The sequence below is a fragment of the Vibrio renipiscarius genome (genome assembly GCF_000827885.1).
Taxonomy (GTDB): Bacteria; Pseudomonadota; Gammaproteobacteria; order Enterobacterales; family Vibrionaceae; genus Vibrio; species Vibrio renipiscarius.
On the sequence record NZ_JTKH01000021.1, the window covers coordinates 1 to 57,671 of the forward strand.

Here is a 57,671-nt window from a genome sequence, read left to right on the forward strand (position 1 = left end):
CGGCGTGGACTACGGGGGTAGCTAATCGTGTGTGCTCCCCACGCTTTCGCATCTGAGTGTCAGTGTCTGTCCAGGGGGCCGCCTTCGCCACCGGTATTCCTTCAGATCTCTACGCATTTCACCGCTACACCTGAAATTCTACCCCCCTCTACAGCACTCTAGTCCGCCAGTTTCAAATGCAATTCCGAGGTTGAGCCCCGGGCTTTCACATCTGACTTAACGAACCACCTGCATGCGCTTTACGCCCAGTAATTCCGATTAACGCTCGCACCCTCCGTATTACCGCGGCTGCTGGCACGGAGTTAGCCGGTGCTTCTTCTGTCGCTAACGTCAAACACCTACGCTATTAACGCAAATGCCTTCCTCACGACTGAAAGTACTTTACAACCCGAAGGCCTTCTTCATACACGCGGCATGGCTGCATCAGGCTTGCGCCCATTGTGCAATATTCCCCACTGCTGCCTCCCGTAGGAGTCTGGACCGTGTCTCAGTTCCAGTGTGGCTGATCATCCTCTCAGACCAGCTAGGGATCGTCGCCTTGGTGAGCCATTACCTCACCAACTAGCTAATCCCACCTGGGCTAATCTTAACGCGAGAGGCCCGAAGGTCCCCCTCTTTGGCCCGTAGGCATCATGCGGTATTAGCTATCGTTTCCAATAGTTATCCCCCACGTTAAGGCATATTCCCAGGCATTACTCACCCGTCCGCCGCTCGTCAGCAAAGAAAGCAAGCTTTCTTCCTGTTACCGCTCGACTTGCATGTGTTAGGCCTGCCGCCAGCGTTCAATCTGAGCCATGATCAAACTCTTCAATTTAAGATTTTGTCGGCTCAATGAATACTGACTTCAAAACTGTTCTTACCCGAAAGTAAGAAGTAATTTTAAAGCTATTACCATTCCAACAGAATGGTAATGAATTGACTGTGCCAAATAACTACAAGTAGCTATTTGTATTGGTCACTCAGTTCATTGAACCCAATTGTGTTTCCGAAGAAACAGTCATTGCCGCTCTTTTAAAAAAGCAGAATAACTTATTGGATTATCATCAACGAGTGCCCACACAGATTGATAGGTTTATATTGTTAAAGAGCTTTACCTCGAGAGTTACTCTCGAAGTGGACGGTCATTTTAGCGATATAACCTTTAGTGTCAAACACTTTTTAAGTTATTTCTCTGAAAGTTACCGAGGTAACCTAACCGCCTTCGTTGTCAGCAATTAAGCTTGGTTTCCCGTGACAACGGAAGCGAATTATAGGCAGTTTTAACTCGAACACAACCGTTTTTTCTATCGCAGGAATCGTTTGCGCGTTTTTCAATCAAAACACTCAAACAATCACCAACTCAGAACTGAATCGCGCCGTTTTTCTTCGATCTGTTCACGTTTCTACTGATGAGCAATGATTTGGTCATTGTTCACGAGTAACTTCACCGTTTTATCCGGAACGATTCTTCCAGACAAAATCGCTTTAGCAAGTGGATTCTCGACACTTTGCTGAATAGCCCGCTTCAAAGGTCGCGCCCCATACACTGGGTCAAATCCCACCTGAGCAATCAAATCGAGCGCTTTCTCAGACACTTCCATGCGATAGCCTCTTTCTTCCATGCGCTTAGATAGACGCAGTAGTTGAATCGCTGCAATCGATTTGATGTGGGCTTGTCCTAATGGGTGAAAGACAACACTCTCGTCCACACGATTTAAAAACTCTGGTCTGAAGTGCCTATTCACGACATCCATTACTTCATTTTTGATGCCTTGATAATCGAGTGCATGGAAATTCTCTTGGATTTGAGCCGATCCTAGATTGGAGGTCATGATGACGACGGTATTCCGAAAGTCGACAGTGCGACCTTGACCATCCGTTAGTCGGCCATCATCAAGAACTTGGAGTAAAATATTAAACACATCTGGATGCGCTTTTTCTACTTCATCTAATAAGATCACTGAATACGGCTTACGACGCACTGCCTCCGTTAAATAGCCGCCTTCTTCATATCCGACATACCCTGGAGGTGCACCGACTAAGCGCGCGACTGAATGCTTTTCCATAAACTCGGACATATCAATGCGCACCATGGCATCTTCACTATCAAACATGAAGGTTGCGAGTGTTTTGCATAGTTCGGTTTTACCCACACCGGTTGGCCCTAAAAATAGGAAGGAACCAATTGGCTTATTGGGATCAGACAAACCCGCTCGACTGCGGCGAATCGCGTTCGAGACCACTTCTACCGCTTCTTTTTGCCCAATCACACGCTTATGCAGCACTTGTTCCATACGCAACAGTTTTTCTTTTTCGGCTTCCAGCATTTTTGCTACAGGAATCCCGGTTTGCTTTGACAGTACATCCGCAATTTCGACGTCGGTGACCTTATTACGCAGTAAGGTCATCTCTTGCATTTCAGCTTGAGTGGCTAAATCAAGTTGTTTTTCTAATTCCGGAATACGACCGTATTGCAATTCGGACATGCGATTAAGATCGCCAGCTCGACGAGCAAATTCCATATCCATACGCGCTTGCTCTAACTCGGTTTTAATGTGCTGTGTACCCGATAACGCCGCTTTCTCCGCATTCCAGACTTCATCTAGCTCAGCAAAGTCACGCTCTTTTTCCTTGAGCTCGTTATTGAGCATTTCTAAGCGTTTTTCGCTCGCGTCATCGTGCTCATTCACTAACGCTTGCTGTTCTATTTTTAATTGAATGATTTTGCGTTCAAGCTTGTCGAGTGATTCCGGCTTAGAATCTATCTGCATACGAATACTCGATGCGGCTTCATCTATAAGATCGATCGCTTTATCTGGTAATTGACGATCAGAGACGTAACGATGGGATAGCGTCGCTGCCGCGACAATCGCAGGATCGGTAATTTCGACATGGTGATGCAATTCGTAGCGCTCTTTTAAACCACGTAAAATCGCGATGGTATCTTCCACGCTTGGCTCATCCACCAGCACTTTTTGGAATCGACGCTCTAATGCTGGGTCCTTCTCTATATACTTACGATATTCATCAAGTGTTGTCGCACCAACACAGTGAAGCTCTCCACGTGCAAGTGCAGGCTTTAACATATTTCCCGCATCCATCGAGCCTTCGCCTTTTCCGGCGCCGACCATGGTATGAATTTCATCAATAAAGAGAATGACATTGCCTTCTTCTTTAGATAATTCATTTAGCACTGACTTCAAGCGCTCTTCAAATTCGCCACGGTATTTTGCGCCCGCCACCAACGCGCCCATATCCAGTGAAAGAACACGGCGACCACGTAGTCCTTCCGGTACTTCGTTATTGATGATGCGTTGAGCTAATCCTTCAACGATGGCCGTTTTCCCTACACCGGGTTCACCGATAATCACCGGGTTATTTTTGGTACGACGCTGAAGAACTTGAATGGTGCGACGAATTTCATCGTCTCGACCTATCACAGGATCGAGCTTTCCTTGTTCGGCTCGTTCGGTCAGGTCAATGGTGAATTTTTCGAGAGCTTGGCGTAATTCCTCTGCGTTGGGATCGTTAACTTTTTGGCCGCCTCGAATCTTATCGATGGCTTCACCCAGTTTTTGCTCCGTTAAACCATTTTCTTTAAGCAATGCGCCCAAAGGACCACGATCTTCTATCGCGGCCAGCAAAAAAATTTCTGACGAGATATACGAGTCTTGACGCTTTTGAGCGACTTTGTCACACAAATTGAACAACGCGCCCATACCACCAGACAATTGAACATCGCCACCAATACCACTGACTTTAGGGAGTCGATCTAACATCTCACTCAATTTTGAACGCAATTGGGTGAAATCGATATTTAACATCGTCAGTAATGGGCGGATTGGACTGCCATTTTGATCCATCAGCGCAACCATCAAATGCACCGGCTCTATATATTGATGGTCGCGACCCAATGCTAACGACTGCGCATCAGAAATAGCGATTTGAAACTTGCTAGTAAATCTATCGAGACGCATACCAACCTTCCTAAAATCAATCAAAAATTCTAATAATTACTATGCAAGATGGCTGCTAAATTGTGGATTTTCAAGAGGGAAAAATGAAAAAGGCTGACACGAGGTCAGCCTTTAAATAAAACATTGGAAAACAAAACTATTCTATCCAGATGAAACTAGCAAAACGCCCAGTGACACCATCGCGACGATAAGAATAAAATTGTTCTGAATTAGAATAAGTACACAATCCACTGGCAAAAACTTGAGTTACCCCTAAGGCATTCAAGCGTTGTGTTGCCAGTAGCTCCATGTTTGCCCACCATTTCCCAGATTGACCTGTCGATTTGAACGCCATCATTGCTTGAGAGTCTGCATCACAAAATGCTTGTCGTACATCTTCCCCAACCTCAAATGCCGTTGAACCAATCGCAGGACCCAGCCAAGCAATTACATTGCTATTGCTTACATCGTGCTCAAACATTGCAACTGCATTTTCAATGATGCCGTTGGCCAAACCGCGCCACCCTGCATGTACCGCTGAAACTTGAGTACCTTGTGCATTCGTAAGAAGTACCGGTAAACAGTCTGCGGTCATTGCAGAAATCACCACTCCCTTATTGGATGTTACTAGCCCATCCGCATTGAGAGGTGTATCGATTGGCGAACTCACCCTTTGCACAACTGTTGAGTGTGTTTGGTTGAGCCAAATCGGCGCAGAAGGCATCTCTGCTTTCTGCGTTAAATACTGGCGGTTCTTTAAAACCGTATCGAGATTATCCCCAACGTGGCTACCTAGGTTTAATCCTTGATAGCACTTTGTTGAAAAGCCGCCAAGTCGTGTTGACGCAATGGCCTTCACATTTTTGGGAGCATTCCACTTAGGGACAATCCACGACATATTAGTAGTCTTCTTCTAAACCATGTTCAAGCGTGTCTTGACGAAGTGCTTCCGTCAAAATAACCATATCTTCTGGTACTGGCGCGTGGAACTCAAGTTCCTCTCCCGTTACTGGGTGAGCGAATTTCAGCATCACAGCGTGTAGCGCCTGACGATCAAATTGACGGATCATATCTGTCAACTCTTGGCTTGCCCCTGACGGGATACGAGCACGACCACCGTACGCAGTATCACCTAGCAATGGATGTTGCAGGTAAGACATGTGTACACGAATTTGGTGAGTACGACCTGTTTCTAGACGTAAACGAATACGCGTGTGTTCACGGAAATGCTCCGCTACACGATAATGCGTAGCCGCCGGTTTACCCATTGGGCTTACCGCCATCAAAGTGCGTTTGGTTGAGTGGCGACCAATTGGTTGCTCAATCTTACCGCCCGCAGTCATACGCCCGATAGCAATCGCTTCGTATTCACGCGTAATGTTGCGCTTTTGCAAAGCGCGCACCAAATGCGTTTGTGCAGGCACGGTTTTAGCCACGACCATAAGGCCCGTCGTGTCTTTATCCAAACGGTGAACAATACCCGCTCGTGGCACTTCCGCGATATCAGGGTAGTGATACAACAGCGCATTTAACACTGTACGATCAGGTGTACCTGCTCCTGGATGAACCACAAAGCCTCGCGGCTTGTTCATTACGATAATGTCATCATCTTCATATACGATATCCAGAGGAATATCTTGCGCTTCCCAGCGCTCTTCATCTTCAAGTTCCGCTTGCAGGATGATGACTTCGCCGCCCATAACTCGAGTACGCGGTTTGGTGATCACTTCACCATTCACTTGTACTTTACCCGCAAGTAACCACTCTTTTAGACGTGAGCGAGAAAAATCGGCAAAAATTTCGGCGATAGCTTGATCAAGTCTTTGACCTAATTGGCTATCTTTTACTGTGTTAGTTAATTCAATCTGCTGAGCCATATCGAACTTTTTCAAAAACTGTGGGACTAATTGCCGACAGTGTGGAAGAATATTGATCCATTGTATCTGCTACCGGCATAAAAGTAACGGAAGCGACAAAATTATTTACTTCAAGGAATAGAATCCTGACATGAAACAGCATACTTTATCTGGATTATTGGCATTAACATTACTCGTAGGCTGCTCAAGCAGCGAAGAGATTGTTCCAGATGTTCCACCTTCAGAGCTGTACTCTGAAGCTCAGGTGTTATTGCAAGACGGTAGCTGGACAACAGCCATTGAAAAACTCGAAGCATTAGATTCTCGCTACCCTTTTGGTGCCTATTCAGAGCAAGTTCAACTCGATCTTATCTACGCCTACTATAAAAATGATGACCTCGCATTGGGCTTAGCCACCATTGAACGCTTTATTCGTCTAAACCCTACGCATGAGAAGTTAGACTGGGTATTGTATATGCGTGGATTAAGCCACATGGCTCAAGATCGCAATTTTATGCATGATGTCTTTAATATGGACCGTAGTGATCGCGATCCAGAGCCGGTTAAAGCGGCCTTTGCGGATTTCAAAAAATTACTTGAGCGATACCCAGCCAGTCCATATGCCGAAGATTCTCAAAAACGCATGTACTCACTCAAGAATCGTCTTGCTGAATATGACCTCGCCACCGCCGATTTCTATTTACGCCGTGAAGCATGGATTGCAGCAATCAATCGTTGCCAGGAATTACAGAAAACGTATCCAGACACAGAAGCTGCACGCAAATCGTTGGACATTCAGTTAGCGGCTTATGAAGAATTAGGCTTAGATGAGGCGATTGAACGCACGCGCCAACTAATCGAGCTTAATCCGCAGTAATTAAAATATAAAAACCGCTTAACTCTAAGCGGTTTTTTTCTCTCTATTTCATGATCAATTCACGAACAATGCCTTCATTGACAAGTACGATCATGCACTCTCTCTCGGTAACAAACTAACTCGCCAATTTCATTCCTTTCTTGTTTAGAGCGCGTCAGCGACTACCTTTAAATAAAGAGACCAATAGGTGAGCGAATGATTCGAGCATTATCCATCACGCTACTACTGATACTACTACCACTCCAAGCATGGGCTATCTCACTCGCACCACTGCAAAAAGAACCGCACACAGGCGATTTATCCGTCTTGGAGAAAAAAGGACTCATACGCGTCTTAGTGTCCGCTGATCTCGGTTTTTACTATATTGAAGCAGGACAACCCAAAGGCATAATTGCGGAGTTACTTTATGATTTTGAAAAACAACTCAAACAAAGGTCTTCTTACTTCAACCTTCAAGTCATCCCGGTTAACCGTAACGAGTTAATCCCTTCGTTAGAGAAAGGCTATGGTGATCTTGTTGTCGCCAACCTGACCATTACAGAACCGCGCAAAAAGAGCATTTCATTTAGCGAACCGATTCTTAAAGATATCCAAGAGTGGATCATTACCTCGAAAAAAACACCACAGCTCTACGACATATCTCAATTAAGCGGAAAGGATGTCTGGGTAAGAAAAAGCTCGAGTTACTATGAAAGCTTACAAAAAGTGAACCAACGCTTACATACCCTTAATAAGCCATTGCTGAACATTCGCCTCATTGATGAAACGCTTCAAGATATTGAGATCATCGAACTGGTCAATCAAGGCCATATTAATGCCACTGTATTAGACAGCCACAAAAGTAAACTCTGGATAGACGTCATGGATGATATCCATGCGCACAAGCAATTGCCTTTACGAAGTGATGGTGAAATTGCCTGGGCGATGCGCCAAAATAGTCCGCAATTAAAAGCTTTAGTTGATCAATATCTTACTGAATATCGTTCAGGCACTTTGTTAGGAAATGTCATTTACGGCAAATATCTAGGGGACAGCCGTTGGTTAAAGAAAATCCTCAACCCTAAAAACATTCAACAATTGAAAAGCCTATCAAAACTCTTCAATCAATACTCTGCGCAATATAACTTTGACCCCTTGATGATTTCGGCTCAAAGTTTTCAAGAATCCGGACTGGATCAAAGTAAGGTGTCACATCAAGGCGCAGTAGGGATCATGCAAGTGCTGCCCAGCACCGCCCGTGATCCAAACGTTAATATTCCCAATATCAACAAATTAGAAAATAACATCCACGCCGGAGTGAAATACCTGCGTTTTCTCAAAGATCGCTATTTCAGTGACGACGCCATCACCGCCGATAACCAAGTGTACTTCTCTTTAGCCGCTTACAATGCCGGCCCTGGGAACATTCGGAAAATGCGACGCCTTGCGGAGAAGCAGGGGTATGATCCGAACGTATGGTTTAAAAATGTAGAAATTATTGCTCGACGAAACATTGGGCGAGAGCCGGTCCACTACGTATCAAATATCAACCGCTACTTCATTATCTATAAACAACTCGCCGCCTTGCAGGAAATGCGCGACGCCGCCAATGATAAAAAACTCAACCCCATGCTTTTTCCCATTGAAATGAAGTAAGCAAAGATTGATATATGCAGAAATGATATTCGAGGTGTAGCCGCGAACCTAAATCGGGTTTCAGATTTAACAACCTAGCGTTCGTAATGAAGGTAACAATGAAAGTTATCGCAAAAAAGCGTGCTGAATATCACAGAGATTGGCTGGGCAAGGATTGAACAACACTTTTATTTAGGCCGTACTTAGTCACTAAAAAGCGAATGATTTTTAGCAAAGTACCCTTACCAATCTATAGCCTTTTTTGACTTTCTCAAGCAATTTCGACGTTCTAACTAGGGACTCTTTGAGTTGGATCACAATTGAACCTGAACCTAAGAAACCCTCCCAAAATAGTGATATGGATCACATTCTTTTAAGCTCAAATCATTAATCTGGAGTTAACCCATGAGGGATGACACAGAGGAAAGCATTTATGAAAGCAAACATCACTGGTAAAAACATCGACATCACCTCTGCAATCCGTGAGCATATTGAGAGCAAATTTAAAAAGCTTGAAAAATGGCAAGTTGACATCATTGGCTGCCAAGCGAGCATCAGCGAAGAACCAAGTAAACAGAAAAAATTTGAAGCGGTGATTACCGTACCAAAAGGAAAACTGGTTGCTTCTGCTATCCATGAAGATTTATACGCTGCCGTTAATGAGGTAGAACAAAAACTAGAACGTCAGCTGAATAAACTACGCCACAAGCCTGAAGCACGTCGAACCGACAAGCCAGAGCTTGAAGAAGAAGTAGAATAAACTAACGATTGAATAGAGATAGCGCCGAAAGGCGCTATTTTTTTTCTTGACGCTGAAAACTCGGTTGCTTATTGTGTTGAAGAACCAACAAAGAGATTGTTTATATGCCCCTCACCCCTCTGTTCTTTTTTGACTTGTTTTTTCTCCAATAAACTTGGAGGCAGACTCGTTTTAGAAAGGTAAGTCAAAAACGAACAGAAAGCCTCCCTATCGGGAGGTTTTTTTATGTAAGGAAATTCAGATGACTGAACAAAAATACTCGCTTGATGAGATTCGTATTCGACTCAATGAGCTTGACGATAACCTGCTACAACTCCTGTCTGAGCGACGCAAGATGAGTATTGAAGTAGCCAAAAGCAAAGTTCAGACATCAAAGCCAGTACGAGATGCCGAACGCGAACAACAGCTTTTGGTTAAACTCATCAATAATGGCCTTGATAAGTACAACCTAGATGCGCAATACATTACAAAGTTATTTCATACCATTATTGAAGACTCAGTATTATTACAGCAATCGTATCTGCAAAACTTGGCCAATCCGGAACTCAGCAGGAAACCGCTGGCCCGCGTTGCCTTTTTAGGCGCCAAAGGTTCTTACTCTCATTTAGCCAGCCGTGAGTTTTTCAGCCGAAAAAACACCGAGCTTATCGAACTCAACTGTGAAGGCTTTAAAGAGGTCGCGAATACGGTTGAATCTGGCCATGCCGATTATGGTGTATTGCCTATCGAGAATACGAGTTCTGGGTCGATCAATGAAGTGTATGATTTACTGCAGCATACGACTCTGTATATCGTTGGAGAACTCACGCTGCCGATTGAACACTGCTTGGTCGCCACTGAAGAGATTCGTTTAGAGAATCTCACCACCCTGTATTCGCATCCACAGCCTCACCAGCAATGCAGTGAGTTCCTCGGGCGCCTAAAAGGTATTGAACTTAAAACCTGCGCCAGTACCGCCGATGCGATGCAAATGGTGCGCGAACTCAATCGCCCTGATGTCGCTGCCATTGGCAATGCTTCTTCAGGGAAGATATACGGCCTACAGCCGATCAAAGGGAATATTGCCAATCAAACCGAAAACCACACCCGCTTTATCGTTGTTGCGCGAAAAGCCGTTGAAGTGTCTCCACAAATACCCGCGAAAACCACGCTGATCATGTCGACATCACAAGCGGCGGGCTCGTTGGTTGCCACACTGCTCGTATTGCAACGCTATGGCATTAACATGACCAAGTTGGAATCTCGCCCTATCATGGGAAATCCTTGGGAAGAGATGTTTTATGTGGATGTAGAAACGCACTTAGATTCAGAAGCGATGCAAAATGCATTACTGGAACTCACTAAAATCACCAAACACCTAAAAGTTCTTGGCTGTTATCCAAGTGAGAATGTAAAACCGACACAGGTGCAGTTAGGCTAACCCTCCAATCGCTCACTGGGGTGATAAAACGCCCTTACATAAAATACCGCGCAAAGGTCCACCTCTTGTGCAGTATTTTATTTTCTCGGCCATTAATCCCAATGAATACACACCACTCAAGCGCTTTTATCCCTTTAATTTAAGATCTCATAACCACTGCAAAAAATGCAATCGACATCAAAGCTGCAACCCTCCAGCCGAAGTGCCGTAAACCAGTGTTTCAATGAGACATAAATGATGCATTATTAACCTCAATGAAATATTCATCGAGCAGAGTAAGATTGGCAACGCTCTCTCGAACAAGAATATTATTTCTCAGGCACGTTACTAATCCCATATTGAAGCATCATGAAACTCAACACTAGAGTCTTATTATTGGTTGCTCCTGTAGTTTTGCTCAGCGCCGCTCTCTCGAGCTACAGTATTTATCACAGCCAAAAAGACGCCATCATAAAAAGAGAGAATAGTTACCTGCAGCTCACTATGGCGAAATTAGCGGGGCACTTCCGCCATTCCTATACACTGATACATAATTACTCTTCCACGCTAACTGAAAGTGATATGGTTCGTCGCTATTTGCACCAAAAAACCAATCCATTTAGAGAAATAGAATTCAAAAATGGCGTGCAGCAAACCATTTCTTCTTTGCGCTCCATCTCTCAAGATACGGTTGGCGTCGCAATTCTAGATAACCAGCGCCAGGCGCAATTTTATGTCGATAACCAAAATGACCCTTTAAAAGAAATCGACACCTTGGCTTTAGAGTATGTCGAACATATCTATCAAACTTCCGGTGCAAATGAACACATAGGATTGAGTAAGAATGAACAGGGGCAAAATATATTAGTCAGCTATCACGTGCTCAACCCTAGTACGGAGTCCGCCCCCTTAAGCCAGTACAAAAAACACCCCTACTTCTTGGTGGTCTACTTAACGTTAAAGCCCTTCGACCAACTCATGCACCTGATTGAATTTGATAATGACAGTTCCATTTTTTTTACCAATGAACACGTCAGTAAAGATGGCTTAACGCAATCTATAGAACTGAAATCCAACCTTTTTGCCACCCTTGACCCTGCCCAGTATTTATTGGCTGAAAAGCTCAAAACGATTGAGCATAAATTACTGCTTTCTTTTGGTGCTTCGTCGATTGCCACATTAGCGATTTTATTTTTCTTACTTTATCGCCACGTGATTAGTCCTATCGCCAAACTGGATAAGCAATTGCTTGATGTGGAACTGCATAAAAGAAGTAATATAGAGAAACTGCCTAACTCTGATGAGATCGGTCGGCTATCGAAACGCATTTATGATATGTATCAAGAATTGCATTCCAGCTATCAAAAAACCAAAATACTTGCAGAAAACGACCATCTCACCGGGTTAGCGAATCGCTATCAATTTCAATCGAGTGTTGAAAAGAAATTCACCAAACACAAAAACCAACACCACGCCTGGATGCTTTATATCGACCTCGATAACTTCAAGTACGTGAATGACAAATACGGTCATAACGTGGGCGATAACCTACTCATTAATTTTGCTCACCACATCAAAGAAACTTGTCACGATTGGAAGAAGAGATACCCAGTCAAATGCATGCCTTCCCGATTATCCGGGGATGAATTTGCCATTTTCATCACCTCCTTCCAGCAAAATCACTATGCCGAGTCATTGGCTGAAGCGATTTTAGAACCGTTGCTAAGCAGTGAGTTATCCCCTTTAGGCAACTTTCCTATTACGGCTAGCATAGGGATCGCGACATACCCAAGAGATGGCGATAATTTTGCCACCTTGCTATCCAATGCTGATACCGCAATGTACCAAGCGAAACGTGCGGGAAAAAATCAGATTTCCTATTACTCGCAAGCCTTAGATAAAACGGTCCGTCGACGAACTCAAATTGAGAGAGCCTTACGTAGCGGTGAGTTTGATAAAGAGTTTTCGTTGCAATATCAGCCCTATTACAACCGAACGGGTGAGAAAATAATGGGCGTAGAGGCATTACTGCGTTGGCACTCCCCTAAATTAGGCAAAGTCAATCCGGCCGAATTTATTCCCATTTCCGAGCAAACGGGGATTTTTAGCAATATTGACCGATGGGTGATAGAGCAAGCCTTTCAAGATTTCGCCCAACTCCAATCGTTCTTTGACTACGATGTGCAGCTGTCGATCAACCTCTCGTCCGCTGAACTTGATTCCAACCAATTAGCTCGTTACATAAAAACGATGGCAGACCAATATCACGTAGAGCCTCAGCTGATTGATTTTGAAATCACAGAGACCTTCGCTACGGATTCTCAAAGCTATTCTTTGTTACATGAACTCTCAACGATGGGCTTCAAGCTCGCCATTGATGATTTTGGTTCAGGCTATACATCTATCACTCAGCTTGTAGAATACCCAGTACAAAAAATTAAACTGGACCGCGAATTCTTAGAAACACTGATTAAAACGAACAACCGAAAAGTCGTGAAACCATTAGTGGAGCTTTGTCACTCACAATCAATGATTGTCACGGCAGAGGGGATTGAATCAGAAGATATGCATACATGGCTTGCTGATAACCACTGTGACTACATGCAAGGCTATTACCTTTCTCCCCCGGTTGATCTTATTCAGTTAGAGAAGTTCGCGTCGATAAAAAAGGCTAAGGAATATGTCCCAACTGACCGTTATTGTCGCTTCGCTTAACCCAGCTAAGATTAACGCAGTAAAAAGCGCTTTCAGCGCGGTTTTCCCTCAACAATCGTTTGATTTTGTTGGCGTGAGTGTACCAAGTGGTGTTGCTGAACAACCCATTACCAATGCAGAAACCCATCAAGGTGCAAGAAATCGTGTCGCTCATGCCAAACAAGCACAGCCTCAAGGCGATTTTTATGTCGGGCTTGAAGCCGGAATTGAAGATGCCACCACGTTTGCTTGGATGGTGATTGAATCCGATACTCAGCGAGGCGAATCTCGGTCAGCAAGTATGATGCTACCGCCAAAGGTGGCCGATCAACTCTCTCAAGAAGTGGAGTTAGGTACCGTTATGGACCATGTCTTTGGCACCACCAATATAAAACAGAAAGGTGGAGCCATTGGTGTTCTTACCCAGCATCAACTGACCCGAAGTTCGGTTTATCACCAAGCATTAATCATGGCCTTAATTCCGTTTATCAACCCAGACCATTACCCTGAAAATCTCTAAAGAATAAACACGCCGGTACGCTTAACTTAGCGACTCACTCTTGGTCAGTTTCAGGGGTAATAAAAAAGGTGCAATAAGCACCTTTTTTGTCTCTTGGTAATGTTCCCAAAAATATTAGCGTTCTTGTGCGTCCAATAAATCTGAGATCACCTGTTTTTCTTGAGTGCTCTTTGACTTAAGTTCATTTGAACCGCGAGTAATCGTCGCCACGCCAACACCAAGCAACTGGCTAATCTGGCGCTGAGATAAATCGCCTTTAAGCAATTCACGACAAATATTCACCCGAGCCACCAACGCTTCTCTTTCATCGGGCGTTAACAGCATCGTCAACAATACTTCATGCTGCCCTGTTTCAGAGCTGTGTTTAATCAAATCTAAGATTTGTTGCCAGTCTTGATACTCAGGTTGTTGTGACATTCTTTGCGTGCTCACTTAGTACTTTATTGTCATTTCATGTGGATTAAGGAAGGCGCCATCAACGTCTAATAAAACACGATAGTACGTTTCAAACATCAAAATGTTTTGCACATAGCCACGGGTTTCATTAAAAGGAATCGCTTCAATAAATGCATAAGCATCCAGTTTTTCTTGCGTTCTTCCACGCCACGTTTTAACTCGTCCAGGGCCTGCATTATACGCGGCAAATGCAAAAACTCGATTGTTATCGTATTTATCCAATAGGCTTTGTAAGTAACGACTGCCTATCTCAATATTTTTATCCACTTGGTACAAATCACTTACGCCATCATAGCCCAGGTCATATTTTCGCGCGGTGTATTTCGCCGTCGTCGGCATAATCTGCATGACGCCTCTTGCCCCAACCGGTGATCTTGCTTCAATATCCATGGCACTTTCTTGGCGAGCCAATGACATCAGCGTAATTGGATCAACATTGTGTTTTTTGCCATAGAAATTAAACCACCAGCGATGCGCTAAAGGAAAACGTAGTTTTAAATTCCCCCATTGCTTTGCCTGAATAGTCGCAACAACCGTCAGGTGGTGCCAACGCTTTTGCGCGGCATACGCTGAAAGCATTTGTTTCTGTGGCAACGTTGCTTCACTCAATAGATGACGCCATTCGCTTTTTGCGGCGGCAATTTTATCGCGAGCAATTAACTCTTGAATGCGTAGTAATGATTTAGTGAAAGGCTGAACAACCGATGGTTGAAATGCCAATGAGGTTTGAGGGAAAACCACCGGACGGTTGAGCGCATCTGCCGCCGCAACACTGTAGAAATTACGCTCTCCAAGAATCGCCTCTAAACGCTGATTGCCTTGTTTCGCATTCCCTAATTCAACCTCTGCACGAGCAAGCCAATATTGCCAACGTAACGTCTCTTTTTGCTTCGCGGGTAATCGTTCTATCCAATCAACAACACCTTGCCAGTCAGCATCTTGCAGTGCCAAACGAACACGACGCTCTTTCAACTTAATGCTTTCTGTTGTGGCAATTTGATCGTCTCGCCAGTCAAGCAAAGAGCGCACATCCGTCGTGTTAAATAAACGGAAGGCGATGTAATCAGCTAACCGCTGAGCTTGCTCTTGTGACAATTTCTGCCCATCAACGACGATCTCCCAAGCCTGCTGAGCTTGTTCGACGTTTTTACGCGCTAATTTTTTTAACGCCATCTCACTTTGCTGACGATGAAAATCATCCGCCGGTTGTTTTTTTGCAAACGCCGCTACGTTTTCAGGTTTGTTGAACAAAGCCATCATGTCATTAGCTTGTTGCTTAGCGTTGTCTGAAGACAGTTGTTTCGCAAGGTATTTGAGTAATCCGCCATTACGCGCTTCGAACGACAAGAGCATTCGTTGCAAAATTTTTTCATCCGTTCGCAAGCCCGCTTTTTCCCAGGCTTTAAATAGCGGATCACAAGCATCAGAGACACTATCGCCACTTAGCCATAACGTTTCTGCGCCTTTGAACGCAAGCGTGCGATTGCCCGTTTGGTACTGTGCGTTGTAGTAATGGCATTGATACTGCTCACCACGAGGTAAGTCAGTCTGAAACTCAATTAACGTTTGCCACTGTTTGTTTCGAGCAAGCATATCAATGTACGGCGCACGAATACGCTTCGAAAACGGAAAACGTTGGTGTTGCTCGATAAAGCGTTCGACCTGAGCAGGAGACTGATCTTTTAGCGTCACCAGGAAGCTTCGATAATCGACATAAGGCGTTAATGGATAATTGGCAATTTGATCACGCATCTCGCGATACTGCTCGACGTTTTTTTGATCCAATAACTGCTGTGCTTGATCGTACAACGCACGTTGTTCGTCTAAATTCGTTGGGCTCGCGGCCATTCCATTGGCGCTATAGGCAACGGTTGATAACGTGCATAACGATAAAGAAAGGGGATACAGCGCCTTGATTAACCTTGATGTCATAAATTCTCGTCCTGATGAGAAACGATAGATTGAAATGCTATTAAGACCATTCTAATAAGTTCTGTAAAGCATATAGATGTAAATAATATTTATTTCATCTAAGTGTGACACATTTAGAAAATCCCGCATCAACACAAAGTAAATTCTACCCACGCGTCATTTCCAGAACCCAATAAACATCATAGGTAACAAAGCAAGATTTGTTGGTGTAAAATAGCGCTTTATGTGTAACGCAATTTAGGAACGATCGGCAATGGCTGAATACGTATATACCATGTCGCGGGTGAGCAAAATTGTGCCTCCAAAGCGTCAAATTCTAAAAGACATTTCTCTAAGCTTCTTCCCTGGTGCCAAAATTGGTGTACTTGGCCTGAATGGTTCTGGTAAATCAACATTATTGCGTATCATGGCTGGCCTCGATACCGATATTGATGGCGAAGCTCGCCCTCAAACAGGATTAAATGTAGGTTACCTTCCACAAGAACCTGTATTGGATGAATCAAAAACAGTTCGAGAGATCGTTGAAGAAGCCGTTTCTGATGTAGCAGGCGCACTCACACGTTTAGATGCCGTTTACGCTGCATACGCAGAAGAGAATGCCGACTTTGATGCGCTCGCAAAAGAGCAAGGCGAGCTTGAAGCTCTCATCCAAGCAAAAGATGGCCACAATCTTGAGAATGCGCTTGAGCGCGCAGCGAATGCATTGCGCCTTCCTGAATGGGATCAAAAAATTGAACACTTGTCGGGTGGTGAACGCCGTCGTGTTGCAATTTGCCGCCTGTTACTTGAAATGCCAGACATGCTGCTTCTCGATGAACCAACCAACCACTTGGATGCGGAATCTGTGGCTTGGCTTGAACGCTTCCTCGTTGATTATACCGGTACTGTCGTTGCCATTACGCACGACCGTTACTTCTTAGATAACGCCGCAGGTTGGATTCTAGAGCTTGACCGTGGCGAAGGTATTCCATGGCAAGGCAACTACACCTCATGGCTAGAGCAAAAAGATGAACGTCTAAAGCAAGAATCATCGCAAGAAAATGCTCGTCAAAAAACCATTGAGAAAGAACTGGAATGGGTACGTAAGAACCCGAAAGGTCGCCAAGCAAAATCCAAAGCGCGTATGGCTCGCTTTGAAGAACTGCAAAATACCGATCACCAGAAACGTAATGAGACCAACGAACTGTTTATCCCGCCTGGTGAACGTTTAGGCGACAAAGTGCTCGAAGTAAACAACCTAACGAAATCATTTGATGGCCGCGTCCTGATCGACAACTTGTCGTTCAGCATGCCTAAAGGCGCCATCGTGGGTATCGTGGGTGCTAACGGTGCAGGTAAATCAACGCTATTTAAAATTCTAAGTGGCGCAGAACAACCTGATTCAGGCAGCATTGAACTGGGTGAAACCGTGAAATTGGCATCGGTTGATCAGTTCCGTGACAGCATGGACGACAAGAAAACCGTATTCCAAGAGATTTCTGAAGGTGCGGATATTATTAAGATCAACAACTTTGAAATCCCAGCACGCGCATACTGCTCTCGCTTTAACTTCAAAGGCTCTGACCAACAGAAAATCATCGGTGATTTGTCCGGTGGTGAGCGCAACCGTGTTCACCTTGCAAAACTGCTTAAAGCTGGCGGCAACGTATTGCTACTGGATGAACCAACCAACGATCTAGACGTTGAAACATTGCGTGCACTTGAAGAAGCACTGCTTGAATTCCCTGGCTGTGCCATGGTTATCTCGCACGACCGCTGGTTCCTTGACCGTATCGCAACACACATCATCGACTACCGTGACGAAGGCCAAGTAAACTTCTACGAAGGTAACTACTCTGAGTACATGGATTGGTTGAAGAAGACGTTGGGCCCTGAAGCGGCTGAACCTCATCGCATCAAATACAAGCGTATTTCTAAGTAATCCCGTTACTTGCGGACTCATTGCGTTCGCTTATGGCTTTATTAGACGCTTGAATTTCACTCAAAGGCCGCTATCATAGCGGCCTTTATTGTATACGGTTTAAATGGCGTTCTATAAAAATCGAACTCCATCACTAAGTGACAATAATTCGGCCAAAACAATCGCGATGCTCTGTTAAGCTAGCAACATTACATTAAGAGAAATCACTATGATTGAACGCCGTCGATTTTCACGCATCGTATACCAAGCCCTAGCCGTTGTGACTCAAGATAACATTCAAGTAAACGCCAATCTTAACGATCTATCGTTGCATGGATTGTTACTCGATTGCTCAAATCACACCTCGCTGGATCCTTTAAACCCGATCTCTGTACAGTTTCAGTTGCTTGATAGTGACATCACTATTCAACTGACCGGCAAGATTGTGGAGACTGTTCAAAGCCAAGTAAGAATAACGATTGAACAGATTGATATTGATAGTATCAGCCACATTAAACGCATGGTGGAATTGAACGTCGGAGATGATGAATTACTTCATCGTGAAATTGAGCACCTAACCGATCTCGGTAACGTCTCCTAACTAAGTTGTATGTCGAATAAAATACTTATTAGCATCCCTACCGATCAAGCTGTACAACACTTTTCGATCAGTAGAACCGCATTGCGCACCACATTCGCACTGATTTTTTTATTGATCACCGCATCTATTGGCGGGGTCACTTATTACTATCACCAGTCGACGTTGAAACTCGCCTCAAAACAGCAAGAAAACAAAACGTTATCTGAACAGCTCACGGAAAAAGAAACGCAATACGCAACGCTAGAGCAACTTCACGAAGAGCAACTAGACACCACTCATTCACTGTCTCAAGAGCTCGAAGAAAAACGCAATCAATTACAACTCCTCAGTAAACGCGTTTACGATGTTGAATCGGTACTGGGTTTGGCTTCAGAAAAAGAATTTGATGATGACAACATCGAATACCGCCTAGATGCCGCCGCTGTCGACTCAGCGGTTCGAGCGACGATGTTTCGTATGATTCCAAATGAATCGCCTCTGAATTACCAGCGTATCTCATCGTCTTATGGACGCCGAACAAACCCAATTACAGGCAAGCGTCATACTCATACGGGCATCGATTTAACCTGTAAAATGGGCACGCCTATCATCGCACCTGCAGATGGTGTTATTGAGACCGTAAGACCAAGCAAAAAAGGATTTGGCAACTTTCTCACGCTACGTCATTCATTTGGTTTTATGACCTCTTATGCGCACCTTAAAAATTTTAAAGTACGCAGTGGCCAGTTTGTCTCAAAAGGCGATGTAATTGCGCATTGTGGCAATTCCGGCAACTCCACCGGACCACATCTGCATTATGAAGTGCGCTTTTTAGGCCGCTCACTCAACCCGCAGTATACCATGGACTGGACACCAGAAAACTTTAATTACCTTTTTGAAAAAGAGAAGAAAGTGAAATGGGCACCACTGGTAAAACTGATTGATGACAATGTGCGTTTACAAGTCAATTTAACCAATAAGCCGACTATTGATCACTCCGTTGAGACCGCCAATAATGAACTCAACACCGACAGCACCGTCAGTGTTCAATAAACATTTTGCCTTACGTATTAAACAAAAAGCAGCCGATGGCTGCTTTTTGTTTTTATCTTCTTCGCATCACTGCGCCGATGTTTCACTGCCTTCTTTTTAGCGACGGTGAATAGAATCGTTGGCTTGCTTCAGTAGATTTTGGCTTTCGCTCATAAACTGTTGTGAGTATTCACCAAACCAATCGCTGACTTTATCAAAGCTCTCAATAAATGCCTGCTTATCTCGCCCATCCAGAATCTCTAGCGCTTCACCAAAACAGTGGTGGAACCGTTTGATCATTTCAATGTTCTCTTCCGAAGAGAAAATAATATCGCCATAGAGATTCGGATCTTGGCCAAACAGTCGCCCGACCATGGCAAGTTCCAAGCGATAGATTGGCGAGCTCAACTGTAAGAGTTTATCAATATTCGGATTTTCACGACTTAGATGTAGGCCGTAGGCAAAAGAGGTGAAGTGTCGCAGAGCTTGGATAAGCGTCATGCCATGATCATGCTCACTGGCATCGATTTGACACAAACTCGCCCCCCAAATAGCAAACTGCTTAAGTAGCCACTGGTAGTGCTCTTCGCCGCGACCATCACAGTAGACAATGACCTGTTTCGCTAAACTTGGTACATCAGGGCCAAACATTGGGTGTAACCCGACAACCGGGCCGCGGTGTGCATTTAGCATCGCTTGCAGTGGTTTGGTTTTTATTGAGGTCAGGTCGCATAAAATACAGTCATCAGGCAGCTGGCCCAATTTTTCAATCACACCCTCAGTGAGATGAATAGGCACGGTGACCACCACTAAACCTGCACCATCGAGAATCTCTTCTGCACGATGCCAGTCTTGACTGCCTAACACTTTGACTTGGTAACCCGACAAGGTAAACATTCGACCGAACAAACCACCGAGCTGGCCTTTCCCCCCGACGATCACCACCGAACGCAATTCGGGATTTAAACATTTAAAGCCCGAATCTTTTTCACTGGCGTAGGATTCACGCATCGTGCGACGAAGAATATCTTCAATCAATTGTGGTGGCACCCCGATTTTCTCCGCTTCAGCGCGGCGTGAAGCAAGCATCGCAGCCTCACGATCAGGAGCGTAAATAGGTAAGCCGTGCTCACTCTTTACTTCGCCGACTTTTTCTACCAGCGCTAAGCGCTCGGCAAGTAAATTCAATATTTGCTTGTCTACTGCATCAATCTGATCACGCAGTGTATTTAACTGTTCAGCCATGAATGTCCCTATCTAGCCCAATTAACCTTTTAAGCGATCTTGTAAAAACGGCACCAACTCACTGTGGGCGTGTTTTAATAGTGCCTCAGTTGCTGACCAATTGATACATGCATCCGTGATTGAAACCCCGTACTCCATCTCATAAAATGGCAGATCTGAAGACTGGCTACCTTCATTGATGTGACTTTCAATCATTACACCAATAATCGATTGATTACCTTCACGAATTTGGTGGATAACATCCTCGGCAACTAGGGGCTGGCGGCGGTAATCTTTGCGTGAATTCGCATGACTGCAATCGACCATCAGCGAAGCATCTAATCCCATCGCGGCCATATCTTGTTCGCATTCCGTCACCGACACCGAATCGTAATTGGTTTGTTTACCGCCACGCAAAATAACGTGACCATTAGGGTTACCTTGCGTCGTCAACAATGCGACTTGCCCTTCACTATTAATCCCCATGAAACGGTGACTGGAAGAAGCGGCTTGCATGGCATTGATTGCAGTAGAAAGACTACCATCGGTACCATTTTTAAAGCCAATCGGCATCGATAGACCGCTGGCCATTTCACGGTGGGTTTGCGACTCTGTCGTACGGGCACCAATCGCGGCCCAGCTAAAAGTATCCGATAGGTATTGCGGACTGATGGGATCAAGCGCTTCCGTCGCTAGAGGGATTTCCATTTCAGCCAATTCAACGAGCAACTCACGGCCGATATGTAAACCGTGTTCAATATCAAAGCTGCCATCCAAATGCGGATCATTGATTAGCCCTTTCCAGCCCACTGTCGTGCGCGGTTTTTCAAAGTAAACGCGCATAACAATATACAGCTGGTCACTCAACTCTTCCGATAGCGCTTTAAGGCGACGTGCATAATCCTTCGCCGCTTCGATATCGTGAATAGAGCAAGGACCGCACACGACGAGTAAACGGTGATCTTTTTTATGTATAATATCGGCAACCGTTTGACGAGACTGCTGAATAAAGTGGCGGGCCTTATCACTTAAAGGCAACTTCGCTTTCAGCGCTTGCGGGGTAATCAGCACCTGCTCGTCAATAATATTTACGTTACTCAATTCACTTTTTCGCATAACTACCACCTGTATATTTATATTTACACCCTCAAATTCCATTTAGCGAGGGTTAACAACAACTATAAAATAACAGGCTCAGATTAAATTTCAACCGTAAAGATAAGTAAACAACAATTGTAAACCAAAGTTTACACTGCATATTTTTTTGCTGCGAACACCTTCTTTTGTTACTTAGCCGGTATGCTCCACTGAGCTTCTTGATTAAACTACTGAATTATCATAATGAAAACAGGCTTACGATATGGAGCTCATCCTGTCATTGTTGCAACAGATGTGTGTTTACTTAGTCCTCGCTTACATGCTGAGTAAAACGCCAATTTTTCTGCCACTGCTCAATATCTCTAATCGTCTAAGTCATAAAATCAGCATTTACATTCTGTTTTCTCTTTTTTGTATTCTCGGCACCTACTTCGGCTTACAAATCAATGATGCGATCGCCAATACTCGCGCTATTGGGGCGGTCATGGGTGGCCTCTTTGGCGGGCCTGTGGTCGGTTTTTTTGTGGGCCTAACCGGGGGGTTACATCGTTATTCTCTCGGGGGGTTTACCGATATTGCCTGCGCAATTTCAACCACCGCCGAAGGTCTAATAGGCGGCCTGCTGCACACCTATTTATTACGGCGTGGCAAAGGCGTATTGCTGTTTAGCCCCAGTATTGTGTTTGCGATTACCCTATTTGCCGAATTGGTACAAATGGCGATTTTATTGATCGTGGCCAAACCGTTTGATCAAGCGTACGTTTTGGTGTCAGCCATCGCCGCGCCGATGATCATCACAAACTCCATTGGTGCGGCGTTGTTCATGAGTATCTTACAAGATAGAAAGACCATCTTTGAAGAATACTCCGCCACCTTTTCTCGCCGAGCGTTGAATATTGCAGAGCGCTCAGTCGGTATCCTCGCATCAGGGTTTAACAGCGAAAATGCCGAAAAAATTGCCCGCGTCGTCTATGAAGAAACCAAAGTTGGCGCGGTTTCCATCACCGATACAAACAAAATTCTCGCGTTTGTCGGCATTGGGGATGACCACCACAGGCCCGAGACGCCTATCTCATCGCAAAGCACTTTAGATGCGATTGAGCAGAACGACATTATCTACCTAGATGGAAAAGACAAACATTATCAATGCTCGCCCAAGCAGAAATCAAACTATTGCACGCACAAGTGAACCCACACTTCTTATTTAATGCGCTCAATACGATCAGTGCGGTGGTACGCCGCGATCCAGCCAAAGCTCGGGAATTGATTCAGCATCTATCGCAATTTTTCCGGAGTAACCTCAAACAAAATATTGAAGCGGTCACGCTCAAAGATGAGTTGGCTCATGTGAATGCGTACTTAACCATTGAAAAAGCACGCTTTACCGACCGTTTAGAGGTCGAGATCGACATCGACGCCAGTTTACTGCAACGTAAACTTCCCACCTTTACGTTACAGCCACTGGTGGAGAACGCGATTAAGCATGGCATCTCAAATTTATTCGAAGGTGGTGTGGTGCGTATCTACAGCCAGAATGAAGCGCAAGGCCAGCGTATCGTGGTCGAAGATAACGCAGGAAGTTATCTCGCCCCACAAGGAGAACATGCGGGTTTAGGCATGCAGATTGTCGCAAAACGACTAACCAACAAGTTTGGCCAAGTCAGCGATCTAACCATTGATGTTGTAAAAAATCAGTATACACGGATGAGTTTCCTCATTCCTAATGATGACCGTTAAGGATTAACCATGCTATCTGCACTTGTGATAGACGATGAATTGTTTGCTCGAGAAGAGTTAACTGAATTACTGGAAGAAACAGGACAAATAGAGGTCATCGGCCAAGCCAGCAATGCCATTGAAGGGTTAAAAAAAATTAACCAACTGAAACCGGATGTGGTGTTTCTTGATATTCAAATGCCACAAGTCACGGGCATTGAATTGCTCGGAATGCTAGACCCTGACACCATGCCTTACGTCGTCTTTGCCACCGCGTATGATGAGTTTGCGATTCAAGCATTTGAAGACAATGCCTTCGATTACCTTCTCAAACCGGTTGATACTCAACGGCTAGCAAAAACAGTGCAACGATTGATTAAATCAAGTTTGAACAAATCCGGTCAACACAGCCAGCAACAAGTGAATGCCATCGCGCCACAAAATCTTGACCAGGTGCCCTGCATTGGCCTCAATCGCATCATGATTATTCCAACACAAGAGATTGAATTTGCGTACAGTGATATCAGTGGCGTTCATGTACAAACCCCACAACAGTCCGCCACCAGCCAGTTAACGCTCAAAATACTGGAAGAAAAAACCCCTTTGGTGCGCTGCCATCGCCAGTATTTGGTCAACGTAAAAGCCATTAAAGAGATCAAGTTGCTCGAAAATGGATTGGCTGAAATTTTAACCCATAGCCAGCACCCCATTCCGGTGAGTCGTCGCTACTTAAAACCGCTGAAAGAACGCTTGGGCTTTCATTAAGAATGCAGCCCACAAAAGAGAAATGGCGCTTGATGAGTAAAAAGATCATCATAACCTCAATGCTCTCGGCCCGCTAAAAGACGGATGAATTAAGATCAAAAAGAGCCACATTTCATGGCTCTTTTATTATGCAGACGTTATACCAATAGCACTCAATCGAGCATGCGCTTCATCGCTTCAGAGGCTTGTCGCCACTTGTCACTGCTTTGTAGCTCGCTCAAAGAAAAAGACTGCTTCTTCAGTAGTCCCATCGCTTGTGGCGTTTCCATGATAGGCAGATTGTCCAAGACTTCTATTTGTGCATTTCGTTGGTTACACATCAAAATCATATCGCACCCCGCGACCAAAGCCTGATGCGAACGTTCGGCTGGGCCGCCCATGATTGCAGCGCCTTCCATCGTTAAGTCGTCCGAAAAAATAATCCCTTTAAAACCAAGCTGCTCACGCAACACTTGCTTTAACCAATACGATGACCCACTCGCGGGTTGATCATCATAATGCGGATAAATCACATGCGCTGGCATCATCGCATCCAGCGTGCCAGCGTCAATTTGCGCTTTAAAGATCGCCATGTCTTTTTCAAAGATGCTATCACGCTCATCATAAGGCGTTTCTAAGTGTGAATCTTCCAACACACCGCCATGCCCAGGAAAGTGTTTACCCGTCGTGGCCATCCCTACTGATTTCATACCACGCATAAACGCCGAGCTGTAGCGTAGGATGCTATCAACATCGTCACCAAAAGCACGATCACCTATCGCACGGCAGTCGTGGCCTTTATCCAAAACAGGCGCAAAACTTAAATCAACATCATGAGCAATCAGTTCTGCCGCCATAAGCCAACCGCCCAGTTCAGCCATCTGCTCGCCTTGAGCTTGCTCGCCAAATAATTTGGCGGCTGGAATTCGAGAAAAGCCGTCGCGAAAACGCTGAACACGCCCACCTTCTTGGTCCACACCAATTAAAATAGGCCGTTTTGCGGCTTTACGAATCGCCGTATTAAGGGCCAAGAGCTGTTGATTATCGTGATAATTGCGGGAAAACAGGATCACGCCCCCAACGGTTGGGTGCTGCAAAATCTCTTTATCTTCGGAGGTTAACTCATACCCAGCTACATCCAGCCATAACGGACCCATAATTTCTCCTAATTGCGGTCGATTTTCGCTATGGTTTCGAGGTTATTCTGATTGCTCTCGGTTTACAATGGATATGTCACCCTATAGGTAGAAATTGGATATGAGTACAAAACAACGCTTTATTGGTGTGATGTCTGGCACCAGCATGGACGGTGTCGACACCGCACTCGTCGAAATCGAAGGCAACCAAATTCAGTTATTGGCGGCACAAGATTTCCCAATGCCAGAGTCACTCAAGCAACGCCTGTTGAATATCTGTATCGGCCAACCCACCAGCTTGGCGGAAATAGGCGAGCTTGATCATTTACTTGGCCACCTCTTTGCCGATGCAGTCAATGCCCTGCTAAACGCCACCAATTGCCGCGCGGAAAGTATTACCGCCATCGGAAATCATGGGCAAACGGTCTACCATAGGCCGGAAGGTGATGCGCCCTTTACCATGCAATTAGGTGACGCCAACATTATTGCGGTCAAAACAGGCATTGATACCGTGGCCGATTTTCGTCGCAAAGACATGGCTCTGGGTGGCCAAGGCGCCCCTTTGGTGCCAGCGTTTCATCAATGCTTATTTACATCGACCGACTCAAGTGTGGTGGTATTAAATATTGGTGGCATTGCGAACATCTCCGTCTTGCGTCCTGATCAACCGGTGATTGGTTATGATACAGGCCCTGGCAACATGCTCATGGATGCTTGGACACAAAAACATCTCGGCCATAAATACGATGATGGGGCACAATTTGCGAAGAAAGGAGAAGTGAATCAAGATCTATTAACCGATCTTCTCAATGAAGCCTATTTTGCCCGCCAAGCCCCCAAAAGTACGGGACGAGAGCTATTCAACCTACCGTGGCTTGAGCAAAAACTGGCAACTCACACACTGTCTGCGCAAGATGTGCAACGTACCTTATGTGAATACACTGCGGTCACGATCGCCAACGACGTCGCGCGTTATACGCAGGGGAATAGTCCCGAGTTATTGGTCTGTGGCGGTGGAGTCCACAATCCTCTGCTGATGCAACGATTAGCGGAACAACTACCATCATGGTCGGTCATGTCGACTCAAGAGAAAGGGGTCGACAGTGACAACATGGAAGCCATCGCTTTTGCCTGGCTAGCGCAACGCCGCATACACAACCTACCGAGTAATTTACCTGAAGTCACCGGCGCGAGCCAACTCGCATCATTGGGGGTGCTGTATTATGCCGACAAATAAAACCCAAAAATAAAAATGCCCACAGCTAAAATATCGCCATACAACGGTGTATGGCGTGCGGCAAAATAAAACGACTAGAAAAGGAAAAAGGCTTGGGGATACCAAGCCTTTTTCATCACTAAGTGGTCTCGTACTGGCTTATATTTATCGATAACGAGCAAATATAGGCGTCACAAACAATCCCACTAATAATTATTTTGAGATTCAGCCCAGCCTCGCTGCCACTCCATGCGAAACTGCTGAGCGTCTTCGGTGCCTTCACACACCCCTTCGTAATACTGCCCTGACAGGCCAATTTGATAAGCAAAATTCGGGTTACAGTATTCTTTTACACCGGTTAAATAACCTTGATCATAATCGGCCTGGTTTGCCTCACCCAGCTTGACCAGATCCGAGATTGAACGCTCGGTATGACCACTCACGCCATCTTGATAACCGACTTGATACCAGTCACCCGATTTCGCCAATTCTTCCACCGAACTGGCGCAACCCGCCAAAATGGTGAGCAATGCCACTACTAGAACCTTTCTCATTGTTTTTCCTTGTTGTTCTGCCTGACCTTAGTGTAACCACTAATGGATACGATTGCCCACAAGCTCGGTATAAAAACCTCTCAATACCGATTAGAACCACTTAAATCGATATACGACCACTCACGCTTAAAGTCGATGTTTCTCGCTGATAAGACGTTTATTATCGATCATGAATACAATATCTAAGGGACAGAATTATGTTGTGGTTTTTAACCTGTGTCGCTGCATTGATCGGCGGTTACTTTATTTACGGTGCTTTCGTTGAGAAAGTATTTGGCATCAATGAACAGCGTAAGACTCCAGCGCACACGAAAACGGACGGCGTAGACTTTGTGCCAATGTCGACACCTAAAGTGTACCTGGTTCAATTACTTAACATTGCCGGTGTTGGCCCAATCTTTGGTCCAATCATGGGGGCATTATACGGCCCAGCAGCAATGCTATGGATTGTTATCGGCTGTATCTTTGCTGGCGCAGTGCACGACTATTTCTCTGGTATGCTTTCTATCCGCAATGATGGTGCATCTGTCCCTACGATTACAGGTCGTTACCTAGGCAATGGCGCCAAACATTTTATGAACATTTTTGCCATTGTACTGCTGCTTCTTGTTGGGGTTGTGTTTGTTTCCGCACCAGCAGGCATGATCACGAACCTTATCAATGAACAAACCAGCCTTGATGTCAGCATGACAACAATGGTCGTTATCATCTTTGCTTACTACATTCTGGCAACGATTGTTCCGGTTGATAAAATCATCGGTCGCTTCTACCCACTCTTTGGCGCATTGCTCATCTTTATGTCGGTTGGCCTTATCAGTGCGGTCGCATTCTCAAGCGAGCATCAGATTCTGGGCGGTTTTGAAGTGACGGATATGTTCACTAACCTAAACCCAAATGATATGCCGATTTGGCCTGCTCTGTTTATCACCATCGCGTGTGGTGCCATTTCTGGCTTCCACGCCACTCAGTCTCCACTGATGGCACGTTGTATGGAAAATGAGAAGAACGGACGCTTTGTTTTCTACGGCGCAATGATCGGCGAAGGCATCATTGCCCTAATCTGGTGTGCGATTGCATTGTCTTTCTTTGGCTCACTAGAAGCGCTACAAGAAGCCGTTGCAAATGGTGGCCCGGGTAACGTTGTTTATAGCGCGTCATTTGGCCTACTGGGTGTATTTGGTGGCATCATTGCCTTCCTAGGTGTGGTTATTCTACCGATTACCTCAGGCGATACGGCATTCCGTTCAAGCCGTTTGATCTTGGCTGAATACTTCAACATGGAACAAAAAACATTGCGCAACCGCCTATTGATGGCTGTACCTTTGTTTGTTGTCGGTGCGGTACTAACCCAAGTCGACTTCGGAATCATCTGGCGCTACTTCGGTTTTGCTAACCAAACAACGGCAGTAATGATGCTGTGGACAGCCTCGGCTTACCTGCTTCGTTACAATAAACTGCATTGGATCACCACGATTCCAGCAGTATTCATGACCGCGGTATGTGCGACCTTTATTCTGAACAACAGCACATTAGGCTTTGGCCTGCCAATGCAAATTTCAACCATCTCTGGTGTGATATTTGCGCTAGCAGCGATGGTGTATGTCATTAAAATTTCAAAAGGTAAAGGCGATAGCGACTTTGCTAATGAGACTCAAAAAGAAGAAGACACACCAGCAGACACCGAGAGCAAAACCGCTTAATCGCTACTCAATAAAAATAACAACGTTCGGCTTATCAATACAAAAGGCTCCCTCGGGAGCCTTTTGTTTATATGGATTTTATTTATCGAAGAGACTAATCAACCAGTTTGATTTGCAGCTCTTTTGGTACTTCAAAGAACATATTCTCTTCACGGCCTGACACTTCTTCAACTGAACGAGTGCCAACCAATTCCTTAATACGCTCAAGAATCTTGTTAACCAGTTCTTCTGGCGCAGAAGCGCCTGCGGTAACGCCGACCTTTGCTTTACCGTCAAACCATGCGCTATCGATATCTTCAGGACAATCGGTTAAGTAACCCGGCGTGCCGAGCTTTTCCGCCAGCTCTTTCAATCGTGTTGAGTTTGAAGAGTTTTTCGATCCCACAACAATGACAACATCAACATCACCCGCCATTTCACGCACGGCGTCTTGACGATTTTGCGTCGCATAGCAGATATCATCTTTACGCGGGCCTTGAATTTCTGGGAAGACGCGACGCAGTTCAGTGATCACATCCGCCGTTTCATCCACCGACAATGTTGTTTGACTCACGTAGTGCAATTCACTTGGGTCTTTCACCAAACTCAATAGTTTTTCCACATCTTGAGGCTTTTCAACCAAGTACATGCCACCTTCGAAGCTGGAGTACTGGCCCATCGTGCCTTCCACTTCCGGATGCCCAGCATGGCCAATCAGAACAACTTCCATGTGTTTACGGCTTGCACGCGCCACTTCCATATGGACCTTTGTGACCAACGGACAAGTCGCATCAAACACAGTCAGAGCGCGTTCTTTGGCTTCCTGACGCACCGCTTGTGAAACACCATGAGCTGAAAAAATCACGATGTTGTCATCAGGCACTTCACTGAGCTCTTCGACAAAAATTGCACCGCGTTGTTTTAGCCCTTCCACCACAAAGCGATTATGGACCACTTCATGGCGCACATAGATTGGTGGCTGATAAAGTTCTAATGCGCGCTCTACGATGCTAATAGCACGATCAACACCCGCACAAAAACCACGTGGGTTGGCTAACAGGATTTTCATTTCATTGCTCATGGAATTGTTATCTTCTTGGGTGTTATTCTACTGATAAAATTTCGACTTCAAAAGTCACATCTTGTCCAGCTAAAGGATGATTAAAGTCAACCGTGACCGAATCGCCAGCAATCTCGGTAATGATTCCGGGAATTTCCATACCATCACGACCACTAAACGCCATAATCGTACCGACCTCCACTTCAGCATCACCAACAAACTTAGCCCGATCCATATAATGAATATTATCCGGATTTGGCATCCCAAAAGCATCGGCTGCCGGCAGCTCTATCGCTTTTTGGTCGCCTGTTTGTAAACCAAATAAGCACTGTTCAAAATTTTGACTCAGGCTTCCATCACCAATTGTTAACTTAGCGGGTTTGCCCATGTTGTAAGTACTATCGGCAACAGAACCGTCTTTCATCTTAATCGTAAAATGCAATGTTACTGTCGATTGTTGAGCGATTATCATCACGTGACTGCTTCCTTGTCATTATTATTTGTTCTTCGTTAGACGAGATATTCATGTCGTTCGTGCTTATCGCCAAAATCGCGAAATGACTAAGGCTATGACGAGCGACAACGTCAAATAGGACCGTCTATTAAATGAAAAAGCGCCGTCTAAATCAACAGACAGCGCTTAGGGTTATTACATATTTATCAGATTAAGCGGTTTCTTGCTCTTTCTTGCGAAAGCCATCAAGAATAATCATCGCCGCGCCGATACAAATCGTACTATCGGCAAGGTTAAATGCCGGCCAATGATAGCTACCCCAGAAGAAATCAAGGTAATCGATCACGAAGCCATGCACGATACGATCAAAGACATTACCGATCGCGCCGCCGATGATCATCGCATAAGCAATGTTATTCCACTTTTCTTTCGCTGGTAGTTTGCTCATCCAATAAGTCAGCATCGCCGTCACCACAAACGCAATCGCGGTAAAGAACCAACGCTGCCAACCTGCTTGGTCACTTAAAAAGCTAAAAGCAGCGCCATAGTTATGAACATAGAGAAAATTAAAGAAAGGCAGAACCTCAACTCGATTCGCCCAGCCATAACCCATGTTGTCCATAACAAAGAGCTTAATGGCAATGTCCGCAACGAAAATTACGACAGCAAGCCAAAGCCAACGAACACCTGATTGTTTCAGAGAAAAGTCACTCATTTTCTTTTCAATCCCACTTACTGATTACCCAACTTGGTAACGTACTTGATAAAAATAACCCCAGTAGATACTGGGGCTATAAATTTTTAATAAAGTTCAATCACTAAAGCAGGATTACGCAAACTTGCGTACTTCGCCTTCACCATCAATGTTCGTTACACAACGACCACAAATGGTTTCATGTCCAGCGATGGTACCCACGTCCGCAGTGTGGTGCCAGCAACGGTCACACTTCTCGCCTTCTGAAGCAGCCACTTCAACCAACAGACCTTCAATGTCGGTCTCTTTCGCTGCATCTGTCTTCTCAGCCAGTGGTTTAATGCTCGCTTTTGACGTTAGCAATACGAAACGCAGTTCGTCTTCTAGCTTGTTGATCTTCGCCGCCAGTGCTTCATCAGCAAACAAAGTGATCTCAGCCTGTAGTGCGCCACCAATCACTTTCTCGCTACGTGCCGCTTCTAGAAGCTTGTTCACGCTGCCACGAACCGCTTGGATTTCTGCCCAGAATTCGTTGTTCAGTTCTTCGTTTTCAGCAAGACCGAATAGACCATCGAACCATTCGCCAGTGAAGACAAACTTATCGCGTTGACCTGGCATTTCGTTCCAGATTTCATCTGCAGTGAACGACATGATAGGCGCCATCCAACGAACTAGAGCTTCTACGATGTAGTAAAGCGCCGTTTGACAGCTGCGTTGAGCATGGCCACCACGTTTTGCGGTGTACTGACGGTCTTTGATGACGTCTAGGTAGAATGAACCCATTTCGATTGAACAGAATTGCATTAGACGCTGAGTCACGCCGTGCGTGTTGTACTCATCGTATGCTTTCACAATCTCTTCTTGAGCAGCCAGTGCACGACCTACCGCCCAACGATCCAATGCCACCATTTCTTCAGCGGGTACTAAATCAGTTTCTGGGTTGAAACCGTTTAAGTTTGCTAGAAAGAAACGCGCCGTGTTACGGATACGACGGTATGCATCTGCAGAACGTTTTAGGATTTCATCTGAAACCGCAACTTCACCAGTGTAGTCTGTTGACGCAACCCATAGACGAAGAATATCCGCGCCTAGTTTGTTAGTTACATCTTTTGGTGCCACAACGTTACCGATAGATTTAGACATCTTACGGCCATGACCATCAACCACGAAGCCGTGCGTTAGTACTTGTTTGTACGGTGCTACGTCTTTCATCGCAATAGATGAGATCAGTGAAGATTGGAACCAACCACGGTGTTGGTCAGAACCTTCAAGGTATAAATCCGCACTGTGACCGTTAAATTCTTCACGAGAATCAACGACAGAGTAGTGCGTCACACCTGAGTCAAACCATACGTCTAGTGTATCAAGCACTTTTTCGTAGTTTACAGCGTCATCAGCGCCCATCAGTTCAGCTGCATCTACATCCCACCAAGCTTGAATGCCTTTCTCTTCAACTAGTTTTGCTACTTTTTCAATTAGCTCTAGTGAGTTAGGGTGTAGTTCAGCCGTTTCTTTGTGAACGAATAGAGCAATTGGCACGCCCCAAGTACGCTGACGAGAGATACACCACTCAGGACGACCTTCAATCATACCTTCGATGCGGCTTTGGCCCCATTCTGGCATCCACTGAACACCTTTGATTGACTCTAGTGCTTTTGCACGTAGGCCAGCTTGATCCATCGAGATGAACCATTGTGGTGTTGCACGGAAAATGATTGGAGTCTTATGACGCCAGCAGTGTGGGTAGCTGTGCTCGTAAGCGTGGTGATGCAGTAGCGCGCCTTTTTCTTTAAGCACTTCAAGAACTGAATCGTTCGCTTTGAAAACGTGTTGACCTGCAAATAACGGAGTATCTGGTAGGTAAACGCCGTTTGAACCCACTGGGTTTGCGACTTCTAGGCCGTACTTTTGACCCACTACGAAGTCTTCTTGACCGTGGCCAGGAGCAGTATGCACGACACCAGTACCTGATTCTGTTGTTACGTGATCGCCAAGGATCGCCGGAACAGTGAAATCGTAGAACGGGTGATTAAATTGCAGCAACTCAAGATCCGCACCTTTAGCAAAGCCAAGGTTATGGAAGTGTTCGATGCCAGCACGATCCATCGCATCTTTCGCAAGCTCAGCCGCGACGATGATACGTTGAGCAGGCACATCGCCATTCGCTTCAACTTGGATCAATACGTATTCTAGATCGTCACGTAGACAAACCGCGCGGTTCGCTGGAAGCGTCCAAGGCGTTGTCGTCCAGATAACGATTGAAAGCTCACCTTCACCAGCGTGGTTATCCGCTAGAGCGAATTTCGCCAATACTGCCGCTTCATCTGCCGCAGCAAATTTCACATCGATAGATGGAGAGACTTTATCTTTGTACTCAACTTCCGCTTCAGCCAATGCTGAACCACAATCTGTACACCAGTGAACAGGTTTGAAACCTTTTAGCAGATGGCCTTTATCAGCAATCTTGCCCAATGCGCGAATGATGTTTGCTTCAGTCACAAAATCCATGGTGCGGTATGGCTTATCCCACTCGCCCATGATGCCAAGACGTTTGAAGCTCTCTTTTTGACCTTCAACTTGACCCGCAGCGTATTCGCGACATTTCTCACGGAATTCTGCTGCCGTTACTTTCTGGCCTGGTTTGCCTACTTTCTTCTCTACCATCAATTCGATTGGTAGACCGTGGCAGTCCCAACCTGGAACGTACGGAGCATCAAAACCCGAAAGCGTTTTGGATTTAATAATAATGTCTTTAAGAATCTTGTTTAGCGCGTGACCAATGTGAATATCACCGTTGGCGTATGGAGGGCCATCGTGTAATACGAAAGATTTTTTGCCTTTCTTCGCTTTACGGATTTCACCGTAAAGATCTTCTTTATACCAACGTTCAAGCATTTCTGGCTCACGATTGGCCAGATTACCGCGCATTGGGAACCCTGTATCAGGTAGGTTCAGGGTATCTTTATACTCACTCATCGATTCTTAATTCCGTTGTATTGGGCGAAAGTTAGACATTATGGTTAACGGTGGAATAAACCGATTAACGCTTAAACTGACGCAGCCACACCCTTGCTGCCTCAGCATCCAATTCAATTTGCTGTTTTAAAGCCTCGAATGAATCAAATTTATGTTCATTGCGAAGCTTTTGTAAAAGCACTATTTCTAGCTGTTTACCATATAAATTGGCTTGGAAGTCAAATAAGTGTACTTCCAGTTGTTGGCGAACGCCATTGACGGTTGGTCTTTGACCGATGTTCGCCACCCCTCCTATCACTTGTTCACCAAGCCCCAGCGCCTGTACGACATACACGCCTGAAACGGGTGAAACGCAGCGTTTAAGAGGGATATTTGCCGTAGGAAAACCAATGGTTCTCCCCAGCTTGCGGCCATGTGAAACACGGCCACTAATACTGTAATCACGCCCCAACATATGTGCGGCGGCAGGTAAGTCATCTTGCGCAAGCGCATTACGGATGGCAGTACTGCTGACGCGCAGTTGTTGCAGACAAAAACTTTGCGTACTGACGACTTCAAAGCCGTAACGTTTTCCCGCTTTTTGTAGCATCGCAAAATCACCTTTGCGACCGCGACCGAAACAAAAGTCATCACCAATAACGAGAAACTTAACACCCAATCGCTTGACCAACAAGTCGGTAATAAACTCATCCGCTGTTAAGCTGGCAAAGTAGGCGTTAAAACTCACGCAAAGCAAACGATCGATATCCAACTTATTCAGTTGAACAAATTTATCTCTCAATCGTGTTAAACGCGCCGGCGCTTTGTCTTTAGCAAACAATTCCAAAGGCTGAGGTTCAAACGTCATCACCATTGAAGGTAGATTTAACGCCTTGGCTTTCTGTGATACTTGTTCAAGTACCACTTGATGACCAAGATGAACACCATCAAAGTTTCCTATGGTGAGCACACACCCTTGGTGGTGTGGCTGAATATTGTGAATACCTCGAATCAGTTCCATTGGAAGTTGCTCAATGCCTTTTCAATTTGCACGACGTGAAACCGACGGATTATATACAATTGCGGTTACTCTGTCGCTGCTTTTAGATCTTTAAGACGCACGCCTAACACGAGAAGACAGAGAAGATAAACCCCAGCGCCAAGACCAATTAATAAGGTCAATGACATCACTCGCTCAACAAAACTCCAGGCCAGCCAAACATTGATTTCTTCCAGCTGCCAAACAAGCGCGGCCACCATCGCACCACCAGCAATCGCCAAGCGAGCAATGAACAACAGCGTCTTTTTGCTTATCTGGTAAACACCTTGTAGATGCAAACCTCTATAAAGCAGTGCCATATTCACTAACGCTGACAATGCCGTGGCCATTGCAAGACCAACATAACCATAGAAATAAGCAAAGATAGCGTTAAAAACCATGTTGGTCGTCATTGCGACAATGCCGTACTTCACTGGCGTTTTAGTATCTTGGCGTGAGTAGTAGCCTGGCGCGAGCACTTTGATCAACATGAAGTTCAAAAGGCCCGATGCATAAGCAAAAAGAGAAAGAGAGGCTTGCTGCACATCATGGGGAGAAAACTCACCACGCATGAACAACACCATCAACATCGGCTTAGCGAGCACCATTAAACCTAACATGGCCGGTAAACCCAATAAGATCACCATGCGTACGCCCCAATCCATCGTACTCGCAAAGCCTTCGCTGTGCGCGTCAACGTGCTTGCGTGATAACGCTGGTAAGATCACGGTGGCAATCGCAATACCAAAAAGCCCCAAAGGAAATTCCAATAGGCGATCTGAATAATACAGCCAACTGATCGAGCCGGTTTGTAAGAAACTCGCAATAAAGGTATCAAGCAATAAGTTAATTTGACTCACCGACACCCCAAATAGCGCAGGGATCATCAGGGTGCGGATTTTCACCACTCCCGGATCTCGCCAACCCCATTGAGGTTTCACCATCACTCCGGCTTTGATTAGGAATGGGATTTGAAAAAGAAATTGCACCAAGCCGCCCAGAAAGACGCCAATCGCCAAACCAATTTCAGGCTGTGATAACTGTGGCGCAATAAACCACGCCGAGAAGATAATCATCACATTGAGAAAAACAGGGGTAAAAGAGGAAACGGCAAATTTTCCGAGGGTATTCAATATGGCTCCAGAGAGCGCGACAAACGTGATGAACCATAAATAAGGGAAGGTAATTTTGAGCATAAAGCTCGCCAACTCAAATTTTTCCGCCGAAGGTCCGCCATTTAACCAATCCAAAAACCAGCCAAAACCAAATAATGCCGTTACCACACCAGAGCCTAAAACACCGAGTAAGGTAACAATAGAGACAATCACCCCTAATGTCCCTGCTGCACGGGCAATCAACTGACGGGTCTTATCCATGTCACCTTGAGCGTAGTTTTCCGTTAGAACCGGAACAAAAGCTTGAGAAAAAGCCCCTTCCGCAAACAGACGGCGCAAAAAGTTCGGAATTTTATTGGCAAAGAAAAAAACATCCGCGCTCGCGCCTGCTCCCATTAAATTGGCCACAACGACATCACGAACTAAACCTAACACACGAGAAATCAAAGTCATCGAGCTGACGATCATGCCTGACTTAAGTAGACGTTTACTCACAAACACCTCAAAAATATGCAATACTTGCTGAATCTGACCTAATTAGATGAAGGAAAGTCAGATTCAAGGCAGATAAGTATTAGCATTGAAAAAAAAATACTGATAGAATCCCCGCCATCTTAACCGTGATGACTCGTTGAATCCAAAATTTGTTTTGGCTAAGACTGGTTTTTGCACAAATCAATTGACATTTCGGCGCAAATAAGGGATATTCCCTGCCCTTAAATTGTCACCGAACTAAAGTTTTTGGGAGTTAGACCCTTGGCAAATAGTAAATCTGCTAAGAAGCGCGCTATCCAAGCTGAGAAACGTCGCCAGCACAACGCTAGCCGTCGTTCTATGATGCGCACTTACATGAAGAAAACTGTTGCTGCTATCGAAGCAGGCGACAAAGAAGCTGCAACTACTGCATTTGCAGCAGTTACACCAATCCTAGACCGCATGGCGACTAAGGGCCTTATTCATAAGAATAAAGCTGCTCGTCACAAGTCTCGTTTTGTTGCTGCGATCAAAGCTCTTTAATTAGAACTCTGATTCCCAGTAGATAAAAACCGGCTCTCGCCGGTTTTTTTATATCTAAAATTTGTCAACTCTGACAATAAATATTGTGTAAAAGCTCTATCATCGATTTTACCTCATCACTGCTCAGGGTGTAATAGACGGTTTGAGCCTCTTTACGAGTATGCACCAACCCATCACGACGCAACCAAGCTAAGTGTTGAGACAATGCCGATTGGCTTAATGCTAACTTACTGCACAACTCGCCGACCGACATTTCTTTATTATGTAACAAGCAAAGAATCTGCAAACGCCGTTCATTCGCCATCGCTTTTAACAACACCACCGCTTGGGTCGAGTTTTTTTCCATCTCTTGCACATTCATCCAGCGTGACTCCTTGGAACAGCAAAACTTCTCACAAGAGGTTTTGGGTACTTTTGGGCTAAATAATCAATTAGATGTCTCAATGATGTTAATCGATTTAGTTTGATGAGTAAAAGCCATCAATTAAATAGAGTGTTAAAATTGGCATCACACACGTTTTTTACCGCAGGGTGCTGAATCATTCTCTCTGCAAATATGACGTAGTACTCTTCTTTCAGCTCTTCGATATGACCAATCATCTGCAATGAGATGTCATCGCCGACTTCATTCATATACAAGGTCGGTGCTAAAAAAATCACATCCGGGTGATAACGAGCAAAAGCTTTCATCAGCGCCACATCATCAAACTCACCCAAAATGTTAGGCTGAATACCTTGCCGATCAAACCATTCGAGTACTTTACGCCCCATCGCCGTTCGACTTCCTGGGATCAAAAGCTTGCGTTGCTCCAATATCGCTGGAAACGAAGCATTATCTACATTGCCTGAGCAGAAGAAACTCATGCAACTCTCGCCCAGTTTTTTACTAAATAAACCCGGGCTTTGCCCAGAGTCAACGGGGCAATCAGAGAGGATCATATCCAACTTGTGCTGAGCCAATTGCTCTAATAGCATTTCGTGCGTCGACTCAAAGCAACGCAAATGAATGCTATTGTCACTCGGAACCGTGGTCAGCAGAATTTTGCTCACCAGACGCTTTGACAGCGCATCCGCAACCCCAACATCAAATAAAATATTCGAGTGCTGACTGTAATTGACAATATCGAGCATTTCATAGCTCAGGCCAAACATGCGATCGGCGTATTTAAAGACCAACTGACCTAACTCCGTTGGTTCAACGCTGCGCCCGTTACGTTTGGTCAACTTACCATCAAGACGATCTTCCAGAGCTTTGATCTGCCCTGTCACCGTTTGAGGCGTGAGAAATAAAGCTTCTGCCGCTTTGGTGACTGAACCTTGCTTGCAGACCATCCAAAAATAGTACAAATGGTTGTAATTTAAGTGGGACATAAGTGTGCTTGGGTTATGAAATCTCTGCTCTAGGTTATAGCAGAAGCAAAAAATGACAGCAATGATTCGTTATAAACGAAGTTAAACGCATTTTTTGTAAGTTTTACCGAACTTTAAAAATCATTTATGACAGTCAATTGTCATAAATATCAAAATTTCAGAGAAATATTTCACTTATTTGATAAATATCTCGACTCATCCCCCACTTAAATGAAACCAATTTAATCATTTAAAATCAATAATTTAGACCGCATGTATATCCCCGTATACATAGTTAACTCCCCATACATCATAAAATTCGATTTGTTACATCGAACTGTAATATTACTGAAATATTTCCACTCTAGTATCGGCCTCAGATTAAACATACAGACCAAAACGAAGATTCTAACGGTCAATGGAGAAAATTATGATGAACCAAGCTACTTCTGCAGCTGCACCAATTTCGAGCACTACTCGCTGGTTACGCTGGGCTAACTTGGCATTCATGTTGTACTTACTACTGCTTGCAGTATCTATGGTAGGTACAGGTTTTAAATGGTCAGTCGGTGATCAAGCGCGCGTTCTTTTTGAATTTGCATCGCACCCAGTCGCTGGCTTAATGATTGGTCTAGTTGCAACCGCACTTATTCAATCATCAAGTACCGTTACTTCTATTATCGTCGGCCTTGTTGCTGGTGGTTTACCTGTAGAGACAGCAATCCCTATGGTTATGGGTGCCAACATTGGTACAACCGTAACAAACACTCTTGTGTCTCTTGGCCACATGCGTTGTAAAGAAGAATTTAAACGTGCGTTTGCAAGTGCAACAATTCACGACTTCTTTAACCTGCTTGCGGTAGCTATTTTCTTACCACTGGAAATGATGTTCGGTATTCTGGACAAGATTTCTCATTGGTTGGTGTCTCCATTGCTTGCAACGGGTGACATGAGCATGGGCGGATTTGACTTTGTTAAGCCAATTACAAAACCTGTAATCAGCGCAATCCAAGGCCCTCTAAGCACATTTGGTAACACCGTTGGTGGCGTATTACTGATTGTTCTAGGTATCGCAACTATCTTCGTCGCTATCACTGTTATGGGTAAGCTAATGAAGGGCCTAATGGTTGGCCGTGCACGTGATATCTTAAAGAACGCAATTGGTCGTGGCCCTATCCACGGTATCGTTTCAGGTTCAATCGTAACGGTTCTTGTACAATCGTCTTCTACAACAACTAGCCTAATGGTTCCTCTTGTAGGTACTGGCGTGTTGAAAGTACGTGATGTTTACCCATTTACTCTTGGTGCGAACATCGGTACATGTATTACAGCACTACTTGCAGCAACAGCGGTATCAGGTGAGTTCGCCGTGTTCGCACTGCAGATTGCTCTAGTACACCTAGTGTTCAACCTAATGGCGACGGTATTCATCTTTGGTATTCCGTTCCTACGTGAGATTCCAGTGAAGTGTGCTGAGTTCCTTGCAGAAATGGCAATCAAAAACAAAGCCGTGGTTGCAGCGTACCTACTGTTCGTCTTCATCGTGCTACCAGGTACAATCCTAGCGCTGACTGTATAATTAAACGTACAACATCTTTGCTTGCTAAGCCCTCGACGAAAGTCGGGGGCTTTTTTGTATTTAAGGATTAGAGAACGCGGTATCGTGATAAAGACATTATAGTCTTCCCCAGAAATCGTCTCTCTTAACGTCATGCTTTGTCGTAAATGACACTGCACAACCATTGCTACTCTCTAACCTATCGGCCTCTTACGTCCTAGCACACGCCAACGCTAATACCTCAAGGGAACTCGCCCCCTCTTGGATAGAAACACCCCCCCCTTTTTGATTATCCGATCTCAGGTTCCCGCCTTTCTTCTGGCAAAAAAAAGACTGACACATGGTCAGTCTTCGCTTCGTTTTATTAGGCGCCTAGTTATTGCGCGCCTAGTTATTGCGCGCCTAGCACTACACCGAGAATGGGAATTGAATCGGCTCGTGAGATTCATAACCTTCAACCCAGAAATCGTCTAGCGTGACCCAGGTTTCCAAATCTTCAAGCGATTTAATCTCAGGATTGATGTGGAAAGTCGCAGGCGCTAGCGGCTCACGCTTTAGCTGCACATCACGCATCAACTCAAGTTGGTCTTCATAGATATGAGCGTTCACAATCTTATGGTAAGCCACACCCGCTTTTTTGCCGGTGATTTGCGCCATAATCGCCAAGAACACATACACCTGAACCATGTTGAAGTTAAGGCCGAGCGGAACATCACATGAACGTTGCGTACTATTTAAATAAAGCGTATCACCTAATAATGAAAAGTGATGGCTGTACATGCACGGACGTAAACAACCCATATGAAACTCGCCCGGATTGTAGAAATTAAGAATTTCACCACGGTCATCCACACCACGCGTCAAATCATCCACAATTTTACGCAGCTGATCGATATGACCGCCATCCGGCTTCGCCCATGAACGACCTTGAACGCCATACACTCGACCCATATCGTCTTCACCTTTACGGTGAGCGTTGTTGAGCCAGGCATCATTTAAGTTCGCATTCGCATCCCATGTTTTAGTGCCTAGCTTACGGAAATCTTCCGCATTGTCGTAGCCGCGAATATAACCAAGTAATTCCGCGACAGCTGACTTCCAAAAGCTCTTACGCGTGGTGACCAGCGGAAATTGGTTGTTAGCGACATCATAGGTCAAATCGGCATTGATCACCGTAAGACAACGCTTACCGGTACGCTCATTCGCGATCCATTCACCCTGGTCAACAATGCGCTGACAAAGTTCTAAATATTGTTTCACACCAATTCCTTATTTTGCATTTTGTTGGGGTAATTCATCTTGGTAATGGCCACGCTTGTAGGCCCAAACCATCATTAGAATACCAGCAAGAACCATCGGCAGTGACAGGATTTGTCCCATCGAGATAAAACCACCAAACAGGCCCAAATGCGCGTCAGGCTCACGTACATATTCCACTAAGAAACGGAATGAACCGTAACCCGCAAGGAACAAGCCCGAAACGGATCCAAGAGGGCGCGGTTTTTTAATAAACCAATTAAGAATGAAAAACAGCACAATACCTTCCAGTGCCATTTCATAAAGCTGAGAAGGATGACGCGGCAACGGTCCGCCATTTGGGAAAACAATTCCCCAAGGCACATCGGTGACTCGTCCCCACAACTCACTGTTCATAAAGTTACCCATGCGCCCCATACCTAAACCAAATGGTACAAGTGGTGCAATAAAATCGGCCACACCAAAGAAAGTGCGGCCATTTTTACGCGCATACCAGAACATGGCAGTAATCACGCCGAGTAAACCACCGTGGAACGACATGCCGCCAGTCCACACTTTAAATAGGTAAAGCGGATCTTGTAAGAAAAGATCGAAGTTATAAAACATCACGTAGCCAACACGACCACCGATCACCACACCTAAAAAGCCAGCAAACAAGAGATCAGACACCTGATCACGAGTCCAGCCACTACCTGGTTTATCCGCACGGCGATTTGCCAGCCATAGAGCAAAAGCAAAACCGATCAAATACATCAAGCCATACCAACGAATGGAAAGTGGACCGATGGAGACGAGAACAGGATCGATATTAGGAAATTCAAAGTATCCTTGAGACATAAACAGGTAACTCTTTTAATGATTGATTTAGGTGAGATTACGTTATAGCAGCATAGTTCCCGCTACGAACATCAAAAAGACGGCAAAGATTTTTTTCAATACAGCGGTAGGCAACGATGTCGCGAGCCTTGCGCCAATTCGAGTGGTCAACATTGATGTCGACGCAATCGCAGCTAATGCCGGTAAATAGACATACCCAATGCTGTAAGCTGGAAGATTTTCTGCACTATAGCCATTGAGAACAAAGCCTATCATGCCTGAGATAGCAAGAACACAACCGCACACCGATGAAGATCCGACGGCCTTACGCATTTCGACACCATGACGATTCAAAAACGGCACCGATAACGAACCGCCACCAATACCCGCTAAGCTTGAAACGAGACCAATCAATGAACCATAAAATGTCGTCACCTGACTAGAAGGCATATTTCGCTGTGTGGTGCTTTTCATCGACAGCAACATCTGCAGAGCTAGGCACAATACAATGATACCAAAGACTTTCGGTAGGTAGTGAGAAGGGATCCATTCAGCAAGATTAGCGCCAATAAAGCCACCAATAACGACGCCCGGCATCAACCATTTAATGACAAACATATCGACATTGCCGAGCTTCAAATGATTTAAAGCCGAAGAACCGGATGTCACAATGATCGTCGCTAAAGAAGTGGCGAGCGCAATATTCATTGTAATCGCGGCATCGATACCCGCTTGTGGCAGCAAAATCAACAAAGCAGGCACCACGATCAACCCGCCACCAATGCCCAATAATCCAGCCATGACGCCGACAAATGATCCCAACAATAACATCAGGAACAATAATTCTATATTCACTCTATGCCCTTATTTATTACCAGCGCGAATAAAACCAGAGAAGCCTTTTTGCTCGAAAAAGTCTTGCATCATAGTATATATGTCTTTGCCATAAGGTTGCATCAAGGCTTTGTCAGCAAGTTTCTGCAATTCATCCACTTGCGTATTGCGTAATAGATACTTCACTTTCGCCACGTTGGAGGTGTTCATACTTAAACTGCGATAACCTAAACCAACCATAAGTAATGCCCCCTATCGGGTCACCGGCTAGCTCACCGCAAATACACACGGGTAATTTAAGTTGAGTACAAGTCTGATGAATATGTTTTAGTGCCATCACGACCGCGGGATGCATCGATTCATACACATCCGAAACACGAGAGTTATTGCGATCAACCGCAAGTAGGTATTGTGTTAAATCATTCGTACCAACAGAAACAAAATCCACCTTGTGCGCAATCAGTGGCAATAAATAAAGCATGGATGGCACTTCAATCATGATGCCAATTTGTGGCCGCACAATGCGAGGGTCGAGTTTCGATAACTCTTGATAGGCCTGTTCAATAAAGACAATGGCATCGTCCAACTCTTGCGCCCCCGACACCATCGGTAACAAAATGCTTAAATTGTGCGTCTCCACACTCGCTTTCATCATGGCTCGGATTTGCATTAAAAAGATATCCGGATGATCAAGCGTAAAACGAATGCCACGCCAGCCTAAAAACGGATTGTCTTCTTCAATTGGCAGATACGGTAACGGCTTATCTCCACCAATATCAAGCGTACGCATCACGACACGCTTGTCAGGGTAAGTGCTTAATACCGATTGATATTGTTGCGTCTGTTCTTCTTCTGATGGGAAGCGATGTTGCAATAAAAAGCTAATTTCAGTGCGATACAACCCCACACCATCTACGCCTTGGTTAACCGCGATATTGGCATCCGCGCTTAATCCTGCGTTGAGCAAAATTTCGATTCGCTCATGGTCTGCCGTAAAAGCCGCTTCTTCAATACGTTGATTGACCATATTGGCCAGTTCACGCTCTTCATTCGCAAGCGCGCGGTATTCTTTGAGTAATTGCCGACTTGGAGAAACGAGGATTTTGCCACTGTAACCATCAACGATCCCTCTTTTACCATTAATGATATCAAGGTTAAGATTGACGCCCATTACCGCAGGAATCCCCAAGGCACGCGATAAAATTGCGGCATGAGAGTTCGCCGCCCCTTCCAATGAGACCACAGCCAAAAGTTTATCTTTGGGAATAGAGGCAATCAGTGAGGCCGTAAGCTCTCGAACCACAAGAATGACCGGTTGCTCAAAATCGTGTTGCTCTTGTTCTGCATTGTGGAGAAAGAACAACAAACGCTGACCAAGCTCTCGAATATCTTGAGCTCGCTCTTTTAAATAGCCATCCGCCATACGCGCAAAACGATTGGAATACGTTTCAACCACCTGTCTAACCGCCCAATCCGCACGATCGCCTTTCAGGATCTGTGTTTTCAGATCCTTACGCAGCATGGGGTCGTTGAGCAGGTGAGTAAACAGGTCGAAAATCGCTAATGTTTCTTTATTGATCTCGTTATCGAGCTTTTTCCGCATCCGACGAAAATCATTCAACGCTTCTTCAATTGCCAGCAGTAACCATTCTTGCTCACGGTCGATATCCAATGTGGATGCCGGGCGAACATCCGCTAATAATGGCTGAGAGTCGTCCCACCAAAATGGGCCTATCGCCACCCCAGAAGATGCGGGAATGCCGCGTATCGCCTGCTGTTTTTTCTCTAAACGCCACTGACCTTGAGTTTGGGCATGGGCAATAATGACCGCTAACTGAGCGGCTAACGTGACGAGAAAAGACTCTTCCATTTCATCAAATAGACGAGGCGCTTTTTGCTGGACAACTAATACCCCTAATACCTGCTTGCGGTAGATAATAGGAGTACCCAGAAAACTCTGGTACACCTTCTCGCCCAGTTGGGGAAAGTATTTGTAGTTTGGGTGCTTTGATGCTTCGGCAAGGTTGAGCGGTTCTGCGCTGCGTTTAACTAACCCCACCAAACCTTCATTGAAATGAATTTGTATTTTTTTGCCTTTGAAACGCAAACCTTGAGTTGCCATCAACTCAAGGCGTTGCATTTCTTCATTGGCAAGGTAAATAGTACAACACTCAGTCTCCATTGCGAGACACGTTTGCTGTACCAATAGCTCCAACGCGCTATGCACGTTTTCGACTCTTGAAACCTGTTCAACTATGTCCCTTAGTTGAGAAAGCATTACTACCCTCTTCGCGGTTTACGCTTACCTTTTGCTCGACGTTCTTTAAACGGCATAGCCATGGATGCGAATTCTTTCATCGCTCGACGATAAACATCGCGCTTGAAAGAGACTACTTGGCGCACTGGGTACCAATAACTCACCCACCGCCAACCATCAAACTCAGGGGAACTACCACGTTGCATGTTGATTTTTGACTCATCACAATCCAAACGCAGCAGAAACCATTTCTGTTTTTGGCCGATACAAACCGGTTTTGAATCCCACCTAACCAATCGTTTGGGTAATTTATACCTTAACCAATGACGACTTGTTGCGACGATTTTGACGTCTTGCTTAGTGAGACCGACCTCTTCATATAATTCACGATACATGGCCTGCTCTGGGTTTTCCCCATCATCAATCCCCCCTTGAGGAAACTGCCATGAATGTTGCCCGTATCGTTTAGCCCAGAAGACCTGACCATGGTTGTTACAGATTACAATTCCCACATTTAAGCGGTAACCATCGCCATCTATCACTGGCCAACCTCTAATAAAATCTTTAATTACAGCGATTTTTCCACATATCCCCAAACGGAGCAAACTTACTAATGTGACTAACACAGAAATTATCGCCGAATGTCGCCAAACTGGATAACTAATGATCAGATATGCGGTTATACACACATAAGTGAGACATAGCCCACATTTATTCACCTTTTCTGTGTATAACTATGTGAAAAAGCAACTAACAAGCATGACCACCATCGAAACAGCAAACTTGCGCAACAAACAAACCAATGGAAATCAAATTAAAATAACAATAAAAACAATACCTTAAACCAAAACCAAAACTAAAGGCGGACATTCCATCGACCATTTAATACAAGAAAACAGAAAGCGGTCAAATAACAACCAAGTGCGTATTTATCCACACCAATAGAAAATAAATTGCCTACTTACCATAAAAATCAAGTGTAAACTTACCTAAAAACCCTGTTAATTCATACATATGTTGCTAAGGGTAATAATTTTCTGGATTTACTTGTGGATAAGAGAAGAATGCCGATCTTTTCAGCAAGTCGATGGCATTGCCACCAAGTCGCTATTTTTATAGATCACGTTACAATAACCGTAATCCCATCAATATATGACACGATGAAGCCTGAACCTCAATCCGAACAAGAGCTGCTTGAACGCGCTCGTGATATCGCTGGAATCACTTTTAAAGAGTTGGCTGATGAAGCCGGCATGGAAACCCCTATGGATCTTCGTAGGGATAAAGGCTGGGTAGGACAGCTATTAGAATGGCATTTAGGCGCAACCGCAGGCAGTAAGCCCCAGCAAGATTTTGAACAATTAGGCATTGAACTCAAAACCATTCCCATTGGCTACAATGGTAAACCACTCGAAACGACTTTCGTCTGCGTTGCACCATTGATTGGCGTTCATGGTCTCACTTGGCAGCAAAGTCACGTCCGCAACAAATTATCCCGTGTGCTGTGGGTACCCGTTGAAGGGGAGCGAGAAATACCCTTAGCAGAACGTCGAGTCGGAAGCCCATTAATTTGGTCACCAAGCCCTGAAGAAGACCTGCAATTACAAACCGATTGGGAAGAGTTAATGGAGTTAATCGTACTCGGCCAAGTCGAAAAAATCACGGCGAGACAGGGGGTGATGTTACAAATACGCCCTAAAGCGGCGAACAGCCGCGCTCTAACCGATGCTTATGGGGCAAGTGGTAAAGTGATCAAAACCTTACCTCGTGGTTTTTATTTGCGCACGCAATTTACCGCTAAAATCCTCAGTCACTATTACGCATAACGACGCTCAGTGCGTCGTTAATGACATTTCAATATCGTGATACATCGGGCTGTCACTGGTGCCAAATTCATCGTAAGCATTGTGCAGGCGTAAATAAGCGCGTTCTACGCCTAACCGCAATAACTCATCTTTCACTTGATCCAAAGACTCGAAATGAATCGGTTCATTATCAATCATGATGGGTTCAACCTTATGCTTATACTCAACCGCGAGTAGGTAACACGACAAGTCAGAACAACTGATGACAAACACTTTCGGTGGCTGATAGCTTGATTGGTGAAAACCATGAATCCATTTATCTAATTGTTTACGGTGCATAACTCCCCCTGCGGTATTCCTTCACGACTCTGAGCACACTTTTTCCGTTGCATACCCCAGTGTGAAATAGACATTCCCTAGTAAGTATAGAAACAGAATTGTCATTTTGTGCTTTGGCGCTTTGGAACGACGGAAAACCTGACTTATATTGACCTAGAGGGGAGCGTGCTACCCACTCGCGCCACCGACAACGCCCATACAGAAACGTCGACAAGACAAGGAAGGCTCATGATCTATCACAAACTGCCGCATTCTAATTTGGAAATCAGTAAAATTTGCTTAGGCACGATGACATTCGGCGAGCAAAACAGCCAAGCAGACGCCTTTAAACAACTTGATTACGCACTGGAACGTGGGGTCAACTTTATTGATACCGCAGAAATGTATCCCGTACCACCAACCGAAAAAACACAAGGCGCGACCGAACAATGCATTGGTCGGTGGCTCGAAAAATCGGGGATGCGTGAGAAAGTCGTCATTGCAACCAAAGTCGCAGGGCCACGCAGTGTGCCGTACATTCGCGAGGACATGAAGTTAGACCGCCGCCATATTCATCAAGCCATTGACGACAGTTTACAGCGCTTAAAAACCGATTATGTCGACCTGTATCAGCTTCATTGGCCACAGCGACAGACCAATACTTTTGGTCAACTCAATTATCCCTACCCTGACGAGCAGCAAGAAGTCACCTTAATTGAAACCTTAGAAGCGCTTGCAGAACTTATTCGTGACGGAAAAGTACGTTATATCGGTGTCTCTAATGAAACACCTTGGGGAGTCATGAGCCTACTGAAATTAGCAGAAAAGCATAATCTGCCACGTATCGTCTCTATCCAAAACCCGTATAACTTACTCAATCGCAGTTTTGAAGTGGGCTTATCGGAGATCAGCCACTTCGAAGGTGTCGAGCTCCTGGCGTATTCACCATTGGCGTTCGGTTGTCTAAGTGGTAAATATCTGAACAATCAAAGACCAGAAGGGGCACGTTGCTCCTTATTTGAACGCTTTGTCCGTTACTTTACTCCACAAGGCATCGCCGCAACTCAAGCGTATGTTGATCTTGCACGTGACCATGGTCTTGATCCGGCGCAAATGGCGTTAGCGTTTGTAAATCAGCGTTCATTTGTTGCCGCAAATATCATCGGCGCGACAACAATGGCGCAACTAAAAATGAATATTGATAGTGTTTCTATCACGTTAAGTGATGCGATACTCGCGGATATTCAAGCGATTGGGACCACTTACTCCAATCCTTGTCCTTAACTTAAAAGGGGTGAGCCAAGCGACGGGCTCACCCCTTTCATCACGTTGTTATTCGAGCCGTTAAAACACGACGAAGGTGGCGAATTCGACGCTCTACTTTCCGCTGTGGAGCCTCACTTCGCCCAAGAGGACGACCATCCATATCCAAGCCAATATCTCGCAACAAATGCGCATTCTGCCAAGGAATATCATAAGCGCTACGACGAACTTTGCGTTTCCAAGCGCGATCTTCTCGACGTAAATCGGCCTTCACTAAGACGGTGGCAAGTGTTAGGTAAATAGAATGTTTCATGGTATTTCTCCAGTTTCTGCTTTGCTGGGAAAAAGGCCACACATTAAAAATAGGAGATTTGACTATTTAATCAGCTGCCTTGTTTCCGCAGCCAATTAACATTGGGGGCGGATTATTGTTTTGCTTGTTTAGATTGTCGATCGCAACAAATACAGGCCATCATTGAGAAGCCGTGCAGTTTCAATATGGGATCGATAAAGGCGCAAATGGTGTGAATAACAGTGAACTGTTTCATTGTGCGCCTCCTAGCAAAGTAATAATCCAATCGTTTTGGGGGATATGAGCCTGAAGCTCATGGTTAAATTTTATGCAATTGAGCACATTATTCAACCACAAACTGTTAACAAAATGAAAAAACAATTTTTTAACCTAAAATTAAGTCTCTCAATGCGACAAGCATAAGATATTCCTCTTGGAAATAACCCTCACACCATCGATTTGTTTTATGCATAAAAAACCAGCTCGGAAGAACTGGCTTTATTTTCAATCATTTAACTGTACGCTGTTTGATAACCTTTTGTACAATTGATTCGTCACATCGACCTGCGACTAATAAACAGTATCGATATTCACGTCTTTCTCAACCAGCCACTCAACATCGTCACCGTTATTAATCATCACAGCAACATCAATCGGCAGCTCGGAGTCAAAATCAAATTGCCACACAAACGATATTTCCCAGCGATTTTCACTGTGACTGCGCAATTCAAGTAGGTCACCCTCAATCAACCAAGTCTCATCACCTTGACGCAATGAGATACTGGTTACATCTAAATCTGCGGGTAAAGTGTCACTGGCCTCAAGCACCAACGCACCATGAAGCGCTTGTTCTTGCATCTCTCCAATCGTTGGCATTTTATTAAGCCAAAGATTGCTTTCTAGTTGAATATTCGCCTTATCGACAACGATTTGATTGTCTTGTTCCCAACCCACTTGTGTTGTTGAGCAACCCGCTAACAGAGCAAGACCTAACGAAATTACCGCGATTTTTTTCATGTTCTTCTCCCAACTTTAACGTCAACGTTCAGTAAAGTGATCAACGCTCACTGAGCCATTGCTTGAGTATTTGAATATCATTCAGATATTCATTCTTAATTTCTTCTACCCAGTCATCAATATTTTCCCACCAAGTTGGGTGCTCTGGGGATTGCGCTTTTTGTGCCACTTTTTGGATGTGTTTCAAACCGATAGAACCGGCCGCACCTTTAATTTTATGCGCCTCAGAAACGATACCCGCTTGATCTTTCGCCGTCATATTTGAATCCAACAATTCAAGATAGCTCGGCATCATGTCTTCAAACATCACCACGCTTTCGATCACAGGCTTAGTACCCACAATCGAAATGTAAGATTCAAGCATATCGAGATCGAGCAACTGTAAGTAGTCTTCATCATTGCTGCGCGCTTTTTTAATCGGTGAGGTTGGTGCTGGGACCGGCGTATCAAGATCGGGCGCCATCAACGCAATCACATCTTGTACTGCCGCCACCGACAATGGCTTACTGATGGCTTCATCCATGCCCTTCTCATAGTATTCTTCTTTATTTTTTAATACGTTGGCAGTCAGCGCCACCAGCGGCGGTACAATGTCATAATGATCGCGATAATAAGCGGCCACATCGAACCCCGTCATATCTGGTAACTGAATATCTAAAAAGACTAAGTCATACAGATCCGGATCAAATTTATCGATCGCCTCTTGGCCAGTCATTGCAACTGTCACGCGGTGTCCCATGCTCTCCAATAGCGAACGGGCAACGGTAATATTAAGCTCGATATCTTCGACCATAAAGATATTCAACTGATGCTGCGTAGAGTGTACGTCTGGGACTTTAATTTCCTCCGCCCCCGCCAACGGCACTCGAATGGTGACGGTAAAAGTACTGCCAAAACCTTCTTCACTACTAACAGAGATGTCACCCTCCATTTTCTTAATCAGCTGCTTAGAAACCGCCAAACCAATGCCCGTTCCTACCGCGTGCAAATTATCTTTACCCGATTTAACTTGATAATACATCGCGAAAATTTTCGCGAGTTCCTTTTCAGGAATACCAATACCCGAGTCTTCCACCTCCAGCGTGAGTTGTGCAAATTGGTCATCGCAATCGGCGCTGACAGAGAGCACAACCCCCCCTTCTTTGGTGAACTTCATCGCGTTACTAATCAAGTTCCACAATACTTGACGGAGACGAGTTGCATCCACATGAATGGCCGCAGGTAAATCACTCAATCTTTCTAAGTCAAAACGTAAGCCCTTTTGCTCAGCCATCAATGCCGAGAGGCTTTCGATCTCAACAATAAACTCATCAAAATTAAGTGGCGCGGGATACAACTCAAGCTTACGGCGATCAAACTTATCCATATCGATAATGTCGCTAAAGATGCTGCCTAACGTCACCGCACTTACATTGATCGTTTGCATGTGCTTACGCTGCTCATCCGTCATTGGCGTATCGAGCAGCATACGACTTAACCCAACGATGCCATTAAGCGGCGTGCGTAATTCATGGCTGATCGTCGAGATAAAAGTGGTTTTATCTCGGCTGGCTTTTTCTAATGATTCTTGATGACGTTTGCGTTCGGTAATGTCTCGACCAAAACCAACCAACCCAAGATGGCGGCCGTCTTTGTTATAAAATGGGACTTTACGCAACTCAAAATAGTTTTTATGCCCATCGGGATACTCGAGCCATTGCTCATAAGTAATCGCCTGATTATTGTTAAAAACGGCTTCATCCGTTTCGACAATATGCTCCGCATCTTCTTGGCTATACACTTCCCATGGCGTAAGGCCCACCAGTTGAGATTCTTTTTTACCCGTCAGTTCTTCCATTGCACGGTTACAGCCAGAAAACACACCGTCCGCATTGCGGTAATAGATTAGGTCTGGGGAAGCATCGATAAATGAACGCAGCAACGCGGTCCGCTCTGCCAATTCAACTTGGGTTCGCTCACGCTGATACACTTCATTTTCAAGATCATTCATCGCTTCTTCGCGTGCCTCTTCGGCTTTCTGTCTCTCTTCTATCTCTTGATTTAACTGGGTAATGTTATTTTGAAGTTGGTTGTTTAGCTCTTTATCACGCGAACGCATATCTTTGAGTTTCACGACCATTTTTGACAAACGTTGGCGAGAGTCTTCCAGTTGATCGACAACAACCGAAAGAAAGTAGACCGCCCAAGGCGTAATAATTAAGCCGAAAAATACCGAACGGACAATGTCGATATCATCGACATGGCCACTCAGTACTAAGGTAATGCCTACCTGCACCACGACAGCTAAAGCGACCAGCGCTAAAGCCAATAAAATTGAGAAACGCAAAATGCCTAATCGAACAAGCAAATCAACGTAATATTGGGCAAGGTTTTTGATGGTTTTCATTCAGCGCTCCGGGCGACAATCTTACGACGATCTTACCTGTTTTGGCTGAATTGAGCTAAAGATTCCCTACGCGGTTAAGGCTTTATTCTCGGATGTGTGATGCACACAAGTCTGATTTCGGCCATTTGCTTTCGCTTGATACAGCGCATTATCAGCCAATGCAACAACCGCTTCGGCGTCATTGTGGTGATGCGGGATCAGAGAGACAATGCCAATACTGATAGTGACCGACGAGGCCGCGTTTGACGTGTGGTGAGGTATCGCTAATCGTTCGACCTCAGCATGAATACGTTGCGCAAGTATATGAGCACCATTCGTATCGGTGTTCGGAAAAATAAAACCAAACTCTTCACCGCCATAACGCGCGACGCAATCGCTCGAACGAGAGGTTACGCGTCGAAAAGCCTGAGCAACGGCAATCAACGCTTCATCGCCTTTTTGATGACCATAATGATCGTTATACCCTTTAAAGTAATCGATATCACACATCATCACCGTTAAAGGTTGCTGCTCTCGAACATGCAGATGCCACAGAGTATCTAATTGCTCATCGAAACGACGACGATTGGCGATTTGTGTTAAGCCATCAATAAAACTTAATCGCTCAAGTTCTTGATTTGCAATCTCAAGTTTTTGCTGGGTTAAATAACGTTCGGAGACATCACGAGCCATCACTAATACCCCATTCGTACCTGAAATAGGATCACGAAAAGGTGACTTCACGACATCATACCAAGTCATTTTACCGTTATTCTGTATGATTTGATCGGTATAGCGTAATGGCAGCCCTTCGCTCAAAACCTTGTTATCGCTACCACTGAAACGCGCATAATCTTCTCGTGAAATAACTTCTTGAAGTCGCTTACCGATTAATGCGTCAACATCAGCGATCCCCATTGCCTTAACAAACGGTTCGTTACAGGCTTGGTAGACCATGTTTTCGTCGAAGATACCAATCGAATCAGGGCTTGATTCAAGGATATTTTGTAAAATCGTATCGCGCTGAGCCAGCGCAATCTCTGTGTCTTTGCGCTTTTCCATCTCATCACGAAGATTTCGCTGCATATTATGCCAATCCGTCACATCGTGACTAATACTCAACACACCCAATCGCTCACCTTGCGGTGACATTAATTGGCTTTGGTGAGTTTCCAATAAACAGCTGCGCCCTTGCAGGTCGACGGTCCAACGACGATTAGACGCACGCCCTTTCATCACGCCTAATATCTCGCTTGCGCCCTCTTCCGAACGTTCTCCCCAAAACCGGTCAAAAGCTCGGTTAGTCACAACGGAATCATCCGGCTTTTTGATGAATATCAGCTCGGATAAATTATCAAAAGCACTTTTCACCACAGAGAGCGATTGTATTTCAGCCATCACTTCTACCGTGCTTGGCTTATGAGGAGAAACATACAGTAGCCAGACACGACGGCGCTTATAACGCGTTTGACGCCCGGTAATATCGACTTTGATGGTTTTCGTTTCTGACACTGGCCAATCGCATTGGTGGCTGACAAAACGGTCACCAGAAAAGCGGTCGATTAGCTGCGCCATAAATGAAGCAGGAAGAGCATCAGGCAATAAATAAGATCGCCCCACACGTCGAATCCCTAAAAATTGGCTGGCAAAGGTATTCGAAAGAAGCAGCTTACTCGACTTAGCATCAATTAAGAGTAATGGCGTCGGCGCATCTTGGATAAGTCGTGTGATTTGTTGACTGAAATAGACACCGAGACGGATGAACAGCAATACCAGCGTAATGGCGATAAACGCTTCAAATCCGAGGATATAGATAGCATTGGGTAAGGATTGAAACATCGGCTCCATTCTGAAATTCTACCGCTTAAGGTTTAACATAGTGAAAAGGACGCTGAATCAGAGAGCCTTGCGCACCATCACGGTTTAAAGCTCGACCAATTTCCGTCATGGCTAGCCAGCGATTTTCACACCATAAGGGTGACAACAAGGTTGGGCGACGTGCGGCGGAAGAGACACGATGAAAAACCACCTCAGGCGGTGTCATACGAATCATTTCACTGGCAATCGACACATACTCTTCTAGCTCAGGCGCCTCTAAGCGACCCGCTCGCCATGCTTTCGCCATGGTGCTGCCCTCTACGATATGCAAACCATGCAGTTTGATACCGTCCGTCCCGACCGCTAACACTTTTTCTAATGTTTGCACGTTGTCATTACGGGTTTCTTTAGGCAAGCCAACAATCAAATGGGTACACACTTTAATACCTAAAGCACGGGCTCGCTGAGTGATCTCTGCGTAACACTCAAAATCATGACCACGATTAATATGTTTGAGGGTTTGATTGTTTGCCGTTTGCAAGCCGAGTTCTAACCATATCTCATAACCTTGCTCAACATAGCCCGACAAGAGATCCAATACCGCATCGGGAACACAGTCAGGGCGAGTTCCAACACAAAGACCAACGATATCGGCGGCCTTTAATGCTTCTTCATACATGTTCTTGAGGACTTGCACTTCACCATAGGTACTGGTGTAGGCTTGGAAATAAGCGAGGTATTTTTTAGCGCGACTGATTTCACCCGCTCGATCCGTCAATTGCTCTACGATGCTTTTGACTTGCGTTTGCTCATCAGCGAATGAAGCCACATTACAAAATGTACAACCGCCTCTCCCGATCGTGCCATCACGATTTGGGCAACTGAACCCGCCATGTAGAGTCAATTTATGGACTTTTTCACCATAGCGGCGTTGTAAGTCTTGGCCAATAGTATTCACTAGTTCGTGTAATTGCATGTCACTCAAATCGTAATAATTATCATTATAGTTAGTGTAATTTGATTACACGTTTGAAACCTTTTTGTAGCACATACGATTAAACCACATTTGTTAATTTGATCCCTATCACAAATCAATAAACATGCAAAAATACGTTCTTCACTCTGGAAATAACACAAAAAACAAACAATAAATCTATTTGTTACTCAAAAAATCTGCATAACAGTGCGGAGTTTTGATTGATTTTTGGGCCAAGTAAATTGTAGGATACTTACAGGTTTTACTTGCTCGGCGTAAGCTAAATAAAAAACTAACTGCAAGAAAATCGGTGATAGACAAATCCCACCTATATAAATCACTACTTTAGTGATGCAGTAAAATGGATATCACCAAGGATTGTCTTTCTCGCAACATTTTTCCTGTGAGAAGAAGAAGGGAATCAAACCTGAGCAACCTCGTTCAGGTGCGAATCAAATTATAAAAGGAAGTGACGTGCGATTAAGTTCGCTTAATAGAAGTGCGTCCAAATTAGATTGGAAGGATGTATCTATGGTAGATAGAGAGCAGAGCACACGAGGTCTGTATACTCCTGAACTGGAGCACGACGCTTGTGGTATCGGTTTTGTCGCTCACCTCAAAAACCGTAAATCTCATGAAGTAGTTACTCAAGCTCTTGATATGCTAGCACGTATGGAACACCGTGGCGGCCAAGGTTGCGATCCATGCAGTGGCGATGGCGCAGGTATCCTACTTCAAAAACCTCATGAATTTCTTTTAGAAGAAGCCGTTAAGCTTGGCATCAAGCTACCTTCTTTTGAAAAGTACGGTGTCGGTGTGGTTCTCTTCCCGAGAGATCAGCACAAACGCGAACAATGTCGTGATATTTTAGAGCGCAACGCAAAACGCTTGGATCTTGAAGTGATTGGCTACCGCGTGTTGCCAACCGACAATTCAATGATCGGCGCAGATCCACTGAGCACTGAACCTCAGTTCGAGCATGTCTTTGTCTCTGGTGGCCCAGGAGTCACCCCAGAAGAGCTAGAACGTAAGCTTTATGTACTGCGTAACTACACTGTACGTGTGTGTTTAGAGAGCGTGTCGAACATTGGGGATGATTTTTACATCAACTCCATGTCGTACAAAACACTTGTCTACAAAGGCCAGCTAACCACAGAGCAAGTCCCTCAATACTTCTTGGATTTACAAAATCCAACCATGGTAACGGCATTAGCACTGGTCCACTCGCGCTTCTCAACCAACACCTTCCCTCGCTGGCGCCTAGCGCAGCCTTTCCGTTACATTGCCCACAACGGTGAAATCAACACCGTACGCGGTAACTTGAACTGGATGAAGGCGCGTGAAGCGATCATCGAATCGGATCTGTTTACCCAAGCAGAAATCGACATGCTACTGCCTATCTGTCAGGAAGGTAGCTCGGATTCATCTAACTTTGATATGGCACTAGAGCTCCTAGTTCTTTCTGGTCGCAGCCTGCCACACGCATTGATGATGATGATCCCGGAAGCATGGCAAGAAAACAAGAACATGGATCCAACTCGTCGCGCGTTTTATCAGTATCACGCCAACGTCATGGAACCATGGGATGGCCCTGCGTCTGTTTGTTTCACCGATGGTGTTCAAGTAGGTGCAACACTTGACCGTAATGGTCTACGCCCTTCTCGTTATACTGTGACTAAGGATGATTTCCTTGTGATGGCATCTGAGTCTGGCGTGGTGGATATTGCACCTGAGAACGTAGAGTTCCGCGGACGCCTACAACCAGGACGCATCTTCGTTGCTGACCTTGAACAAGGCCGCATCATTTCTGATGAAGAAGTGAAAGATGGCATTGCCTCATCACAGCCTTATGAAAAATGGGTTGAAGAAAACCTACTCAGCCTGAAGAAACTGCCTGACGCGAGCAACGAATTTAGCCAGCCATCACCAGAGAAGTTGCTGCACAAACAGCAATCGTTCGGTGTGAGCTCAGAAGAAGTGAATGAGATCATTCTGCCTCTGGCAAAAACGGGCTACGAGCCGCTTTCTGCAATGGGTGCCGACTGGCCTCTAGCCATTTTGTCGCACCAATCTCAGCACCTTTCTAACTACTTTAAACAGTTGTTTGCTCAAGTCACCAACCCGCCAATCGACCCGATTCGTGAGCGTATGGTGATGTCTCTGAATACTTACCTAGGTAAAGATCAGAACCTACTTGCGGAAACACCACAGCACTGTCAAAAAGTTGAGCTTGAATCCCCAGTCTTGTCTAACTCTGAGTTAGAGAAGCTGCGTGCGATTGATAATGAGCACTTACAAGCGAAAACGCTTGATATCGTATTCCAAGCCAATGAAGACGAAGGCAAGCTTGAGCGCGCACTGAAACGTATTTGTCAGTACGCTGAAGACGCCGTTGTCGATGGTTACTCAATCATCTTGCTAACGGACCGTGCGGTTAACTCTAACCACGCCGCCATTCCTGCGATGCTGGCCGTCGGTGCGGTTCACCA

45 protein-coding genes, 1 rRNA gene, 2 pseudogenes and 1 other annotated feature (1 of these 49 running past the window's edge) are annotated in these 57,671 nt (G+C 45.1%); of the genes and pseudogenes, 18 read left to right on the plus strand and 30 right to left on the minus strand.

Annotated features, from left to right (window positions below; translation table 11 throughout):
- The 4 genes from OJ16_RS11130 to rluD form a co-directional block, all read right to left on the minus strand.
- Positions 1-814 (minus strand): 16S ribosomal RNA (locus tag OJ16_RS11130); the annotation flags it as partial.
- Positions 815-1,382: 568 nt separating this feature from the next.
- Positions 1,383-3,956, minus strand: coding sequence for an ATP-dependent chaperone ClpB (gene clpB / locus OJ16_RS11135; RefSeq protein WP_040990660.1), 2,574 nt, complete (start codon positions 3,954-3,956; stop codon positions 1,383-1,385).
- Between the two features lie 136 nt (positions 3,957-4,092).
- Positions 4,093-4,833 carry a peptidoglycan editing factor PgeF gene (pgeF, locus tag OJ16_RS11140; RefSeq protein ID WP_040990662.1) on the minus strand — a complete coding sequence of 247 codons (741 nt, stop codon included), beginning with the start codon at positions 4,831-4,833 and terminating at the stop codon, positions 4,093-4,095.
- A gap of 1 nt (position 4,834) precedes the next feature.
- Entirely contained in the window at positions 4,835-5,812 is a 978-nt protein-coding gene (gene rluD / locus OJ16_RS11145; protein WP_040990664.1) for a 23S rRNA pseudouridine(1911/1915/1917) synthase RluD, read from the minus strand.
- 130 nt (positions 5,813-5,942) lie between these two features.
- On the opposite strand from rluD, the gene OJ16_RS11150 reads away from it, so the two are divergent.
- The 6 genes from OJ16_RS11150 (at position 5,943) to yjjX (ending at position 13,655) form a co-directional block, all read left to right on the plus strand.
- Positions 5,943-6,668, plus strand: coding sequence for an outer membrane protein assembly factor BamD (locus tag OJ16_RS11150; RefSeq protein ID WP_040990666.1), 726 nt, complete (start codon positions 5,943-5,945; stop codon positions 6,666-6,668).
- A 195-nt stretch (positions 6,669-6,863) separates the two neighbouring features.
- The gene (locus OJ16_RS11155; RefSeq protein WP_040990668.1) at positions 6,864-8,303 is read left to right on the plus strand and encodes an MltF family protein; all 1,440 of its coding nucleotides are present in this window, start codon (positions 6,864-6,866) and stop codon (positions 8,301-8,303) included.
- A gap of 412 nt (positions 8,304-8,715) precedes the next feature.
- Positions 8,716-9,042: a ribosome hibernation-promoting factor, HPF/YfiA family gene (hpf, locus tag OJ16_RS11160; protein WP_040990670.1), complete on the plus strand. Its 327-nt coding sequence runs from the start codon at positions 8,716-8,718 to the stop codon at positions 9,040-9,042.
- Between the two features lie 106 nt (positions 9,043-9,148).
- Positions 9,149-9,270: a sequence feature (Phe leader region), on the plus strand.
- Positions 9,271-9,283: 13 nt separating this feature from the next.
- The gene (gene pheA / locus OJ16_RS11165) at positions 9,284-10,462 is read left to right on the plus strand and encodes a prephenate dehydratase (RefSeq protein WP_040990672.1); all 1,179 of its coding nucleotides are present in this window, start codon (positions 9,284-9,286) and stop codon (positions 10,460-10,462) included.
- Positions 10,463-10,810: 348 nt separating this feature from the next.
- Positions 10,811-13,156: a putative bifunctional diguanylate cyclase/phosphodiesterase gene (locus OJ16_RS11170; protein ID WP_040990674.1), complete on the plus strand. Its 2,346-nt coding sequence runs from the start codon at positions 10,811-10,813 to the stop codon at positions 13,154-13,156.
- Positions 13,122-13,655: an inosine/xanthosine triphosphatase gene (gene yjjX, locus OJ16_RS11175; RefSeq protein ID WP_040990676.1), complete on the plus strand. Its 534-nt coding sequence runs from the start codon at positions 13,122-13,124 to the stop codon at positions 13,653-13,655. Before OJ16_RS11170 ends, yjjX begins: the two co-directional genes overlap by 35 nt.
- A gap of 114 nt (positions 13,656-13,769) precedes the next feature.
- Here yjjX and trpR read toward each other — a convergent pair whose 3' ends face one another.
- A complete protein-coding gene (gene trpR, locus OJ16_RS11180) occupies positions 13,770-14,072 on the minus strand; it encodes a trp operon repressor (protein ID WP_040990679.1) in 303 nt (100 codons plus the stop codon).
- Positions 14,073-14,087: 15 nt separating this feature from the next.
- A complete protein-coding gene (gene sltY, locus OJ16_RS11185; RefSeq protein WP_040990681.1) occupies positions 14,088-16,043 on the minus strand; it encodes a murein transglycosylase in 1,956 nt (651 codons plus the stop codon).
- 253 nt (positions 16,044-16,296) lie between these two features.
- Here sltY and ettA point away from each other — a divergent pair, with 253 nt between their 5' ends.
- From ettA to OJ16_RS11200, 3 genes are all read left to right on the plus strand, one after another.
- The gene (ettA, locus tag OJ16_RS11190; RefSeq protein WP_040990683.1) at positions 16,297-17,964 is read left to right on the plus strand and encodes an energy-dependent translational throttle protein EttA; all 1,668 of its coding nucleotides are present in this window, start codon (positions 16,297-16,299) and stop codon (positions 17,962-17,964) included.
- A 208-nt stretch (positions 17,965-18,172) separates the two neighbouring features.
- Positions 18,173-18,544, plus strand: coding sequence for a PilZ domain-containing protein (locus OJ16_RS11195; protein ID WP_040990685.1), 372 nt, complete (start codon positions 18,173-18,175; stop codon positions 18,542-18,544).
- A 9-nt stretch (positions 18,545-18,553) separates the two neighbouring features.
- Entirely contained in the window at positions 18,554-19,576 is a 1,023-nt protein-coding gene (locus tag OJ16_RS11200; protein WP_040990687.1) for a M23 family metallopeptidase, read from the plus strand.
- Positions 19,577-19,672: 96 nt separating this feature from the next.
- Here OJ16_RS11200 and tyrA read toward each other — a convergent pair whose 3' ends face one another.
- Together tyrA and OJ16_RS11210 are read right to left on the minus strand one after the other, a co-directional pair.
- Positions 19,673-20,800 (minus strand): bifunctional chorismate mutase/prephenate dehydrogenase, encoded by a 1,128-nt coding sequence (gene tyrA / locus OJ16_RS11205; protein WP_040990689.1) that lies wholly within the window; start codon positions 20,798-20,800, stop codon positions 19,673-19,675.
- A gap of 21 nt (positions 20,801-20,821) precedes the next feature.
- Positions 20,822-21,895 (minus strand): 3-deoxy-7-phosphoheptulonate synthase, encoded by a 1,074-nt coding sequence (locus OJ16_RS11210; protein ID WP_040990691.1) that lies wholly within the window; start codon positions 21,893-21,895, stop codon positions 20,822-20,824.
- A gap of 244 nt (positions 21,896-22,139) precedes the next feature.
- Between OJ16_RS11210 and OJ16_RS11215 the strand changes: the two are divergent.
- Positions 22,140-23,614: pseudogene (locus OJ16_RS11215) on the plus strand (LytS/YhcK type 5TM receptor domain-containing protein).
- A 9-nt stretch (positions 23,615-23,623) separates the two neighbouring features.
- On the plus strand, positions 23,624-24,358 hold the full coding sequence (btsR, locus tag OJ16_RS11220) for a two-component system response regulator BtsR (RefSeq protein WP_040990693.1): 735 nt from the start codon (positions 23,624-23,626) through the stop codon (positions 24,356-24,358).
- A 152-nt stretch (positions 24,359-24,510) separates the two neighbouring features.
- Here btsR and nagZ read toward each other — a convergent pair whose 3' ends face one another.
- On the minus strand, positions 24,511-25,494 hold the full coding sequence (gene nagZ / locus OJ16_RS11225; RefSeq protein WP_040990694.1) for a beta-N-acetylhexosaminidase: 984 nt from the start codon (positions 25,492-25,494) through the stop codon (positions 24,511-24,513).
- A gap of 100 nt (positions 25,495-25,594) precedes the next feature.
- Between nagZ and OJ16_RS11230 the strand changes: the two genes are divergently transcribed.
- Complete coding sequence (locus OJ16_RS11230) at positions 25,595-26,710, plus strand: anhydro-N-acetylmuramic acid kinase (RefSeq protein ID WP_040990696.1); 1,116 nt, start codon at positions 25,595-25,597, stop codon at positions 26,708-26,710.
- A 185-nt stretch (positions 26,711-26,895) separates the two neighbouring features.
- Here the strand turns inward: OJ16_RS11230 and OJ16_RS11235 are convergent, their stop codons facing one another.
- Entirely contained in the window at positions 26,896-27,243 is a 348-nt protein-coding gene (locus tag OJ16_RS11235; protein WP_040990697.1) for a DUF2799 domain-containing protein, read from the minus strand.
- A gap of 197 nt (positions 27,244-27,440) precedes the next feature.
- Here OJ16_RS11235 and OJ16_RS11240 point away from each other — a divergent pair, with 197 nt between their 5' ends.
- Positions 27,441-28,943 carry a carbon starvation CstA family protein gene (locus OJ16_RS11240; RefSeq protein ID WP_040990700.1) on the plus strand — a complete coding sequence of 501 codons (1,503 nt, stop codon included), beginning with the start codon at positions 27,441-27,443 and terminating at the stop codon, positions 28,941-28,943.
- 94 nt (positions 28,944-29,037) lie between these two features.
- Here the strand turns inward: OJ16_RS11240 and ispH are convergent, their stop codons facing one another.
- The 6 genes from ispH to murJ all read right to left on the minus strand — a co-directional run bounded on the left by ispH (position 29,038) and on the right by murJ (position 36,734).
- Positions 29,038-30,003, minus strand: a complete 966-nt coding sequence (gene ispH, locus OJ16_RS11245) for a 4-hydroxy-3-methylbut-2-enyl diphosphate reductase (protein WP_040990702.1) — start codon at positions 30,001-30,003, stop codon at positions 29,038-29,040.
- Positions 30,004-30,025: 22 nt separating this feature from the next.
- Positions 30,026-30,454 (minus strand): FKBP-type peptidyl-prolyl cis-trans isomerase, encoded by a 429-nt coding sequence (fkpB, locus tag OJ16_RS11250; protein ID WP_040990703.1) that lies wholly within the window; start codon positions 30,452-30,454, stop codon positions 30,026-30,028.
- A 193-nt stretch (positions 30,455-30,647) separates the two neighbouring features.
- On the minus strand, positions 30,648-31,151 hold the full coding sequence (lspA, locus tag OJ16_RS11255) for a signal peptidase II (RefSeq protein WP_040990705.1): 504 nt from the start codon (positions 31,149-31,151) through the stop codon (positions 30,648-30,650).
- Between the two features lie 114 nt (positions 31,152-31,265).
- The gene (ileS, locus tag OJ16_RS11260) at positions 31,266-34,106 is read right to left on the minus strand and encodes an isoleucine--tRNA ligase (RefSeq protein ID WP_040990707.1); all 2,841 of its coding nucleotides are present in this window, start codon (positions 34,104-34,106) and stop codon (positions 31,266-31,268) included.
- A 64-nt stretch (positions 34,107-34,170) separates the two neighbouring features.
- Positions 34,171-35,106 carry a bifunctional riboflavin kinase/FAD synthetase gene (gene ribF / locus OJ16_RS11265; RefSeq protein ID WP_040990709.1) on the minus strand — a complete coding sequence of 312 codons (936 nt, stop codon included), beginning with the start codon at positions 35,104-35,106 and terminating at the stop codon, positions 34,171-34,173.
- Positions 35,107-35,171: 65 nt separating this feature from the next.
- On the minus strand, positions 35,172-36,734 hold the full coding sequence (murJ, locus tag OJ16_RS11270; RefSeq protein WP_040990710.1) for a murein biosynthesis integral membrane protein MurJ: 1,563 nt from the start codon (positions 36,732-36,734) through the stop codon (positions 35,172-35,174).
- A gap of 261 nt (positions 36,735-36,995) precedes the next feature.
- Between murJ and rpsT the strand changes: the two genes are divergently transcribed.
- On the plus strand, positions 36,996-37,256 hold the full coding sequence (gene rpsT / locus OJ16_RS11275; RefSeq protein WP_040990713.1) for a 30S ribosomal protein S20: 261 nt from the start codon (positions 36,996-36,998) through the stop codon (positions 37,254-37,256).
- Between the two features lie 64 nt (positions 37,257-37,320).
- Here rpsT and OJ16_RS11280 read toward each other — a convergent pair whose 3' ends face one another.
- Complete coding sequence (locus tag OJ16_RS11280; RefSeq protein WP_040990715.1) at positions 37,321-37,617, minus strand: ArsR/SmtB family transcription factor; 297 nt, start codon at positions 37,615-37,617, stop codon at positions 37,321-37,323.
- Between the two features lie 119 nt (positions 37,618-37,736).
- Positions 37,737-38,627, minus strand: coding sequence for a transcriptional activator NhaR (nhaR, locus tag OJ16_RS11285; RefSeq protein WP_040990717.1), 891 nt, complete (start codon positions 38,625-38,627; stop codon positions 37,737-37,739).
- Positions 38,628-39,039: 412 nt separating this feature from the next.
- On the opposite strand from nhaR, the gene OJ16_RS11290 reads away from it, so the two are divergent.
- The gene (locus tag OJ16_RS11290) at positions 39,040-40,185 is read left to right on the plus strand and encodes a Na/Pi symporter (protein ID WP_040991073.1); all 1,146 of its coding nucleotides are present in this window, start codon (positions 39,040-39,042) and stop codon (positions 40,183-40,185) included.
- 387 nt (positions 40,186-40,572) lie between these two features.
- Here OJ16_RS11290 and OJ16_RS11295 read toward each other — a convergent pair whose 3' ends face one another.
- The 5 genes and pseudogenes from OJ16_RS11295 to rppH all read right to left on the minus strand — a co-directional run bounded on the left by OJ16_RS11295 (position 40,573) and on the right by rppH (position 45,870).
- Positions 40,573-41,424 carry a thymidylate synthase gene (locus OJ16_RS11295; RefSeq protein WP_040990719.1) on the minus strand — a complete coding sequence of 284 codons (852 nt, stop codon included), beginning with the start codon at positions 41,422-41,424 and terminating at the stop codon, positions 40,573-40,575.
- Positions 41,425-41,433: 9 nt separating this feature from the next.
- On the minus strand, positions 41,434-42,258 hold the full coding sequence (lgt, locus tag OJ16_RS11300) for a prolipoprotein diacylglyceryl transferase (RefSeq protein ID WP_040990721.1): 825 nt from the start codon (positions 42,256-42,258) through the stop codon (positions 41,434-41,436).
- 42 nt (positions 42,259-42,300) lie between these two features.
- Positions 42,301-43,068 (minus strand): sulfite exporter TauE/SafE family protein, encoded by a 768-nt coding sequence (locus tag OJ16_RS11305; protein ID WP_040990723.1) that lies wholly within the window; start codon positions 43,066-43,068, stop codon positions 42,301-42,303.
- A gap of 33 nt (positions 43,069-43,101) precedes the next feature.
- A pseudogene (gene ptsP, locus OJ16_RS11310) lies at positions 43,102-45,349 on the minus strand (phosphoenolpyruvate--protein phosphotransferase).
- Positions 45,350-45,351: 2 nt separating this feature from the next.
- Entirely contained in the window at positions 45,352-45,870 is a 519-nt protein-coding gene (gene rppH, locus OJ16_RS11315; RefSeq protein ID WP_040990725.1) for an RNA pyrophosphohydrolase, read from the minus strand.
- A gap of 618 nt (positions 45,871-46,488) precedes the next feature.
- Between rppH and mutH the strand changes: the two genes are divergently transcribed.
- Entirely contained in the window at positions 46,489-47,154 is a 666-nt protein-coding gene (gene mutH / locus OJ16_RS11320) for a DNA mismatch repair endonuclease MutH (RefSeq protein ID WP_040990727.1), read from the plus strand.
- A 6-nt stretch (positions 47,155-47,160) separates the two neighbouring features.
- Here mutH and OJ16_RS11325 read toward each other — a convergent pair whose 3' ends face one another.
- The gene (locus tag OJ16_RS11325; protein WP_040990729.1) at positions 47,161-47,472 is read right to left on the minus strand and encodes a DUF6482 family protein; all 312 of its coding nucleotides are present in this window, start codon (positions 47,470-47,472) and stop codon (positions 47,161-47,163) included.
- A gap of 228 nt (positions 47,473-47,700) precedes the next feature.
- Between OJ16_RS11325 and OJ16_RS11330 the strand changes: the two genes are divergently transcribed.
- The gene (locus OJ16_RS11330; protein ID WP_040990731.1) at positions 47,701-48,735 is read left to right on the plus strand and encodes an NADP(H)-dependent aldo-keto reductase; all 1,035 of its coding nucleotides are present in this window, start codon (positions 47,701-47,703) and stop codon (positions 48,733-48,735) included.
- Positions 48,736-48,775: 40 nt separating this feature from the next.
- Here the strand turns inward: OJ16_RS11330 and OJ16_RS11335 are convergent, their stop codons facing one another.
- The 6 genes from OJ16_RS11335 to OJ16_RS11355 all read right to left on the minus strand — a co-directional run bounded on the left by OJ16_RS11335 (position 48,776) and on the right by OJ16_RS11355 (position 55,182).
- Entirely contained in the window at positions 48,776-49,027 is a 252-nt protein-coding gene (locus tag OJ16_RS11335; RefSeq protein WP_040990733.1) for a hypothetical protein, read from the minus strand.
- A 112-nt stretch (positions 49,028-49,139) separates the two neighbouring features.
- Positions 49,140-49,262 carry a hypothetical protein gene (locus OJ16_RS20235; protein WP_268871249.1) on the minus strand — a complete coding sequence of 41 codons (123 nt, stop codon included), beginning with the start codon at positions 49,260-49,262 and terminating at the stop codon, positions 49,140-49,142.
- A gap of 314 nt (positions 49,263-49,576) precedes the next feature.
- Positions 49,577-50,023 (minus strand): hypothetical protein, encoded by a 447-nt coding sequence (locus OJ16_RS11340; RefSeq protein ID WP_040990735.1) that lies wholly within the window; start codon positions 50,021-50,023, stop codon positions 49,577-49,579.
- A 40-nt stretch (positions 50,024-50,063) separates the two neighbouring features.
- Positions 50,064-52,409 carry an aerobic respiration two-component sensor histidine kinase ArcB gene (arcB, locus tag OJ16_RS11345; RefSeq protein ID WP_040990737.1) on the minus strand — a complete coding sequence of 782 codons (2,346 nt, stop codon included), beginning with the start codon at positions 52,407-52,409 and terminating at the stop codon, positions 50,064-50,066.
- A 66-nt stretch (positions 52,410-52,475) separates the two neighbouring features.
- Complete coding sequence (locus OJ16_RS11350; protein WP_040990739.1) at positions 52,476-54,236, minus strand: GGDEF domain-containing protein; 1,761 nt, start codon at positions 54,234-54,236, stop codon at positions 52,476-52,478.
- Positions 54,237-54,252: 16 nt separating this feature from the next.
- The gene (locus OJ16_RS11355) at positions 54,253-55,182 is read right to left on the minus strand and encodes a TIGR01212 family radical SAM protein (protein WP_040990741.1); all 930 of its coding nucleotides are present in this window, start codon (positions 55,180-55,182) and stop codon (positions 54,253-54,255) included.
- Positions 55,183-55,713: 531 nt separating this feature from the next.
- Between OJ16_RS11355 and gltB the strand changes: the two genes are divergently transcribed.
- Positions 55,714-57,671 carry the beginning of a glutamate synthase large subunit gene (gltB, locus tag OJ16_RS11360; protein WP_040990743.1) on the plus strand. It continues 2,590 nt past the right edge of the window, so the window shows 1,958 of its 4,548 coding nt (coding positions 1-1,958); it begins with the start codon at positions 55,714-55,716; its stop codon lies off the right edge, out of view.

Coding starts and splice junctions, on each gene's coding strand:
- clpB (WP_040990660.1), bottom strand. CDS start 3,956: ATGCGTCTCGATAGATTTACTAGCAAGTTTCAAATCGCTATTTCTGAT.
- pgeF (WP_040990662.1), bottom strand. CDS start 4,833: ATGTCGTGGATTGTCCCTAAGTGGAATGCTCCCAAAAATGTGAAGGCC.
- rluD (WP_040990664.1), bottom strand. CDS start 5,812: ATGGCTCAGCAGATTGAATTAACTAACACAGTAAAAGATAGCCAATTA.
- OJ16_RS11150 (WP_040990666.1), top strand. CDS start 5,943: ATGAAACAGCATACTTTATCTGGATTATTGGCATTAACATTACTCGTA.
- OJ16_RS11155 (WP_040990668.1), top strand. CDS start 6,864: ATGATTCGAGCATTATCCATCACGCTACTACTGATACTACTACCACTC.
- hpf (WP_040990670.1), top strand. CDS start 8,716: ATGAAAGCAAACATCACTGGTAAAAACATCGACATCACCTCTGCAATC.
- pheA (WP_040990672.1), top strand. CDS start 9,284: ATGACTGAACAAAAATACTCGCTTGATGAGATTCGTATTCGACTCAAT.
- OJ16_RS11170 (WP_040990674.1), top strand. CDS start 10,811: ATGAAACTCAACACTAGAGTCTTATTATTGGTTGCTCCTGTAGTTTTG.
- yjjX (WP_040990676.1), top strand. CDS start 13,122: ATGTCCCAACTGACCGTTATTGTCGCTTCGCTTAACCCAGCTAAGATT.
- trpR (WP_040990679.1), bottom strand. CDS start 14,072: ATGTCACAACAACCTGAGTATCAAGACTGGCAACAAATCTTAGATTTG.
- sltY (WP_040990681.1), bottom strand. CDS start 16,043: ATGACATCAAGGTTAATCAAGGCGCTGTATCCCCTTTCTTTATCGTTA.
- ettA (WP_040990683.1), top strand. CDS start 16,297: ATGGCTGAATACGTATATACCATGTCGCGGGTGAGCAAAATTGTGCCT.
- OJ16_RS11195 (WP_040990685.1), top strand. CDS start 18,173: ATGATTGAACGCCGTCGATTTTCACGCATCGTATACCAAGCCCTAGCC.
- OJ16_RS11200 (WP_040990687.1), top strand. CDS start 18,554: ATGTCGAATAAAATACTTATTAGCATCCCTACCGATCAAGCTGTACAA.
- tyrA (WP_040990689.1), bottom strand. CDS start 20,800: ATGGCTGAACAGTTAAATACACTGCGTGATCAGATTGATGCAGTAGAC.
- OJ16_RS11210 (WP_040990691.1), bottom strand. CDS start 21,895: ATGCGAAAAAGTGAATTGAGTAACGTAAATATTATTGACGAGCAGGTG.
- btsR (WP_040990693.1), top strand. CDS start 23,624: ATGCTATCTGCACTTGTGATAGACGATGAATTGTTTGCTCGAGAAGAG.
- nagZ (WP_040990694.1), bottom strand. CDS start 25,494: ATGGGTCCGTTATGGCTGGATGTAGCTGGGTATGAGTTAACCTCCGAA.
- OJ16_RS11230 (WP_040990696.1), top strand. CDS start 25,595: ATGAGTACAAAACAACGCTTTATTGGTGTGATGTCTGGCACCAGCATG.
- OJ16_RS11235 (WP_040990697.1), bottom strand. CDS start 27,243: ATGAGAAAGGTTCTAGTAGTGGCATTGCTCACCATTTTGGCGGGTTGC.
- OJ16_RS11240 (WP_040990700.1), top strand. CDS start 27,441: ATGTTGTGGTTTTTAACCTGTGTCGCTGCATTGATCGGCGGTTACTTT.
- ispH (WP_040990702.1), bottom strand. CDS start 30,003: ATGAGCAATGAAATGAAAATCCTGTTAGCCAACCCACGTGGTTTTTGT.
- fkpB (WP_040990703.1), bottom strand. CDS start 30,454: ATGATAATCGCTCAACAATCGACAGTAACATTGCATTTTACGATTAAG.
- lspA (WP_040990705.1), bottom strand. CDS start 31,151: ATGAGTGACTTTTCTCTGAAACAATCAGGTGTTCGTTGGCTTTGGCTT.
- ileS (WP_040990707.1), bottom strand. CDS start 34,106: ATGAGTGAGTATAAAGATACCCTGAACCTACCTGATACAGGGTTCCCA.
- ribF (WP_040990709.1), bottom strand. CDS start 35,106: ATGGAACTGATTCGAGGTATTCACAATATTCAGCCACACCACCAAGGG.
- OJ16_RS11280 (WP_040990715.1), bottom strand. CDS start 37,617: ATGAATGTGCAAGAGATGGAAAAAAACTCGACCCAAGCGGTGGTGTTG.
- nhaR (WP_040990717.1), bottom strand. CDS start 38,627: ATGTCCCACTTAAATTACAACCATTTGTACTATTTTTGGATGGTCTGC.
- OJ16_RS11290 (WP_040991073.1), top strand. CDS start 39,040: ATGAACCAAGCTACTTCTGCAGCTGCACCAATTTCGAGCACTACTCGC.
- lgt (WP_040990721.1), bottom strand. CDS start 42,258: ATGTCTCAAGGATACTTTGAATTTCCTAATATCGATCCTGTTCTCGTC.
- OJ16_RS11305 (WP_040990723.1), bottom strand. CDS start 43,068: ATGTTATTGTTGGGATCATTTGTCGGCGTCATGGCTGGATTATTGGGC.
- mutH (WP_040990727.1), top strand. CDS start 46,489: ATGAAGCCTGAACCTCAATCCGAACAAGAGCTGCTTGAACGCGCTCGT.
- OJ16_RS11325 (WP_040990729.1), bottom strand. CDS start 47,472: ATGCACCGTAAACAATTAGATAAATGGATTCATGGTTTTCACCAATCA.
- OJ16_RS11330 (WP_040990731.1), top strand. CDS start 47,701: ATGATCTATCACAAACTGCCGCATTCTAATTTGGAAATCAGTAAAATT.
- OJ16_RS11335 (WP_040990733.1), bottom strand. CDS start 49,027: ATGAAACATTCTATTTACCTAACACTTGCCACCGTCTTAGTGAAGGCC.
- OJ16_RS20235 (WP_268871249.1), bottom strand. CDS start 49,262: ATGAAACAGTTCACTGTTATTCACACCATTTGCGCCTTTATCGATCCC.
- OJ16_RS11340 (WP_040990735.1), bottom strand. CDS start 50,023: ATGAAAAAAATCGCGGTAATTTCGTTAGGTCTTGCTCTGTTAGCGGGT.
- arcB (WP_040990737.1), bottom strand. CDS start 52,409: ATGAAAACCATCAAAAACCTTGCCCAATATTACGTTGATTTGCTTGTT.
- OJ16_RS11350 (WP_040990739.1), bottom strand. CDS start 54,236: ATGGAGCCGATGTTTCAATCCTTACCCAATGCTATCTATATCCTCGGA.
- OJ16_RS11355 (WP_040990741.1), bottom strand. CDS start 55,182: ATGCAATTACACGAACTAGTGAATACTATTGGCCAAGACTTACAACGC.